The following is a 57,671-nucleotide window of genomic DNA, read 5'->3' on the forward strand; positions in this document are numbered from 1 at the left end:
ATGGCCTTATACAACAACAACTTAAGCTGTTGACTTGCCCACCATTTAAATGAAATTATAGTATACCTTCTACAAGAGGTTATCATTCAAGTAAAAAAACAATGCTTTTTACTTTTTTTATTAAAATGGTAATTATTCGGTCATTTTTTTACCGATTTTAAAAAAAAGCAGCTTCAAAATACACTAACCCTAACTACGTTCTTTCATTTACCCTAATATATAAAATTAATTTTATAAATTTAAGGTAAAGGACCCGCCTTTTGCCTCTTCATTACGACTGCATAGTTTTAAGACCCCTATTCGACGTAGGGTTTCATGCTGTTTGTTCGAAAATCATTTCAAGAAAATGCATAAAATGTTAAGCATTTTTGTTGCCGATCGATAAAACTGAAAGCAATAAATAATCCTTATTCCAACTCTATCGATAGTTAAAAAAACAAATGAACCAAAGCCTTAGGAAGTATCCATGCTGAAAAAAGGAACTATTTTATTAATCGGAAGCACTCTTGCTTTTCTTGGAAAGCTCTCTTCCGTTGAAGCGGATCAGATGAATCAAACCGCTATTGAAGAATCTTCGCTTTACGTGACTTTTACCCCCCCTAAAGGTTGGAGATCCGTTAACCCGAAAGATCTTCCTAAAAGCGTCAAATTTATGGTCGTGGGGCAAGGCAGTCAAACTTTTCCACCCTCCATCAATTTGGGAACGGAAAGCTTTTCCGGCACTCTTAAAGATTACCTGAACATGATAAAAGAAATTAATAGCTCTCACGGAGCTGCATGGAAGGATCTTGGAAAAATAGACACTGCTGCAGGGCAAGCGAGCCTATCACAAGTAGACGCTGAAACTGAATGGGGTCATATCCGCATGATGCATGTCATCCTTATAAAAGCCGGGACTGCCTATATATTAACTGCTGCAGCCTTAAAAGAGGAATTTGCCAAGTACTATAAAGAATTTTTTGCATCGATGAAATCTCTTAATTTTGCTGATAACCATAACGATGTTATTGCAAATGAAGAGAAAAAAACAGAACTCAGCCAACTTCAAAATAAATTGGAAGGGTCCTTTGTTTCCCTTGCCAAACAAAAACAAATCAACCTATCCGACAGGAAAGAAAGAGAGAATCTTTTTGACAATCCCGAATTTCAAAATGAAGTGTGGATGCCTTTTAAAGAAAAATTTATGAATAGTTTCGTAACTTTCGGAGAAGAATGGCAATCAAAGTATCTTGAGAAAGCAAAATCCAATTTGTTAAATAGATCTTTCTAAGACTGATGATAAGCCACTTAAATAAAATAATCTCTTTCGCTTTTATCGAAAGAAGATCCATAGGAAAAAAAAATTGCTAAAAAATATTTTCTATGAAATAAGTATCAATCAAAAGCAAATTTTAAATTTTATAAAGTTTTAAAGGAGTTCCGCAATGAAAATGCTAAAAAAACTCGTTGCATGTACAGCCATCGCGACAATGTTATTATCGACTTCGACTGCAAAAGCCGGCTGCTACGAAACTACTGGCGGCTGCGGGTATGAAGAATGCCGAAGAGCACCTTGCATCGCGCCTTGTGTTGCCCTTGGAACTATAGCATTGATTGCTATTATTGCCATCGCAGTTCAGAACTCGCACAACGGCCATAGCCACAGCAATTAATCTTGTTTGATTTTCTCTTCAAATTTAAGGAAAAGGCATCTCCATGCCTCTTCCTTTTTTTTATTTCTTGCGTAGAACCTTGCCGCGTTTGGGATATCGACTGCATAAACGGTGTATGCCCCTCCATGTCTTCTCGAAAAATATCTTCTTGGGAACAAGGTCTTTGTCAGAATCTCAGACTTGAGTTTATTAAAACGGCGGGAGGAATGTACGGCTATTTAGATGTTTTGTCTCCGGCTATTCTCAAACGATGCGATTTTGAAGATTCTCTCACCTTTACAGTTTCCACTGTTAATAGTGAATACACCCTGTACGCATTGCCCTTGAAAGGAAATCAGCGTTTTCTTCTCCCTGAAAGTGAAGTTAGAACTCTGCTAAATCTCTTTCAAAATGAAATAGAAATTTACTTAAAGGTTGGAGGCTATACAGCCACTTTTTCTTCCTATGAATTTATGAAAGCCTATCACAAGTTCTAAAAATCACTCCCCTTCTTCAAGAGCGTCTTTTTCCTCTTTTTTATTGTGATCCATTTGCTTTAATTCATGTATCTTTTGATCTACCGATTCAAAGTATTGATCAACAAATAACAATTTTAAGCGAAGCCTTTTGCCCTCATTTGAAGTGTTTTCCAATTTGTGGAAGAATTGTCCGAATAAGTATCTATAAATTAATAGTTCATGGCTTGTCTCATAAATCGCTTTTTTTATTTGCAATTCTGACAAGCGAGGCTCTTCTTTGTCAATTCGCTGGACATGGGCTAAGAAATCTTGCAAGTAGCCTTTGAGATCGTTTATATCAAATTCAATTTCACGCTGATGCTTTCTTGTCTCTCTTAGCGTCACCCAGTTTTCTAACTCTTGAATCAGGTGTTTGAATTTATTTAAGCGATTAAGGTGCTTTCGATCATCTAGCGCGCCCATAATTCCCATATGAATGGAAAAAATCTCTTGAAAAAGAGGAATCTCCTGAACGATATGATACTTCCAGTCAGCTCGAAGAAGCTTTGATAGAAGCTCTGCTGTATACCTTGGAACATTAGGATTAGGCGTTCCTAGCTCATCTAATTCCTTAATATTGGCAATAATTCTTTCAGCCCGGCTTTTTACCATCCCATATGAAGAGAGAGGCTGTCCCATTTCATGTAAAAGACGTTGAATGTCAGGAGGGATGCTTAAAGCTTCTCTCTTAATTTCCCGCCCCCCTTCAAAAACTTTCAAAATGGACTTATTCATCTCCTCGTAAAGGGTCTCGAGGTGATCGGCTTCAAACTCTAAATCCAATAGCTGCTTTGCCTGTTCAGGTTCAGGAGCTACAATCCCTTCGGGAAAACCCCATCTACTTCTAACATAAGGGTTTGGGTCGGTTCTCAATAGAAATTCCCTATACCTTGCTATAGTTGAGCCAAGAGTTAGAATCTCAGCATGATACCCTTTCATGGTATCTTCAATTTTTTTTCTACCGGTTTCTTCTTCTAAATAGCGTATAGATTGTTTTTTTAATACACGGCTTTGATGAAAAAGAGCGGTTTTTAGAGCTTTTGCGTATTCTTTAAACAATTCAATCGAAGCTTCGACGCTTTCTGATTGAGATAAAGCCCGCATCAATTCTCCTATAGAAAGAGTCTTAGGCCGAGTTGTCAACTGCCCCATTTTAACGTAATAGTAGATCTTTCTAAATCTTTCCTGAAACGAATCATCAAATGAGGACAACACATGGTAGCCCGAAAGCTTTCGCATGATTTGTTCTATTTTTTCATCTAATTCAAGGTACTCTTCAAACTTTTTTGAGAAACGTTTATGATTAATCTTTAGGAATTTATCGCTTTTTTCTAATGTCGAGAGAAGAGTATCGTCCAAGACGGAGTGGAAAGAGGCTTGAAGTTTTTTAAAAAAAGCTCCTCGCCCTTCATTTAAAAGAACGGCATTCCGCATTTCGACTAGCTGGCTTTCCATTCTTTTGTAAGCCCAAAGCAGATCTTCCAAATGATGGGATAGAAGGTCTTTAAAATTATCAAGCACTTGCCCTATGTCGCTTTTCCACTGTTCTATGCCTAGCTGTTCAATCTGCTGGAAAAGCTCTTTTACGCAGCCTTCTAAAACTTCGCCGTATTCCCAAAAGGATTGGTTCAAACTTTCGACTGTCGCGTTATAATTTTTCTTTAATGTCTCAAGATCATCACTTTGCAAAACCTGACGAAGTCTTTTTCCAAATACTTCAACGGCATCGGAAAGCTTTAAATAGGTAATTGGACTTGGCAGTAATTGAGGGGGAAGGGCATTTTCGGATGCGAAAGGGGCATCCTCAATAATACTTTTTGCTAAATCACCTTCTTTTTCTGCAAGATACTGGCTAAGCTGGTCGACAAGCGAGTGGTCTAAAGCAACAATCCTTTGAAAATCAATGGGTTGCCACGTCATATGAAAATTTCCTTGGTGGCCTTGTGTCTTAATTGTAATTATTCTAACAAATGAAGGTTTAACAACAAATGAAAACCTTTTTTTATATAAAAAAAAAGAGAAGGCCTTTCCTGAAATCCGTTTTCCTATTTTTTTAAATCAAAGACTATTAGAATCTTGTGAATTTCGAAATTAAAGGAACAATAAAATTGAAAAATGCTGCGAATTAATAAATTATCCAATTAAAAAAATAACTGTTAGAATGAAGATTGAATCAGGCTAAGGAGGCAATATGAGAACTCTATCTTTTGCCGTCATATCTTTCATAGTTACATCTACTTTCGTCTATGGGTCATACACACCAAGCGGCACAAAAACCCCGGAGATCAGAAGTACCATCATCGGTGAACCAAGGGACCACATCAACCCGATTCCGACCACTAAAAATGAATCCAGCGATAAAATCGGGACTGATGCGCGCCAGCGATTGATTGATAACAATAGGCGTACTTTTGAAAACTCAAGAAGAAAAATAGATGAACAGCGCTACCAAGATAATTTAAAAAAAATATCTACTCCCCGCTACCAAAGGTCCAATAAATCAAATACAAATGACAAGGACATGATTAATCGCTAATTATTAATAATTTATAGTTTCTGGAGGTTCTTCTATGTTTCACACTAAGGCTTTTTTATATCTGACTTTATTTTTAGCCGCCTTTCTCTATAACACTTCTACCTTAAGGGCTGATTTTTCAAGCTCTAGCGGAACTCAAAGCAGCTCCGAATCCACCCAAAGCAGCGGAGCTTCCCCATCCACTCAGCAAAGCCAATATGATACCCCGTCCACTTCTCAAAGCTCATCCAATGCTCAATATGATGATGACGACGATGACAATGATGATGGGGACGACAATGGGGACGATGGAGATGACGGTGATGATGGCGATAACGACGGCTATGATGATGGCGGCTATTCACCCTCCTACGACTATGACCCTAACTACTATTTTAATGATAGAGGGCTAAGAAGCTTTGAAAATCAGGCTTTACAAGATCAACTCGATAGGGATTTAAGAAACCGGGCTCTTAGAAACCATCCTGAAGGTGATGGCAATCTAAATCATCCGAATATAAACAATAATTGGAGAGACAACCGTCCCAACACCAACTTTGATCAAAGGCATGATAATTTAAGAAGGGATAACTTCAATCGCGATAATTTTAACCGCGACAACTTTAACCGGGACCGGTTTAACCATGAGAACCGAGGAGACATGCGCCATTTTGAAGGCGGCCGCGGCGGACATGGAGGAAGACGTTAATCCTTAAACCCTGATTTGCGCCCTAATCCGTTAGGCAAGCGCTATAGTTAAGCAATAGATTTTTAAATGAAGCTTCTAGCGAGATTAGGGGGCAATAGGGGTTAAAACTAACCCTAGGCTATTCGTTTTCCGCCTAGGGTCATTTCTCTTATTCTTGCCACGAGATCCTTCCCCATGCTACTATTATACTTTTTAGCCATTCGGTTAGAAGTTAACTGATTTAAAAATAACAAAATGATATCTATCAAGTTGGATCATTTCGAATCTTCTTTTTTTTAAGGATACTATGCAAAAAGGCCATGTTTTAGAATTTGCCTGCCAGGAATGCCAAGAACCTGTAGAGTTTTCAATTTTTCAATTTAATCAGGGAGCCACACTCCTTTCATGCCGCCATTGCGGAAAGAAGTACTCTTTTGCGGATGAAGTTTTGATGCGTCAAATTAAAAAATTTGGAAACTTGTGCAAACAAATCCATGATTCAGAAGAAATTTTAGGCTCCTCCTCCATCGGTATTAACGTTGGGGATAGGAAAGTTGAAATTCCCTTTAAACTCTTACTCACCAGATTAAGCTCTAAATTAGATTTACAAATGGGTGAAAAGATGGTTTCTATCGTTTTTAGAATGGAACCTGCCAGGGATATTGAGTAATCCTATAATATTTAAATTTTCTTTCTTCAAAGGAAAAATCAAATGAATAAATTAGAACAATTAAGGGAAATGACAACCATTGTTGTCGATACTGGAAATATTGACTCCATTAAACGCTTTACCCCAACAGATGCGACCACTAATCCTTCTTTAATTCTGAAAGCTTCGGAACAAGCTGAGTATAAACACCTGCTTGATGAAGCTGTAAACAAAGCCAAATCTGTATCCAAAGAAAGAAAAGCGCTATTAAATAATATCCTGGATCAACTTTTTGTTAATTTTGGCATTGAAATTTTAAAATCGATACCGGGAAGAGTCTCAACTGAAGTTGATGCCAGACTGTCTTTTGATGTGGAAGCAAGCATATCAAAAGCCCACCATCTTATTTCCCTCTATGAGAAAGCAAAAATACCAAGAGAGCGCGTCCTTATTAAACTCGCTTCCACCTGGGAAGGAATTGTAGCTGCCAAAACTCTTGAAAAAGAAGGCATTCATTGCAATATGACTCTTTTATTTTCATTGCCTCAAGCCATTGCTGCAAGCTATAGCAATGTCACCCTTATTTCCCCTTTTGTTGGAAGAATTTTAGACTGGCATAAAAAAAACACCGGGAAGAGTTCCTATGCAGGTTATGAAGATCCAGGCGTTATCTCTGTTAAAAACATCTACAATTACTATAAGAAATTTGACATCAAGAGCCAAGTCATGGGCGCAAGCTTTAGGAATGCCGATGAAATACTAGAACTTGCCGGATGCGATCTTTTGACCATTTCGCCTGAGCTTTTAAACGAGCTATCACAAATGGAAGGCGAAGTTCCAAAAAAATTGGATGCTGAAAAGGCGAAACTAGAAAATATTGAGAAGATTGAAGTTAATGAAGAAACTTTCAGGTGGCTTTTAAATGAAGATCAAATGGCTACTGAAAAACTGAGCGATGGCATTAGAAAATTTGCTGAGGATACAGTTAAGCTAGAAAAGTACCTGATCAGTTCCTATAATCTCTAAAATCAAAAAACTTGCGGCGGAAAGAATCCACTCGAACCGCCGCAAATCTATTATATAAATTACTGCTTTAAGTTACGTGTCATCGACAAAATAGCTGTATTGCTAGCCGCAATAACCGCTGTATTCATTTCAGAAATCTGGGATGCGTTGTTCATTTTAAATTGCAACTCAAACATCTGACCAATGCTAACTTCTTCGGATTTTTTTGTTTTAATGTCAGCTAGCATTTCTTTAACTTCTTTAAAGCTGTCATTCACCATATCCAACATACCGTCGATACTAAAACTTTCGTGCTGACGTGCCATAAATACCCCTCTTATTTTTTATAGGAATTTAAATTAATCTGAAGCTCCAATTTTGCCTAAAGATTGTTAACATTAAATATAGGAAATATTAAGAATTCTTAAAAAACGCAATTTATTTTTTAAAAAAACATCATATCTCTATCGAAATATCCTTTAGGAATAGGCTTAAAGCCGATATTAATTTAGCCATACTGATACAAACTCTTTAGAGTTTAATCGTACAAAATATTTTATGTAAAGATTTGATAAAGATCCTTTCTTCTCAAATCTTTTACTCTAAGAATGGAAGATTATGGCGAGAATCCTCTTAAAAAGATAGATTTATCCTCTAAAGAACTGGACTCCATATTAATTTTTTTAAAAATTTACGTATGAGGGATTTGTAATCTTCTCGGAAAAGAGAAAAAATGGGGGTTATTTATCGGGCAAAAAAGGGAAAACTTTGGGGCTTCGTAGAGCTTTGAATAACTGAAATAAAGGTTGCTTTTGAAGGGATAACTTAAAAAAAATACATGAGGGAGAATCTCCCTCATGTACATTCAATTCATTTATGCAGAAGGCGCTATTAAGATATCGTCGAAGTCAAAAAGAAGCGGTTCATCGTGCTCTCGATCGATAAATTTCTTAACTTTCTTATGGTACTCAAATCCTGTTCCGCCCGGGATAATATGTCCCATGATGACGTTTTCTTTAAAGCCCATAAGGAAGTCTGTCTTACCTGCACAAGCAGCTTCTGTCAACACTCTTGTCGTATCCTGGAAGGATGCAGCTGAGATAAAGGATTCTGTGCTAAGAGAAGCTTTTGTAATACCAAGAAGAACCGGTGCCGCTTGCGCAGCTTTTCCGCCTTCTCCTGCAACTTTTAAATTCTCTCTTTCAAAATCCTTCTTATCTACTTCTTCACCATAGAGAAGCGTTGTGTCGCCCGGGTCAGTGACGCGAACTTTCTTCAGCATCTGTCTAACGATAATCTCGATATGCTTATCGTTGATCTCAACCCCTTGGAGACGGTACACTTCTTGTACTTGGTTCACAAGATACTTTTGGAGTTCACGCACACCGCAGATCTCTAGAATCTCATGCGGGATGACAACTCCATCCGTCAGCTGTTGGCCTTTAACTACGTGATCGCCTTTCTGAACAATCAAGTGCTTGGTGTGAGGGATTAAATGCTCCTCTTCCATGCCTGTGATCTCATCGCGTACCACAACGATTCGTTTATTTTTCTGAACTCCTCTAAAATCGACAACACCGTCGATTTTAGCAATTTCAGCGGAATCTTTAGGTTTTCTTGCTTCGAAAAGCTCAGCCACCCTTGGAAGACCGCCAGTGATGTCCTTTGTTTTCATCATACCGCGAGGAAGTCTTGCAAGCAACTTACCGGCAGTTGAGTAGGAGCCCTCTTCAACAGAGATGATCGCGCCCGATGGGATCGGGTAGGTTCCTACAAGCTCTTTATACTCTTGGTCGCTATAAATAGCGATCTGAGGGTGAAGCTCTCCACGGTGCTGCTTTACAACTAATTCAACCTGGCCTGTATTTTTGTTGACATCCTTTTCAGTTGATATCCCCTCTACAAGGTCTTCATACTTCACATATCCCGGCTTATCGCAGATAATCGGAATATTGTGCTGTTCAACCTGTGCAATTTTCTGGCCTTTCTTGACCGGAGATCCATCATGAAGCAAGATGTGCGTACCAAGTTCAACTGAGAAGGTTTGGAGCGGCTCCAAAGATTTTGTGCTAAGGAGTCTCTTATATTCCTCGATAGGCCTTCCCTCATCCCGGACGATGTTAAGCGCCCCTTTTTTGTTGAGGGCGATGAAGTGTCCTTCTTCGTTTTGGACAGTTCTTAAGTCCATGTAGATAAGGATGCCGTCTGCTTCAGATAAAAGCTCGGGAGATAACATGCTTGCAGACGCGATACCGCCCAAGTGGAACGTACGCATCGTTAACTGCGTTCCTGGTTCCCCGATGGACTGCGCGGCAATAATACCGACCGCTTCACCTTGGCTGACTTCTTTTCCGTTCGCCAAATTAGTCCCGTAGCATTTCGCACAAACACCGCGTCTTGTCTCGCAAGTAAGAACCGATCTGATTTTTATCGTTTCAATACCTGAGTCGTCAATCGCTTCAGCTTGTTTTAAGTTGAGGACATCGCCGGCTTTAGCAATCAGTTTTGTGCTGTCGCCCGGTTGGTAAAGATCATCGCAAACCGTTCTTCCATAGATACGATCTTTAAGAGGAAGGAGCTCTTCCTGGCCTTGTTTAATAGCTGATACTTCAATGCCATTTAAAGTGCCGCAATCTCTTTCTGTAATAATCACATCATGGCCAACGTCAACAAGTCTTCTTGTCAAGTAACCTGAGTCCGCAGTTTTAAGCGCGGTATCCGCAAGACCTTTTCTAGCTCCGTGTGAGGAGATAGAGAACTCGATAACGGATAGGCCTTCCCGGAAGTTTGCTGTAATCGGCGAGTCGATGATCGCACCTGACGGTTTTGACATCAATCCTCGTAACGCACCTAACTGCTTTACCTGGGATTTATTACTACGAGCTCCGGAATCCATCATTAACCAAAGAGGATTCTGTCTGCCTTCGATAATCTCGCTAAGTTGCTTGAAGAGATCCTCTGAAAGAAGCTCTGCCGCTTCACCCCAAATACTGATCGTCTTCGAGTGGCGCTCGCCATCTGTGATGATACCATCTTCATACTGCTTTTTAACTTGAGCCACTTTCTTATGGGCCTCTTCAATGATTCTTTTTTTCATCGCCGGGATTTTAACGTCTTTGATTCCCATGGAGGTCGCAGCTTTAGTAGCTTCAGAGAAGCCAAGCGCTTTCAAATTGTCGAGAAAACGAACAGTTTTTTCAAGACCCACTTTCTTATAGCAGTCAAGAATTAGCTCTCCCATTTTCTTTTTCGGCAAGCTGTAGTTCTGGAAGCCCAGTTCTTTTGGAACGATTTGGTTGAAGATAACACGGCCGGGTGTCGTTTCGATGATACCGGCATCTGTTCTAAGCTTAATTTTTTCGTGGATACGGATCCCGCGGCCATAGAAACTGGATGGGTGATCCATGTTTTTGACAACCCCTTCGTCTTTTCCTCTTAAAAATGCTTCATACCAGTTGAAGCTGCCGCTTGCTTGAAGGGCTGTTAAAACTTCATTGGCATCACGGAAAATTTTTGTCTTTAAGCCATAGTCTTCCGGAATATAAAGCGGGTCGCACATCAGGTAATAAAGACCGAGAGTCATATCCTGGGATGGAATCGCTACAGGCTTTCCTGAAGAAGGATAGAAAATGTTATCCGGAGCCATCATTAATAGCTTAGCTTCTAGCTGAGCTTCAAGGGAAAGCGGAACGTAAACCGCCATCTGGTCCCCGTCAAAGTCGGCGTTGAAAGCAGCGCAAACAAGCGGGTGTACACGTATGGCTTTACCTTCAATAAGAACAGGTTGGAAAGCTTGGATACCCAATCTATGCAACGTAGGCGCTCGGTTAAGAAGAACAGGGTGGCCTTTAATGATCTCATCAAGAACATCCCAAACTTCCGGTGCGTGGCGCTGAATCATTTTCTTAGCTGAACGTATGGTATACACATAGCCAAGCTCTTTTAATCGCTTCACTATAAATGGCTCAAAAAGTTCAAGAGCCATTAATTTTGGAAGACCGCACTGATTGAATTTAAGCTCAGGGCCAACCACAATAACCGAACGGCCTGAATAGTCTACACGTTTACCAAGCAAGTTCTGTCTAAAACGGCCTTGCTTACCTTTCAACATCTCAGAGAGCGACTTAAGAGGTCTATTGCCGGCGCCCATCACTGGATGGCCATGCCTTCCATTGTCAAAAAGAGCATCGACAGCTTCCTGAAGCATTCTCTTTTCGTTTCGGACAATAACTTCTGGCGTTTTGAGTTTAAGAATCGCTTTTAAACGATTGTTTCTATTGATAACGCGTCTATATAAGTCGTTCAGATCAGAGGTTGCAAATCTTCCGCCATCCAAAGGCACTAAAGGACGAAGCTCGGGTGGAATAACGGGAACTGCAGACATCACCATCCAGTCAGGACGGTTTGGCGATGTGACAAAGCTTTCTACAATTTTTAGTCTTTTAGCAATCTTCATTCTTGCTTGCTGAGACTTAGTTTTGCGAAGCTTATCTTTAAGCTCTAAAAGCGTCGCTTGTAAATCTTCACTGCCAAGAAGATCCCGGATTGCTTCGCCGCCCATCTTGGCAACGAATGCATCTTTGCCCCATTTCTCTTGAGCTTCACGGTATTCGATGTCTGTTAGCAATTGCTTTTTCTTAAGATCTGTCATACCGGGATCGATTACGATGTACTCTTCGTAATAAATAACCCTTTCAAGGTCAGCGGCACTCATTCCTAAAACGTTACCGATTCTTGATGGCATCGTCTTAAAAAACCAAATGTGAACCACCGGCACTGCAAGATCAATGTGCGCCATTCTCTCACGACGGACTTTGGATAAAGTCACTTCTACACCGCAGCGGTCGCAGACAATGCCTTTATGCTTGATCTTCTTATATTTTCCGCATGCGCATTCCCAGTCTCGGGTCGGACCAAATATTTTTTCACAAAAAAGCCCACCCTTTTCAGGCTTGAATGTACGATAATTGATTGTTTCTGGTTTTTTGATTTCGCCACGCGACCATTTATTTCGAATGACGTCATCAGATGCGATTTGGATGGTCAATTTGTCAAACTGATTTTGAGTTTGTTCCATCTCTTTTTCTGTCATATAACTCCCCAATACCTAACTTGAATCCTGCCGTAAAAAACGGCGGGGGGGGTCGGGCGGTTTACCCCGCCCGGATAAATATCTATTTATCTGTCTAAATCCGAAACCATCTCGGCACGGATATCAAGACCTAAGCCTTGCATTTCCTTAATCAATACGTTGAAGGATTCCGGCGTGCCTGGATTGAGCAGGTTTTCACCTTTTACAATCGACTCGTAGATTCTCGTTCTACCGGCGACATCGTCGGATTTTACAGTCATCAACTCTTGAAGAAGGTGCGCAGCACCATAAGCTTCAGCGGCCCAAACTTCCATCTCCCCGAAACGCTGACCACCCATCTGGGCTTTACCGCCAAGAGGCTGCTGCGTTACCAAGGAATAAGGCCCTACTGCCCTTGCGTGGATTTTGTCAGCAACCAAGTGTCCAAGCTTCATCATGTAGATGTATCCTACAACAATCTTGTTGTCGAATCGCTCGCCTGTGCAACCATCATAGAGGTAGAACTTGCCATCATCCGGCAGCCCTTGCTCTTTCATCATCTTCCAGATTTCTTCCTCAGGGAAGCCATCAAATACAGGACTTTGAACATAGATTCCAGCACGTTTGGCTGCAAATCCAAGGTGCGTTTCAAACACCTGCCCAAGGTTCATACGAGAAGGTACGCCAAGAGGATTCAAGATGATTTCAACAGTCTCGCCGGTAGCTAAGAATGGCATATCGGCTTCAGGAACAATTTTAGAGACTACCCCTTTGTTTCCGTGGCGGCCCGCCATCTTGTCGCCGACTTGAAGCTTACGTTTTGATGCAATGTAAACTTTAACTTGTCGAATCACGCCGGGATCAAGTTCAGTATCCCCTTTACGCATTTGTTCAAGTTCTGTCTTGTATTGGGTTTCAACGGTTTGCATCTTAACGTCATACTCATGCAAAAGCGCCTTCAACGTACGGAACACTTCATTGTCCGGCATTAAGAGGTCTTCAACATTTGTCTCTTCAAGGGCTTCAATCATCTCTTGAGTGATAACTTCACCTTCATCGATGATGATCTCAGCTGTCTTTCTGTGAACTATGGTGCCAGGGCTTGCATCGTTTAAAAGAAGAGCTGCAATTTTCTCTCTTCTTTCAACGCGAAGCTCGTGCTTTTGCTGCTTGTAATCTCGTTGTATATCTTTTAATTTGCTTGCTTCTTCCACAAGCTCATCGTCTGTCTTGGATAGTCTGTCTCTTCGACTGAATACTTTAACATCCATGACAACCCCTTCAGTTCCCGGAGGAACGACAAGGGAGGCATCTTTAACATCGGCCGCTTTTTCACCAAAAATCGCTCTTAAAAGACGCTCTTCAGGAGCAAGCTCTGTTTCAGATTTAGGTGTAATTTTACCAACAAGAATATCTCCTTGCTTAACTTCAGCGCCGATACGGATAATACCATCGTCGCCTAAGTTAATAAGAGCTTCTTCAGATACATTTGGAATATCTCGGGTAATCTCTTCTTTTCCAAGTTTTGTGTCTCTTGCTGTAATCTCAAATTCTTCAATGTGGATCGAAGTAAAGTCATCTTCACGAAGAAGTTTTTCAGAGATAATGATCGCATCTTCATAGTTGTAGCCAAACCAAGGCATGAAGGCGACAAGAACGTTTTTACCAAGAGCTACCTCACCGCGCTCAGTACCCGGACCATCGGCAATAATATCGCCGGCTTTAATCTTATCGCCTACTTCACAAAGAGGCGTCTGATTAATGCAAGTCCCTGCGTTTGAACGCATGAATTTCTTTAAAAGGTAGGTCTTTTTCTCAAGAGGGTTGGCTTTTGGTCTGATCACGATGCGGTTACCATCAACAAAGTCGATAACACCATCTTCTTCAGCTAAAATAACAGCCCCTGAGTCTCTTGCAGCTCTAGCTTCAAGTCCCGTACCCACAATCGGCGCTTCCGGTTTTAGAAGCGGAACGCCTTGCCTTTGCATGTTCGAACCCATAAGCGCTCGGTTCGCATCGTCATGTTCAAGGAATGGAATTAGACCTGTTACAATAGAAACAAGCTGCTTTGGAGATACGTCCATGTGCGTGACGCGATTGGTTTCAGTCTCAAGAGACTCTCCCTTATATCTCGCCCAGCAAAGTTCCGTTGTAAATTGATTATACTCATCAAGCGGCGTTGTTGCTTGCGCAATCACACAGCGCTCTTCTTGGTCTGCCGTCATGTACTCGATTTCATCAGTAACCGAGCCGTCTCTTACGATACGGTAAGGCGTCTCGATAAATCCAAATTCGTTGATCTTAGCAAAAGCTGAAAGCGAGGTGATAAGACCGATGTTTGGACCTTCAGGTGTTTCGATAGGACAAATCCGGCCGTAATGACTGGTATGAACGTCACGAACTTCAAAACCCGCCCTATCCCTATTCAATCCGCCGGGCCCAAGTGAGGAAAGACGTCTTTTGTGCGTCAATTCGGCAACCGGGTTTGTCTGATCCATAAACTGAGACAACTGGGATCTTCCGAAAAAGTCTTTCAATACGCCGGATAAGCCTTTTGCAGAGACAATTTTTCCAGGAGTTAAAGTGTCTGATGTAAAATCAAACAAGTTCATACGCTCGCGAATGATTTTCTCCATTCGGGCAAGGCCGATTCGGCACTGGTTTTGGATAAGTTCACCAACAGAGCGAACACGACGGTTGCCTAAGTGATCGATGTCATCAATTGAAGTGTCATCATTGCCTTGCTTAAGCTTAATTAAGTACTTTAAAGCCCCGATCACATCTTCCTTAATGAGTGTGACGACCTCTAAAGTATTTTCGTTAATTTCAAGACCGATTTTTGAGTTAAGCTTATAGCGGCCAACTTTTCCAAGATTATATCTTTTCGGGTCAAAGAAAAGACGCATCATTGCCGATCTGGCATTGGAAAGAGTCGCCGGCTCGCCGGGTCTTAGTTTACGATAAAAATCTTTTAAAGCAGACTCATAGGAATCTGTCGGGTCTTTTACAAGCATCTTGATGATAGGGCTATTCTCGTCCGCGTCTTCTGCAATTCGAACCATTTTAACGCCCGCATCATGCATTCGCTTGAGCATGGCGGTAGTTAGTTTTTCAGCCGCTTTTCCGTAGACAACCCCTGTCTCTTCATCAACTACATCTTCTCCAAGAATTTTACCGACAAGTTTGGCAAATTCTTTTTCATTGCCAAGTCGAGCTTTTCTAGTTGAGAAGAATTCTTCGATAATATCTGAATTGCTGGAATAGCCAAGAGCTCGTATAAACGTTGTAGCAAGAATTTTTCGGCGTCTTTTCTTTCTATCAATATAGATGTGGATAAGGTCATTCATATCAAACGCACCCTCTAGCCAACTGCCTCGGTAAGGAATGATACGGAATGAATAAATAACGTTTCCTCGCGGGCTTCTCTCCTGCTCAAAACAAATGCCGGGGGATCTGTGAAGCTGAGAGACAACTACGCGTTCAGCACCGTTAATGACAAAAGTTCCTTTGTCTGTCATAACGGGAATGGTTCCCATATAAACTTCTTCTTCTTTAATCCCGGTCTCGTCTGTAAGTCTAAAACGGACTTTTAAAGTCACGTTATAAGTGATACCGCGTCGAATACACTCTTCGGGATTATACTTTGGAACGCCAAGACTATAGGAAATAAATTCCAAAATCGTCTTCTCGTCATAAGATTTAATAGGGAAGATTTCGTTAAAAATTTCCTGCAAACCTATATTTTCTCTCTCTTCAGGAAATTTATTGGCCTGAAGAAATTGATTATAAGATTTTACTTGGATTTCAATAAGATTTGGCAGGTCGATGATGTCTTCTTTGTCACGAAAACTTAAACGTTTCGGTGCCTTTTGCAACATAAATGAAAGACTCCCTGGGTATGGCTTGAAAAATGACTTGACTCTCTAACAACTAGAGTTATTGGGTAGGTTCCCGTCAAATCGTAAGAGCGTATGGTTTTGCCATCCGCTCTTGCGGTTAAACGAAAAAGCTACAAATACAAAAGCACGAGCAAGAAAACTTAAGTTTTCTCGCTCGTAGCTTTACTTTAAAAACGTTATGACTAAACGCCTTTAAGTGTAACTTTACCACCAACAGCATCGATTTTCTTTTTGATATCTTCTGCTTCGGCTTTAGGTGCAGTTTTGAGTTTTTTAGGAGCTGCTTCAACTAAGTCTTTCGCTTCTTTAAGACCGAGGCCTGTAATTTCACGTACGACTTTGATGACGCCGATTTTCTTGTCAGCTGGAACAGCTTCTAATGTTACGTCGAAATCAGTTGCTTCTTCAGCTTGAGCTTCACCACCAGCTTGAGCGGGAGCTGCGATAACAGCGGCAGCAGCGGCTGCTTTTACACCCCACTTGTCTTCAAGGGCTTTCTTGAGCTCAGCCATTTCAAGAACCGTAAGCGAGCTGAGCTTTTCGACTAGTTCTTCAGTTTTGGTACTCACAGTAAATTCCTCTCTGATATAAGGAGCCGATTAGCACTGCATCATATTTTGCAGAGGCTAGCGACTTTTCGTTAATAAATTGTTATAAAGTTATTGGCTTTCTTCTTCTTTCTTCGCTTTGTTTTCCAAGCAATGTAGGATGCTTGTAAGTATGGCATCGACTGTGCCAAGCGTATGGCTAAGCGGCGCTTCAAATACGCTGAGTAGCTGTGCTCGCATTTCGTCTTTGCCCGGAAGAGTAGAAAGCATTTCTACATCTTTAGCTCTATACAGCTCGCCATCTAGACGTCCGCCGAGAACTTTCAGCGAGTTGTCATTTTCTTTGCTGTATTTAAAGACTGCTTTTGCGGTTTCAATTGGATCTACGCCGGCAAACACGATACCGATATGGCCTTCCAAATCCTGTTTCTTAAGATCGATACCTGCCTGTTCGGCAGCTTTTAAGAAAACAGTTTTTCGAATCATTTGAACATCTCCGCCAAGATTGGCTATAACACCGCGGAAATTGTTCATGGAATTCGAGGTTACTTTTGTATATTGTGCAATAACAAAAGATCCATATTGCTCGATTTGCTCTTTGATCTCATCTAACAGGAGCTGCTTTTCTTTTTTCATTTCTAGAAACTCCTTTTATGTTAAATCAATCTGGCGCAAGTCAACTTTGACACCAGGACCCATGGTTGATGATAGGGAAAGCCTCTTCATAAATTGGCCCTTTGCACCTGAAGGCTTTGCTTTTAGCACAGCGTTCAAGTAAGCCATAATGTTTTCAATAAGGCCATCATCATCAAAAGAGACTCTACCAACGCCGTTATTTAAAACTCCATGACGGTCAACTTTAAATTCAATTTTACCGCCTTTAAGTTCTTGCACAGCCTTGGCAACATCTGTTGTCACGGTACCTGCTTTGGGCGTTGGCATCAAACCTCTCGGTCCAAGCACTTTACCCAATTTACCTACCTGACGCATCATGTCAGGTGTTGCGATGACAGCATCAAAATCTGTCCAACCGCCGTTAACTTTTTCGAAAAGTTCTTCATTGCCCGCGTAATCGGCTCCAGCTTTAAGCGCTTCTTCGACTTTATCTCCTTGTGCAAAAACAAGGATTTTAAGCGATTTTCCCGTGCCATTCGGTAAAGTCACGGTTCCACGCACTAGCTGGTCAGATTTACGAGGGTCAACGCCAATTTGCAATGAAACGTCAACTGACTGATTAAATTTAGTCGGAGGACATTTCTTCAAAATAGCGATAGCTTCTTTGAGGGTATAGGCTTTGCTGCCATCTACCATCTCTGCTATCTCCCGAATTCGTTTGCTTGGTCGACCCATTAGTCTCCTTTATTGCTTAACGTGCTGCGTCCACGCCCATAGAACGGGCGGTGCCAAGCACCATCTCTACTGCAGCGTCTAAATCATTACGCGCATTCATATCATCAACTTTCTCTTGTGCGATTTTGAGGGCATCTTCTCTAGTAAGCTTGCCTACCTTATCGCGGTTCGGCACAGCCGATCCTTTGGTCAACTTGAGATACTTTTTAATCATTTCCGCCACCGGAGGCTTTTTACAAATAAATGTAAAAGATTTGTCCGAGTAAACAGAAATCACAACAGGAAGGATGTCCCCTGCCATTGCTTGAGTTTTGGCGTTAAACTCTTTGCAAAACGCCATAATATTTACACCGGCTGAACCAAGCGCAGGGCCTATTGGCGGCGCTGGGTTTGCTTTTCCGGCAGGAATCTGTAATTTAATTGTTTTATCAAGTTTTTTCTTTGCCATGGATTTCCCTAATTCTTTTGTATTGTGGAATGCTTGCTTTTAAGCATCTTCGGATTTGAATTAGAGGCAGATTCAATATCCTTTAGCATCCTTGCTTAACATCCGCGGAAACATCTACACTATCCGCTATTAATCAGATTTTTCAGCGTTGTCCTGAACTTCCTCAACTTGATTAAATTCAAGATCATCAACCTGTGTTTCCCTACCAAAAATAGAAACATTTACACTTAAACGGCCTTTATCATGAAATACTTCGGTGATAGTGCCTGTAAAGTTAACAAAAACTCCATCCACAATTTTAACAGTGTCGCCCACTTTAAATTTGTGCTTTTGTGTAACAGATTTTTGCTTCTGCTCTAAATCTCTTAAAATTTCATCGACTTCCCTATCAGAAAGGGCTGTCGGTTTATCTCCGCCTAAAAAATCAATAACTCCGGCAGTTGTCTTTACATATTGCCAAGAATCATCCGTCATCAACATCTTAATGAGGATATAACCGGGCCATATTCTTTTTTCGACAATTCGCTGTTGCCCTTGTTTGACTTCAGACACATTCTCAGTGGGAACAAGAACTCGTTCAATAAAATCGTTCATTCCCTTATGTTCAATTTGCTCAAGCAGCGCTTTTTGAACTTTATTTTCATGTGTCGACAAAACTTGGACGACATACCACTTATGCATGCGTTCTCTCCATTAGGTTACGCCATAAAGCACTTTGACCGGCTATCCAAAAATCCAACGTAATATCATATCAAGAGTGCCTAAGCATCCTCTGATGAAAAGATCGATTAAGTATACTCCAAGTCCGCAAACAAACGTGGCTCCAACAACCAACTGTGTGTAGGTTTTAAGCTCTTCTTTGCTAGTCCAGGTAATTTTGCTGAACTCTGACTTAATCTCAGAAAGATAGGATTCAGCTTTCTTACCGACATTTTTTACACTATCGCTAGATACTTCTGGTCGTTGTTGTAATTTTTTATCGTCCATTGCTTTCACATTCACCGCCATCGTTCACCTCTTGGATCATGCTTAATTATAGTGTTTCAATTTAGTTGCTTCCCTAAGTGAATCCATTCTCTTGCGGTCCTTTGATTAACGTCAGTTGGACTTATGCTTCATCTAAAGCTAGATCTTAACGAGTGCGGAGGGGCTCGAACCCCCGACCGGCGGCTTTGGAGGCCGCTGCTCTACCAACTGAGCTACACACCCATTGGGTAGCGGACTTTAAGCCCCTACCCAAAAACACTTACGTGTTACTTTAAGATCTTAGATACTGTACCGGCACCGATAGTACGTCCGCCTTCACGAATCGCAAATCTCATACCTTCTTCCATCGCAATAGGGGCGATCAACTTAACAGTTACTTCAACATTATCGCCAGGCATAACCATTTCTACACCCTGAGGGAGATCAACAGTTCCTGTAACGTCAGTTGTACGGCAATAGAATTGAGGACGGTAGCCAGTAAAGAACGGCTTATGACGTCCACCCTCTTCTTTTGTTAAAACGTACACTTGACCAATGAATTCAGAGTGCGGTGTGCATGTTCCCGGTTGAGCCAAGACCATACCTCTTTGAATACGTTCTTTGTCAATACCGCGGAGAAGAATACCAACGTTTTCACCGGCTCTTGCTTCATCCAAAGTCTTGTTGAACATTTCGAGGCCAGTTGCAACTGTATCGATTGTAGGCTCAAAACCAACAAGGCTTAATTTGTCGTTAATACGTACAACACCACGCTCAACACGACCTGTCGCCACTGTTCCACGGCCAGAGATTGAGAACACGTCTTCAATCGGCATTAGGAATGGCTTATCGATTTCACGTTTTGGAGTTGGAATAAAGGAATCGACTGTGCTCATCAACTCCAAGATTTTTTCTTTGTATTTGCTGTCGCCTTCGAGAGCTCTTAATGCTGATCCGCGGATGATAGGTGCATCTTTGTAGCCTTTTGACTCTAAAAGTTCGTGCAATTCCATCTCAACTAGATCAAGCAACTCTTCGTCGCCTTCGCTGAGCATGTCAACTTTGTTAAGGAACACAACGATTGCCGGCACCTGCATTTGGCGGCAAAGGAGAATGTGTTCGCGTGTCTGCGGCATAGCGCCGTCTGTTGCGGAAACAACCAAAATAGCACCGTCCATCTGGGCAGCACCTGTAATCATGTTTTTTACGTAGTCGGCGTGGCCTGGGCAGTCAACGTGAGCATAGTGTCTGTTGTCTGTTTCGTATTCTACGTGTGACGCGTTGATTGTAATACCACGAGCTTTTTCTTCTGGGGCATTATCAATCTCGTCGTACCCTTTCTTTTTTGCGTATCCTTTTTCAGCAAGTGTTGTTGTGATTGCTGCTGTCAACGTGGTTTTACCATGGTCGACGTGACCGACGGTACCGATATTGACGTGCGGCTTATTTCGCTGAAATGTTTCTTTAGCCATTGTATCCTCCGTGGACTTCCGTCTTAATCTCTTTGTAATTTTTTCATAACGGGCTAAATGTGTTTCACATTTAATATAAATCTTGCGTCTTGTTAGCAGATATCAAGACCCGTTTTCGCTTATATTTAATTGGCACACTGCCCAGAATAGGAATTGAACCTACGACCTTTTGCTTACCATGCAAATGCTCTACCACTGAGCTATCTGGGCATTGAGTTTTAAGCTGTATTTAAATTTGAGGGCTTCTTCTTAGCTTTTCAAACTAGCTTACAGCTCGAAAGGACGTAAGTTTAGTTTTTACAGCAAAAAAATGCAAGATGATTCCTGCAAAAAAGAGAGCTTTTTCATTTAGCACTTTTTAAAACTCTAACCTTATCACAAAACAAGGGAGGCATCCCCCTTATTTTTGTCTGTAGACAATCCGTGCTTTTGTAAGATCGTAAGGAGAAAGTTCAACTGTCACCTGATCACCCACAAGTACTCGGATATTCTTCATTCGCATTTTTCCGCAAAGGTGAGCCAGAACCACCATTCCATTATTGAGCTTCACGCGAAATCTCATATTTGGAAGGAGCTCTTCTATGGAACCTTCAATTTTTAAGGTATCTTCTTTTGGCATGAGTTTTAAATTTGCCCTCGCAAAAACCAGCTAATAATTGTAAAATAGTTGTTGATTTAACAATAATTGTCAAGCAAAAACAAGAGAGCAGATTCTAAAATTTAAATTATATGCAGCAAAAGGGTAAAATTTTATTAAACTTTAATGAATAAAGCCCCTATAATGAACCAAAATTAAACCAATTTTAAACCATTATTTAGCGAGCTCTATTTCGGATGTCTGATTTCAGCTCTTGTTTAAAGAAACAGGATGAGATTAAAAAATTATTTTCAGGTTTAAGTGAGGAAGCTCGCTACGAAAAAATCATTGAGCTTGGAAGAAAACTCATCAAGCTAAGCCCTGACGAAAAAACCCCGTCAAATTTTGTTCCAGGATGTCAAAGCGCGATGTATCTTGCAGCCGAATATAAAGACGGCAAAGTTTACTTTAATGCCGATTCCGATGCTTTAATATCTGCAGGACTTGCCCGTATCCTTATTGAAGTTTATAGCGGCGAAACCCCGGAAGTCATTCTAAAATGCCCCCCGTCCTATTTGGAGGAACTGGGAATTAGCGCTTCATTAACGCCAAGCCGCGCCAATGGATTATACAGCATCCATTTAAAGATGAAAAAAGAAGCACTTCGCTTTCTAATCAATAATTCCAAATAATTATTTTAATCAACTTTTCCAGTATACACCATTTCCCATTAAAAAGCAAAAGTAGTGTTTATTTAGTTAAAGCTGCTATAAGACGATTTAAGAATTTTAAGAATAGTCTTCTGTAGAAATTCGCTTTGATGGGAAAAATGAGCTGTTTTTGTTCAAATTGTGATAAATTTTGAATGCGTATAAGAGTGTATGATTAAAAATTTAGCAATAATGATGTAAAAGAGTCGTTTAGACAATCAAGTGGAATTTCGGAAGAATTCTATAAAGGCGGGTTATGGGTTTATATTTAACGACGGCTGTCAATAGCAATAATTTCTTCGAAAATCTAGCAAATGTCTGTTTATTGCCTGCAAGAAATCTTTTCCACGGCCGTACATTTACTTTTTATAAGGGGATCTTTATTGAGGAGAAGCCATCGGATATCTCTCCTTTAAAAAAGATATTGGGAATCGCGCTCTCAATCCTTCTATTTATTCCGGCAACCATCGTGGGGATTTGCTTTAAAGCAAGTCTTCTTCTTTTTTCTAGGCAAGCAAGAAATCGATTTGCAGCTTGCCTTAAAGTCTTAGATCGAAAAGAACCTTTCTTTCGAAAAGACCCGCTTTATCTAAATAACAAATTGGATGAGTTGGAAAAGGGTTACCTCGCCCCGAAAGAATCCGATAAAGGGGATGGCTCTCCAAACCCGAGAGGTTGCGATAAACCGGATTATCTATCGGATTCTGACAGCGCCAATTTATCCGATGATGATGCAGACGAGGATCCTTATGAAGCTTTAAATAACACCATCTCTCTTGTAGTCGGCGAGTATATTGATAAACATCCCGATAAGTTTAGTCACCTTAACGCTACGAATCCGGAAAACATTTCTAAAAACCGCTTTTCTGTTTATCCTTTCGATTATATCTCTCCTAACCCTTATGTCAACGCAAGCAAAGTCATTTTTGGAGAGCTTACATTTATTCTGATGCAAGGGCCGAAAGAAGAAACGATTTCAGACACGCTTCAGTATCTTTTCAAAGAGGACTCTAACACGATCATCACGCTTGCAATGGATGAAGAAAAGGGACAAAAAAAATGCTTTCCCTATTGGCTTGGTTATAATAATGGCGATCCAAAAAATGAGATCAGTCTCATTTTAAGAAGTGAAGAAGCTTTAAAAGATGAGAAAGGAGAAATAATAAAGCAGGGCGACCAAAGCATCATTAAAAGAGTGCTTACGTTAACTATAGGAAAAGTTTCTAAAGAAATTGTCCAATATCATTATCAAAATTGGCCGGACCATGGGACACCCGATAAAATTTGCTTTGATAAATTTCTTAAAATTACCGGAAAAGATTTAGCTCAAAACCCGACAACGCTTGCCGTTCATTGCAGCGCAGGAGTCGGTAGATCCGGTTTTTATACCGCCCTTCAAAGCTATCGTCTTATGAAGAAAGCTTCCCTTAGATTTAAAAGAAAGCTTCCTTCTTTTGCTGAGCATATTTTAGATTTGAGACTGCAACGAGGCCCGCAAGCTCTTCAGAACGAAGAGCAGTTCAAAGCGGCCTATGCCTATTTGAATTCTAGGGACTAGCCAACCTTAGCTTTTTCCTCTTCCTTTCTTAGATCGAACTCTAAGACCCAGCTTCGTTTATCGCTTTCTTGACAAGAGAGCTCAAGCGATCCAAGAGGAGTAAAGCTTGCCTTTAGTGTGACAAAAACCATTTTCTCCTCCTCTTCCTCATCGCCAAGTTTAGTTTCAATAGGATGAAGCTCTATTAAATCTTTTTTCCAGTTTTTGATAAACGATCCCATTTTTGGAGGATTTCCAGAGGTTGACTTTAGGCCATTGCTGGAAAAGAATCGAAAGAATACTTTCTTACCTAAAGTTAAAGCAAACTCTTGGCTTGCAAGAATTTCTTGAGACCCTTCTTCCATTCCATAAGGAGCTATGCAAAGGGCTTTAAGCGGAGGCTCTCTTCCGGGGATTGCAGGAATGGCTTCTTCTATTCCTATAAAGTAGCTCTGGGACAAAGAGCTTCTAATTCGAACCCCTTTTCCTTTGATAGCAAGACCATAATAGACAGCCCCGGAACTTACAGCAAAGTCATAATCTTCATCGCCAAGAAGCTTTATCTTCGGTTTGCCAAATGATGCTGCCCAGTCATTTAAAACAGAATGAAGCCGATCACGAAAGGCTTCAGCTTTCATGGTCCCGCCATTAAAAAGAAGCGCGGTCGGGAATAAGGAGTTTTCTTCCTCATTATTGCTTTGCATAGCAAGAAAAGAGGCAAGCTGGGAAGTCACTCTTGCATCTCTTGCAAAGGGAAGCCCTTTTTCTTGAAAGGCCATTTGTCTTTCATTCAAGGCTTGATTCTCAAAGCCAATAGAAGGAAAGAAACCATTAACAAGAAGGTCTAGGACGACTGATTTTTGTAGTTCAAATTTAATCGCGCCTCCGATCAATCGGCTGCCGCGCCCCATTAGGGTTATAGGAACCATCTCCTTCTCACTGTCACTTAGCAGAATTTCTTTTGCGTGGCTTGCAGCGGCCTTTAGAGCTTGAAACTGCCAGTCATCAATCACTTTATTTTGGTTTTCAAGCTCTTCTTTAATATAATAGGCAAGAGCATAATCCAAGTTATCCCCTCCTAAAAGAAGATGCGAGCCAACAGCTACCCTTTCAAGGCTAAGAGAGCCATCATTTTCTTTCACTTGAATTAAAGAAAAATCTGTAGTTCCTCCACCAATATCAACCACGAGTATTTTGTCGCCAACTTGAAGTTTTTCTCTCCATGTATCTTTTTGACGATAAAGCCATGAATAGAAAGCCGCTTGAGGCTCCTCAAGTAAGATTTGACTTGTAAATCCTGCCAGTCTTGCGGCTTCTTCCACGAGCTGTTTGGCACTCGGATCAAAAGACGCCGGAACTGTAATAAAAATCTCTTGCTCAAGAAAAGGATGATCCATAGAAGAATCCCAAGACTCTTTCAAATGACTTAAAATTTCTTTTATAGCCTCCACAGGACTTAGAGCACTATTTTCCTTTTCAAAGGCTATAGGGAGCCATTTTTTTCTTCGATCAATCCCGTAATGGCAAAGCCAGGATTTGGCAGAAGAGATCACTCTATCGGGACAATCTTCTCCACGAGCTTTAGCATATTTTCCAACGGCAAAGGTTCTTTCTTTGTCCCAGGAAATTCCTTGACCTTGCGACTTAAGTTCTTCTTCAAGGGGAAAATAGATAAATGAAGGGAGATAAGGCAAGGATTCTTCTTCTCCGTCCCTTGTTATTTGAGGAATGAGGAATTGTTGGATTGCGGCCGAATCATCGTCTTTTTTTATGTAAGCAAGGGTGCAGTTGGTTGTGCCAAGATCAATGCCAATGATGTATTTAGAGGCCTTTTTTTTCGAGGTCATAGAGAATTTACCTTAACTAACGAATTTCAATTTCAGCGGGTTGAATGACAAAGGAACCGGTTCCCACTCTTTTTGGAAGGCTATGCTTTGTCGCAATCCAACCTTTATGCCTTATAACTCCTTGGAAAGGAGGTTCTTTTTTCAAATTTCCGATAAGCTTGATTTCTGCGGCATCATAACCCGGCATTATGTCAACAAGAGTTCCTTCATTTTCTTCTCGAAGGGGTTTTACTAAGACATGTTCATCTAAGGCTTTTTTACATTCCTTATGAATCTCTCGAACCGCAAGACCGACCTGGTCGTCGCTAAAGGCACTTAAATCTTCCTCTAAAAAGTCAATCAGTCTTCCTGATTGCTGTAAAAGTGAAAGTAGTTGTATGTGATGAGCAGTTTCTTTCGGGGCCTTTTCTTTAGGAGGAGAGGCCTTTTCATCCAAAAAAAGTTGAGCCTTCTCCGGGTATCTCAGTGCTTTTAAAAATGCTTTAATGGCTATAAAAATTCGCATAGTTTAAGAACCTTTTATTCCACAACAGGTGGAGTTTGTATTTCAATTTTTTCAACCGCTTGATGACTGCCGCTTCCAAGAAGATTAGTTTGTATCCCAACTTCAATTCCAAGCGCGATCATAAAAAATAAGAAAACCCCTATCAAAAGAGGTTTTCCGCCCGGAACTCTAAACGAGGAATGGTTGTAGCCTTTCTTATATCGGCCGACCCAAATAAGAAGAACCGGGATCATGCCGTTTAAAATGGTGTCACCATAGCCGCCTGAGGTTTCCATAGCAACCATAAACGCTCTTTCAAATTGGGTGGCAAAAATAGAGGTTGGGACAATGATTAAAAGACAAAGAATCAGGTTTCCCCATCCTTTTTTAGGTATTTTTAAACCATCGGAAAGGAAATCAAAAAGACCTAAACCCATAGCGAGGTAGGAAGTGATGATGGCAAAAAAAGCAAAATAGTTAGCGACAGGCACCACCCACTTTCCTGAAACATGCTCATACAAAAATTCTGTAGCCGGAAGGGAAAGCTTATTGGCTTCAATTAATCCATTTGGACCTTCTGCCGGAACAATGCCCAAAATCAACATCTGCCAAATAGCGTAAATGATGAGCGCAATTGTGGTTCCACCGATGATAGAAAGTTTTAAAGCTTTGGTTTGCCGCTTTAAAATAGGAGTTAAGCTTGGCACCATAGTTTGAAAGCTAAAGGCAGTTAAAAGAAGTGGAATGGCCAGATAAGACTTAGACCAATTGGATTTCAATAAAAGTTCTGGCTTTACTTCATCAGCTCCAAAAGAAATTAGCAAAAAGTAGGCGCCTATTAAGGAAGTGAAGAGAATAGAGTTAACACGCCCTACCACCCTGCCGCCAAAAACAATGACTGTTGTAAAGATTACCGTGATTAGGACAGTCCCAAAATCCTTAGTGAGGTTTAACCCAAAAAGTGAGTTTAACCAGTTGGCAGTCTGCAAGCCCCCGCCTGCTGCGTAAGCTACTTCAGAAGCATATGAGATATAGAGGAAAAGAACCCAAGCAATCACTTTAAAGACAGGTCCTAAAAGACGCGAGGTGATCGTGATGACATGAGCTTCTTCTTCCATCCAAAGGCTTGCTTCAACAAGCAAGAGCGCAGACAAAGTCATTCCAATCCAGCAAAGAGACATCATAAAAAGAGAAGGAAAAAGCCCGCTTGCTCCAGAGGCTACAGGTAAAGCAAGCATCCCTCCTCCGACACAACAGCCGGCAACAAGAAACATTGCCGGAAGAAGGCTTGCTTTTTGGATTATCACATTAGTATTACTCATTTTTCTCCCGAAGGTGGAATTTTAACGCTAAAATTTTAAAATTTTTCTAGGTAGACATCAAGTAAAATAGCGTTAATATTTTTTTTTATTTTTAGGATTAATTTTCTTCTGCTGCCCTTAAGTTTCGTTAAATGCCTGCACGAGGCCTTTTTTACGGCAAATAATATTTATAATTTTAAAAAAACTTTTGACATATCTATTCAATATGGGAAAATCAAAAAAGACAAGGAATTCTATCTTTTACAAATAAACAGTAAAGCGTTGGTTTTTAGTGAGTACCGAAATAAAAAGAAAATACCCTATCGGCGCCGAAATCTCAAGCAAAGGCGTTCATTTCCGCATTTTTGCAGCCGATCATGCAAAAGCGGTCCTGATTCTTGAAAATAAAAATTCAGAACCTACTTATCATAAGATGGTTAAGGAAAAAGGAGGGTACTTTTCACTTTTTGTTCCGGCTTTAAAAGAGGGTTCTCTTTATAGATTCCGACTAGGCAATAAAGAAAATTGGCTTCCTGACCCGGCTTCAAGGTTCCAACCTCATGGTCCAAACGGTCCTTCCCTCACAGTTAATCCTCATTTTAAATGGACCGATAAGGACTGGAAAGGGCTATCCATGCCCGGGCAAATTATTTACGAAATGCATATAGGAACCTTTACAGAAGAAGGCACCTATGCGGGAGCTAAAAAACAACTAAAAAGACTCGCGGATCTTGGGATTACAGTTATAGAAATTATGCCCCTAAATGATTTTCCGGGACACTTTGGCTGGGGATATGATGGTGTTAATTTATTTGCCCCGACCCACCTTTATGGAAGCCCTTCCGATCTAAAGGATTTCATTAATGAGGCCCATAAACTTGGGATCGGGGTTATTCTTGATATCGTCTATAACCACTTTGGACCTGAGTTCAACACTATAGGCGAGTTTACAAAAAGATATTTAAACGAATCCCATACGACCGAATGGGGCTCTGCCATCAATTTTGACGATGATTCCATTAGCGAATTTTTTTTAACCAATGCTAGGTATTGGATCGAGGAATACCACTTTGACGGTCTAAGGGTGGATGCCACCCCCTGGTTTTTTTGTGATAAAGGGGAGCATTTTTTAAGCAAACTCACCAAAGTGGCGAGAAAATCCGCGAAAAAGAAATCCATTATCATTGTTGGCGAAGATGAAACTCAAAACAATACCCTTTTAAAACCCCATTCACAAAAAGGGTATGGCTTTGACGCCCTTTGGAATGATGATTTTCATCATGCTGCAGTTGTCAAATTAAAAGGTAAACGAGAAGCATATTACACAGACTACAAAGGAACCCCCAATGAATTCATTTCGTGCTGTAAGTATGGATTTCTCTACCAAGGTCAATATTATTCCTGGCAAAAGAAGGGAAGAGGCTCCCCTTCTCTTTTCTTCCCGCCGGAGTCAATGATTGTTTTTTTAGAAAACCACGATCAAGTGGCAAACTCGGGACATGGGTTAAGGTTGCATCATAATACCAATTATGGGGTCTACAAAGCTTTGACCGCCCTCTTAATTCTTGGACCTAATACTCCAATGCTTTTTCAAGGTCAAGAATTCGGCTCAGAAAAGCCCTTTTACTATTTTGCTGATCATTCCGAAGATTTAAATGAAAAGGTTTTTGAAGGAAGAAAAAAGTTCCTTTCGCAATTCCCGCAACTTGAAAATGAAGGGTTAAACATCATTTTGAAACCTTCGGATCCTAAAAATTTCCTTGCTTGCAAGCTGAATTTCAATGAAGCGAATCAAGAACTCTACAGCCTGCATAAAGACTTAATCCACCTTAGAAAAAATGATCCCGTTCTTCGAAAAACTTCAAAAAAGTATGAGGCTTCCATTCTCGGTGAAAATTCATTTCTGCTACGCTATTTTGATGAAGCAGAAGGAGATCGCATGCTCATAGTAAACCTTGGGGTAGAGGAAATTTTAAATCCTGCCCCAAACCCGCTTTTAGCTCCGCCTGAAGGCTGTAAATGGAAGATTATTTGGTCAAGCGAGTCCCCGGTTTACGGTGGAGATGGAACAGCGCCTCTTAATATCCCTCAGTGGAAGTTAATAGGGTTTTCTTCGCAACTTTTAAAAGCAGTAAAGCCCTCAAAGAAAAAATTAGCTAAACATTGAGATACCAATGATTTTATCAAGGCACATCGAATTTAAAGAAGGCACTAAACCGGAAAAATTTACATCCCTTGAATGGCTTGTGACTAATGGCCTTGGGGGATTTGCTTCAGGAACTCTTTCCGGAACACCCATGCGAAAGCATCATGGTCTTTTGATCGCAGCACTACCTTCCCCTTATGGCAGAACTATGACCATTCCTTTTGCTGAGGAGAACTTAATATTACCGGAAAGCCAAGAACTCCCTCTTTCATATGTGTTTTCAAACGAAACAATGAACCCAAGAAATATCCCCCTGGTTGAATTTCGGCAAGAGTTAGGGCTGCCCGTTTGGCGCTATGAAATAAACGATATCATCTTGGAAAAAAGAATCTTAATGGTGCATCTTCAAAACACCGTCCATATCACTTATCAACTTCTTTCAGGGCCATCCTCCCTTTTATTGAAGTGGAGGCCTTATTTGCAATTTCGCGGCTACGAACAATCTGTAAACCTTGAAAGCAGCTCTCAATCCTATGTTGTTCATGCTCGCGATAATTATTACGAAATTGAACATTTAGCCTTCCCAAGGCTTCGTTTTTATCAGGATAAAAATGCGGGTTTTATTTTAACAAGCGATCATCTTCCAATCGTGTATTACGATATTGAAAAAAATCGAGGCTATGATTTTCTAGGTTCTATGGAAAGTCCGGGTTATTACCTTATGGAGTTGGAATTAAATACTCCGGCTACCCTAGTTTTTTCCACGGAAGAATGGAAAAAAATTCAAGCCGTTCCACCACAAATTGCCCCTTCCATAGAAAATTATAGAAGAAGAAATTTACTTAGAAAAGCCGGATCTCTTGTTAGCAAAAAGGTGATGGCAGAGCTTGTATTATCGGCAGATAACTTTATTATCACACCCTACACTAGAATGACAGATATTATTCTCATGCAAGCTTCAGGAGAAGAAGCTAGCACAATTATTGCAGGCTACCCCTGGTTTACCGATTGGGGCCGCGATACCATGATCTCATTAGAAGGTTTAGTTCTTCTTACAGGACGAGGAAAAGAAGCAAGAACCATTTTGAATACCTTCTCCCACTACATTAAAGATGGTTTAATACCGAATATGTTCCCGGATGGAGAAAATCAAGGTTTATACAACACAGCGGATGCTTCCCTCTGGTTTTTTCATGCTATAGATCGCTATATCGATCTCACCCAAGATGACAGTATTTTAGAAGATCTTTACCCAAAACTTCTTGGAATTATACAGCATCATATCCAAGGGACTTTATTTGGAATAAAAGTGGATGAAGATGGTCTTCTCGTTCAGGGTCAAGAAGGGGTTCAGTTAACATGGATGGATGCAAAAGTCGGAGATTGGGTCGTCACTCCAAGAAGGGGGAAAGCAGTCGAGTTAAATGCCCTTTGGTACAATGCTTTAAAGCTCATGGACAAATGGGCATTAAATAAGGAACCTCTTTTTCAAAAATATGCGGAAAAATGCTACGAATCTTTCAATAAACGCTTTTGGTATGAAAGCGGAGGCTATCTCTTTGATCTAGTTGACAATGAAAATAGCTCTTCGGATTCTGCCTTAAGGCCTAACCAGCTTTTTGCAATTTCCCTTCGCTTTCCGGTTCTTGAGCCAAAAAAATGGGAATCGGTTTTAAAATGCGTGAGAGAGGAGTTGCTAACTCCATTTGGGCTTAGGACCTTATCTCCTAAACACCCTGATTATAAATCCTGCTATGATGGCGATTTAAGAGCAAGGGATGCCGCTTACCACCAAGGCACTGTATGGCCCTGGTTAATCGGTCCCTATATCGACGTATGGATGAAAGTCTATCCAAATGATGCAAAACTGGCGCGTTCATTTTTAAAAGAGCTTCTCGACAGCTTAAATGAAAATTGTGTGGGATCCATAAGCGAGATCTTTGATGCGAAAGAGCCTTATCTTGCAAGAGGCTGCTTTGCGCAAGCCTGGAGTGTCGCCGAAACGATTCGCGCCTTCGTTAAAACGGAAAAATTAAAGGACTAGGTTTAGCTTAGCGATTTTTCATGAACTTGCGTGTAGCGAAGATAAGGCAAAACTTCTCTATACCCTTGGGGAAAAAGTTCCTTTATCTCATTTGGATCAGTAATGCTTGGTAAAATGATGCACTCAGCTCCATGATGCCAATTTACCGGTGTGGCCACCTTTTGATCATCGGTTAGCTGAAGAGCATCGATCACACGTAAAAGTTCATCAAAATTTCTCCCAGTAGACGCAGGGTATGCTATCATAAGGCGTATTTTTTTATTGGGATCGATAATAAATACGGTTCTTACAGTGGTCGTTTCACTCTCATTTGGATGGACCATGCCATAAAGCGAAGCAATCTTTTTATCTTTATCGCCAATTAAAGGGTACTCGACTGTGGTATTTTGGCTAAGATTGATATCCGGAATCCAATGCTTATGATCTTCAACCGTGCCAATGCTTAGAGCAATGATCTTCGTTTTTCTTTTATCAAACTCTTTCTTCATTTTGGCAGCGTAGCCAAGCTCGGTGGTACAAACAGGAGTAAAGTTTTTAGGATGGGAGAAAAAAACACACCAATTATTCCCAATCCACTCATGAAATCGAATTTTTCCCTGGGTAGTCTCGGCTGTAAAATCAGGTGCTTGATCACCAATTCTGACGTGGGAGCACATTTTTCACCTCCTGTATTATATAGTATTTAAAAGATTCCATTAAGATTGTCAATTATTTTTAAATTACTAATCATAAATAATTAACAATCCAAATACATAGGGGTATGCTATAATATATTGTAGGTAGAATTTTTTTGCACCTGGAGATACTTATGCCAAATATTGGTGAAGGTTCAAAATTTACAGTCACTCCTCAGCAGTTGCAATCGGCAAGAGACCAGCTGAAAAAAACTCCCTCTCAAAAAATGTCTGAATTAAATAAAGCTGAGAAAGTCGCTAAAGAAAGCCTTAGCCCTACCCAAAAAGATATCCCCTCCCCTGTTCATAAAGTTCGAGACTCCTCGTTTTTGAGAGAATCTACAGAGGTCAACGAGACTAATGACAAGAGCCAAGCCTTTCTTGCCAATGCGACCAAAAAAGCAAAGAAATACATACAGCAAAAAATATTCAAAAACTCTTTTTCTATGAGTAAACTTGGAAAAGGTTTCAAAAGCTTGATGCATGGTTTAAACCCCCAAAACATCGTAAAGCATTTTACATCGAATCGGACAGAAGATGCGAATGATAAGAAAACAGAGGCTGTTTCAACTAAACAATTTTCGGAGCTATCAAAAGAAGATAAGATTCAGATAGCAAAAACTTTGATACCAAAAGCTGTCCAAGAAATCCTAAAACAAGAAGGGCAAAAACAAGAAGGGGTATTTAGATTATCAGGACGGGATGGTCCGCAAAAAACTTTTCTCAATAAGGTAGCGAGCGACCCATCCATTTTAGAAAATGAATTAGAATTAGAAATTACAGATTTCGAAGGAATCAAAAGCAAAGTCAAACCCTCAGTTGATGATTTTGCGGGCTTAATAAAGAAAACAATTTCTCAATTAAACCCTCAAACAATCAGTTTATCAGAAGAATCAAAAGCATTATTAACCCCGGAACAGCTTAAATCTTATGAAGAATCAAAAGAGGAAAGTCAACTCGGAGAAGAAGAGAAAGCTACTTTAAAAGAGAGCCTTCAGCCTCTATATGAATTGTTTGTTGAAATTAATAGAAATAAGGAAGAAACCAAATTAACCTGGAATACTTTATCGATTTCAGCCCCTGAAATTATCATTTTAATGAAACAATTAGGTTTTGAAATCCCTAAAGATTCATAGTATATATTTTATCTTGCACACCGCCCGTCAGGATAGCCTCGCCTTTATCATTAATAAAGACATCATGTTCCAGTCTGACGCCAAAAAGATCAGGCAGATAAATGCCCGGCTCTATAGAAAAAATGGTATTGTTTAATAGCTTTCTTTCTTCATGAGTTTCCAAGTTGTCGATATTAGCGCCTTCTCCATGACCTTCTTCATGAATGCTGTGGCCGGTTCTATGGATAAAAAAGGGTCCATAACCTGCTTTCTCGATAACTTCCCTCGAAACATCATCGACTTCAAAACCTTGTATCGATTTTCCTTGGGCCAATCGATTTTTTATAAATTCAAAAGCTTTTTTTTGAGCTTCTCTTACAATGTTAAATATTTTTTCCTCTTGTTCATGCGTATTTTTTCTTGCCACTCCAACTCTTGTAATATCTCCATAAATTGAGCCCTCACCCTTTTCCTTGGCCCAAAGATCTATTAGAATAAAATCACCTCTTCTAATGATTTCCGTGCTATTTATTGAAGGTGCATAGTGAGGGTTAGAAGAATTCTTGTTAACCGCAACAATCGGTGGAGAATCAGTTATAAAGCCATTATCCTCAAATTTTTCTACAATAAATTGCTGCACATCATACTCAGAAATTGTTTTATTTTCTTTAAGCGCTTCTTCAACCCATTTAAAAGCAAAAAGGGCTGTTTTATCAAGAAAAGATGCTGCCTTAAGATGCGATTTTGCCGACTCTTCATTAACAGTGGCTGTAAAATGCTGCAAAATATCTCCCGAAGAAAAAAGATTCAGCTTTAAACTTTTTAAAAAATCGATCATTCCTCCATCGACTGTTGAAACGTAAGGAATAGACCCCATTTCAGAATATTCTAGAATGATTTTATCCCTTTCCTTGAAAAGATTGCTTAATAAGCCTTGAAAGGATTGCCAAGAAGCGTATGTTTCTTTTTTTCCGGGTAAATAATCTAGAACAAAACTTTCAACGGCATGAACAATTTTAAGCGGTTCTCCCTCTGCAGGAATCCAATAGCAAAAACGTCTTGTCAAATGAGTTTCTTTCGGGATTTTTAAGAATTTGCAAGCGAGGGTATTCCTTCCCCTGAAATCATAAAGAAGCCACCCTTTTAAAGACTCTTCCTTTAAAAGTTTTTGAACCTCTTTTATGACTGGACTAAAACTCATCTGACACCTTATTGATAGAGGGTTTTAATAACGGAAACAGCCGCCGCAATTCGAAGGGTCGGGTAATTTTCCTGCAAAAGGTTAACAAGGAAAGGAAGCGCTCTCTCATCTTTTGCAGATCCAAGCGCTTCTATGATGAATAATTTTTTTTCCCTATCGCTCGATGAAAAATTCTTTATTAAAACATCAACTGCTTTTGGACTATTTCCCCAAAGACTTAAAATTAAAGCTGCCTGCAAGCTTATTTTTTCATCGCTATCTTCTAAAAGCTCTTCTATAAGAAGACAGGAAACAGGATCTGATTCACTTAGGAGAAGAGCAGAAGCATTGGCCGATATGCCCCATGTCTTTTCTTTTAAAAATTTACGAATCGCTTCTTTAGCTTCAGGAAAACGTTTGGAGGCAAGTAATGCTAAAACTTGCAGCCTGGCGGCTTGATTTATAGCTTCCGGATGAGCGCCTATCTCTTCTTCAAAACGAAGGGTGCTTGGAGCTAAGTATTCTGTAAATAAAAACTCCTTCCACATCCATCGGTCTTTGGAATAGTTAAGACCCTGAAACAAAAGTTCTAAAGCTTGAGCTTCATTTATATTGTGCGACAACAGGTACATCCCAAGGTTCATTTTCACATAAAGGTCTTGAGATTTTAAAAAAGCTTCTTTTGCAAAGCTCAATCCATGCTTTCCTGTTTTGGCAAGAAGAGAAGCGGCCTTTAATCTCTTTTCCTGGAATTCGGAAAAAATCCAGGGAGAGAAAGAGTAACCCCTATTTTGAGGGTCTAAAATGGTGACCCCCCAAGCTGCCATCATGGCTGTTTCATCATCCTCATCTTGAAGGAGGGGCAAAATCCTAGGCAGGGTTTTAGCTCCAATACCTTCTTGATCTCTCATAAAAACTAATGTATGGATCGCAGATTTTCTGACATCTCTTGAAGGATCGTTTAATAATTGAAAAGCAATTCCAACGTCCTTAAAAGATTCATTGTGGTCGATGACAGCAAGAGCAAGTTCCCGAAATCCGCTTCTTTCGCTTCCCGATAATTTTAAAAGGTCCTGGCTTGTCATATCTTTTTTAAGAAGAACAAGCGAGGCGATGGCAGAGACTCTTAATTTATCGCCGAGGTTTCTTTCAGCAACGATACGGGTTAATTCCGGGATAGCTTCTTTAATTTGCATCGTTCCAAGGCATTTAATAGCTTCAGCTCTTACATCATAGAGGGGCTCTTTCTTTGCGAGATTAAAAACAAGCGCTTGAAGCCTCTTGTCATACATGCCTTTGACAAGCTGCAGGGCCACTTGTCGAAGCCTGCTATTTTGATCTTTAAGGCCTCTTTCCAAAAGATCAACCCCTCTAGCATCTTGACCTAGGTAAGAGGCAATGAGAGCAATTAATCGAACTTGCGGATAAGAAGATTTAGCTCCATTTTCAATAACGCCCCATGCCAAATCTTCTAAAATACCCCGGGTTTTACTTTTTTCAGGGTATTTTTTCGCATAGCGTTTCCAGCTAAGAAGCGCTTCTTTTTCATTCCCGGCTTTCAAATAAGCTCTTATCAGGTCTTCTTCAAAAACTTGATTATCAGGATAATTTCTTACAGCTTCTAAAGCTTCTTTTACAGCTGAGCCATAATCGCCAATCAGTTGATGGGAGGAAATCCGATTTCTAATCGGTAATTCATCTACAGCAAAGCTCTTAGCAAAAGCCAAGAGTGTAAGAAAGAAGAAGAATTTTTTATCATTCACAAAAGATACAAATTATTTAATAAGGCTGCTGATTTCTTTAAATTCAGGGATCTTGGAGTTTCCCATTAATTCGAAAAGGGCCGTTTCAACGCTCGTTATCCGAACCCCTATATCTCTCATTTCAGCTATCGCTGTCGAATAGTCGTAAATTGATCTTGAGGAAATGGCATTGTTAAGTACGGCTACTTCATAGCGGTTTTTGATAAGATCCTTAGCCGTCTGTAAAATGCAAACGTGAGCTTCAATGCCGACTAAAATCCACTGTGTTACTGAAGAATTTTTTAAAATCGCTTCTATTTCTTTATCTTTTAGACAAGAAAAGGAGGTTTTTGATAAATGTTGATTCCCCTCTAAAAGTCCATTTAAGTGAGAAAGCGTTTTTCCCATTTTCTCAGGGTATTGCTCCGAAACAAAAATAGGAAGTTTTAAGATATTTGCCCCCCTTACCATTTTTTCTATTTCCTTAAGGACTTCTTCCGGGTTTTCAACTAAAGGAAAAAGCCTTTCTTGCACATCAACTACAAGAAGACCGGCATTATTTCTATCTAGAAACCAATTTTTATCGTTTTCCATGTTTATCCCATAGCTCCAAGCGGCCTTCCGCCAATAAGATGAAAGTGTAAATGTAAGATGGTTTGACCTGCACTCTCCCCATTATTTGTTAGGAGCCTATACCCTTCTTCCACATCAAATTCTTCTGCTAATTTTTGTGCGATCTCAATCAATTCAGGAAAAAGTTTCAAATCTTCTTCTTGCATGGCTTGCAAGTTTTTAAATTCTTTTTTCGGCATGATTAAAAGGTGGACAGGCGCGATAGGGTAGATGTCTTTAATTGCTAAGAAGCGATCATTTTCAAAAACAACTTCTGCCGGAAGCTCTTTTTTAATAATTCGGCCGAAAATCGTAGTCATAATTTTATTGCCTTTTGGAAGTTTAACGGAAGTTTTATCCTAACATCCTTTTAGCGTATATTCAAGAGCTTTCAATGCATCTTCCCGAGTTTCCCATACAGATATAAAACGTCCCTTATGACAAAATATGGCGCCTGCGATTCCGGACTTTCTTTTTAATTCTTCATCAAGAAGCCCGGCCCACTCTTTAGGAAGCGCCATACGGACATCCATTTTATCTTCTATAGTAGGCGGAATGCCGCGAAGCTTCCAATGTTTTCCAGAAGGCATGATGACAAATTTTGCAGGGTGGGAGGTTCCCCCTAAAGCAAAAAAAGCGTCCATCCAAGGAATGGCCTTATCAAACATGAGGACAACCTTTTTTTCCTGCATAGCTTGTGCCACAATCTCACGGCAGGACCTGTTGTAGTTATAACGATCCCACATTCTCTGCAAATGACCTTTAGCAAACTCTAAAGCTTTAAAGAAAGCTTCTTCATTTTCTTTTTCGCTGGCATCGTGATGAATGGGTGTGAAATTCGCCATGATATGAGAATAAGTAGAAATTCCGGGCAATTGAGGATCAACCCCATTGTCATGGTCATCCACCCCAATCACAAGGTTATTGTTGAATTGGTTGTACTCTTCCTGGCTTAAGATGTTTTTATTTTTTAAATATAAAAGAATCATCCCGGCTGAGGACAGCGGACCTTGATATTCGACTTGGTGGTGATCGAAAAGTTTGTGGTCAGGATCATAGACTCCCCCAACATCACAAACATATTCGCACGTTGAAAGGATTTCCGGTGAACGTGTTCTCTTAATTTTGTCTTGATCAATCAGATTAAAGATTATAAGCAGCGCACAAGCTGTCACTTCATCGGCATGAAATGTTCCGTCATGAATCCCACAGCTTCGCGGTATTTTTTGAGCCCCCATATACCTTCCTATCGCTCTTCACTGATTTTTTTCTCAAGCGGCTAAATTTGAGATAGGCAAAAATCCCTAAAAACATTCGATTATGTCAAAGAACTTCTTTTCTTCAAAGAAAAACGCCATGTGGAACTTTTTGGTGCCTAAGTTTTAAGGTTTCGCAATCCACTTTTAAAAGTTATAAACAATTTTTACTTCAATTACTTAAAGGGATTTTTTTTAAATTTCGGCTCTTTCTCTATCTCTTGGTGTCACACAAAAGCCTTATGTTCAATGTGTTATACGAATGCAATTATTTGAAAAAACAAACTAAACAAAACGGAAAACCAAAAAACCAATGTAAAGTTTTTATTTTATAAACAAGTTTTCGACAAGTTTTCCACAAAAACAAACCTTTACTCTCAACCTTTTAAAAATTGAACCTGCTTTATAGAAAAATCAAGTTTTGCTATTTATTGGTTCCACTTTGAAAAGCTAAAGGAGCCTAATGCCTTCAATCACCTACTATCTTGATCCCTCCCAACATGATCTTGTTACCCCTGATGGCAAAATCGTTGAATTGAAACGAATAGACGAAAAAACATTACTTGCAGAGGTTTTCATTGAAAATATCTCTCCCGTTTTTGTGGGCTTTCAAATCGATAAAAACCTTATCTTCTTCAATATCAAAAGTACGCTTGCCCAAGTCGGAGTGGATGGGTTAACGCAAGGTTTTGAATTGGATCCCATAAGTCGATCGGCGCAAGTTCAAGTATTAATCAAGGGGATTGGCTCTCTTGGGGAAAAAATGCTTCCTTATATAAAAGTGGGTTCAGCTATCGGCAAATTATTTGCGGCAGATGATAGACGAAGAGTTAGAGATCCGGATTATTTAGCACGTATGTTTGGCAGAGCGGATCGCTTTGGCAAGCCACTTCTTTCTTTGGGTGGACTGCATGGTAGCGATGATTTGATTTTAGATAAAGTGGATGGCAGAACGATTGCTTATCTTTCCATTCAAAATGGAAGAGTTCTTTATTCTCCTGAAATCGATGGTTTTTTACCGACTCTTGGCAAAGCTCTTCTTGCCAATATCAAATCAAGAGATATGGTTCGCATCAATCAAGAATGGCACCCTCATCTGCCACGAAATATTGGAGATGATGAGCTTCTACTTGTGAGAACCTTGCCCTTGCATATTAGAACGGTATTTGGAAGAGTTGTCGATAGTCTTTTATCGGAAGGGTATAAACACACCTCGGCTTCAATTTTGCAGCCGGATACCAAAGCTTCAGGCGATATTTATGAACTATACGGTAAAAGCAAGCGTGAATTAAGTGATATCCCTCTTGAATTCTACACTCTTGAACCCTATCGGGAGCACGTTTTCTTTTCAGATAGGGATCAGCTTCAAATCTGCATAGAAAATCAAAGCGCTCTTTTTGATGCTTTTAAGACTGCTCCCGGAACACTAAATGAGCGTGCCGCAACTTTCGTTGTGAAAGGCGATCAGCTTTTGAATTTAAATGCTGAAAGCTGGATTGTCAGGGAAACGAGACCCTTTGATTTTCCTGGGGCCACCCATAGCGAGCGCCAAGCGTTGCTTATTGAAAGATATATAGAACAGCAGCCGGCTTACCCCTTCTTAAAAAGCATTAGCGACGGTTCAATCACAAGTCAAGGTATTTTACTCACACGATATTTTCCCTCCCCTTTGCTTAAAAGAATGCTTCTTGGAGATACCATTCAGCGCTGTCTGAAAGGAATTTATTTTCAATACCCAAGCCTTGCGGGCCAAGGCTTTTTCTCCGCCGAAGACAGGGCAATTTTGCATGATCTTGAAAAATTTGCCATCCCGACTTTTTGGGTGGATCAGATTACAAATAAAATATTGCGCTATGTTGAAAAAGCGGATAGGGATAGTGGCATGTTTGTGCCTTTGGATCAGGTGGATACCTTTTTGAAAGCCACAATGATTGGAATTTACGGATCAAACCTGCTTGAAGGGGATTTTGAAAATGAGCTTAGACAATTATTAGAAGGTCTTCTTGTCTTAAAAGATAGCGCGACACACCCCGTTTTTATTAAAGGAAAGCCCTTGGCTCTTGTTACAGGAGGGGGCCCCGGCGCTATGGAAGTCGGCAATAGAGTAGCAAGACAGCTTAATATTTTGTCATGCGCAAATATTGTTGATTTTAGACATAAATCACAAAGTGTAGTTAATGAACAGCAGCAAAACCCTTATGTTCAAGCTAAGATGACTTATAGGCTCGATAAACTAGTTGAAAGACAAGCGGAATTCAACTTAGATTTTCCTATATTTTTAATAGGAGGCATCGGAACTGATTTTGAATATAGCCTCGAAGAAGTTAGACGAAAAGTAGGCTCTGTTTACCTTACTCCTATTATTCTTTTCGGCAGCCCGGACTACTGGAAAAATAAAATTACCCCTCGATTCCAGGAGAATTTAAAAGCCGGCACCATAAAGGGATCTGAATGGCTAAGCAATTGCTTTTTCTGCATTCAAAATGCAGCTCAAGGACTGGAAGTCTACTCGGAATTTTTAAAAGACAGATTACTTATAGGAAGAGAAGGTCCTTGCTATCCTAGAGGGTTTGTCTTAGTAGGCGAAGATAGTTTGGCGATTAAAAATTAATTAAACGTTTACAAAGAATAAATTAATTTAATTATCTTCATAAAATAAACCAGTTTTTATTAAACTAATTGTTATAATTAGTGTTAGTTAATAAAACTGAGGTTATTTTATGCAATCTGCTGGTGATGCCTTTTCCCGGTATGAAGATTGTTTTAGAAACTTTGATGAAATATCCAAAATAGAAAAAGGAAACTATCTCTATCTTGATGCAACAGGAAACCTAAAAGTTTCAAAGACGGATCAAACCTCTACAAGCGGCTCCTGGGGAGCCTCTCTTTCAAAAACTGTCACTAATTTAACAAGCGGAGCTACAGGTGTCAAATCAGATTGGCAAAGTGTAGCCAAGCGTATTGATTCCTTAAATGAGGAAGTGACAGAAATTCTTAAAGACATGGAAGCAAATCCAAGCCGTTATAGAGACGATATAAAACTTCATGAGCTTTCAATTAAACTTATCACAGCAAAAAGAGGTTTAGACAACCTTTCCAAGCTTTACCAAGAGCAGCAAAAATCAAGTTGGATTGCTTCTAAAGCACTTTATAAGGCAGAAGCTGCTATGAAGTTTGATCAGCAATCACATTTATTAGAAGAAAACAGACAAAGAATCGAGAATTTTATAAATCAAAAAGGTAAAGAAAGGGAACCTCAAAATGACGATGAAGATTTAGCGGCCTCTGCCTTTGGTTTTCTTGATGAAGAAGAATTAGCGCCTTACACGGGAAAACTCGATGAGAGCTTTTTTCTAGTCCAGGAAAGTAATTCAAAACCTATCGTCACGCATCTTTCTGAATCTCCTCAAGTCTCTTTCATTGAAAAAGCATTAAGTCAAAAACTACACACTTTAAGTCTTAATGAATTAAAATCAATGGGGCGTACACTTGAACGAGAGTTAAAACAAGCCAAAGGAAATGAGGAAAGGATTTTAAAAGCCTCAAGGACCTTAAAAGCTGAGCTAAAATTACGTGTTGAAGCCTTTAAAGATTTTAAACATGATTTTGACAAGGCTTTGAAAGCTAACGACAGAAAAACTATCCATACCCTAATTGCAGATCTTCCCCCCGGCCTTATTTCCGAACCAAAAGTTGCCCGGCTAATTCAATCTCTGCCAGAGTCTTATAGGGAAACAGCACTAAAAGATTTAAGCAGCCTGCAAATAGTCACAGCGCAAAGAAAAATCAATGTTGTCCAAGAAACTGAAGATGAGGTGACTCCCCCTTCCGACCAACAGATTAGGGGCGCTGCAATCCTCCTTCATCATCAATTAAACTCAAATTTAGAAGAAAGCTACCGGACAGGCGATTTTGAAAAGAATCATGAACTCGTTAAGCATCTTGCCGACAACCTTCTTGCTGCAGATATCTGGTTAAAAAGCGAGGATCGCCATCCCCATATGCAAACAACTCTTGCAACAGCTTATAGACAACTTTCGGAATATTATCGAGAAGTCGGAGATAAAGAGTCCTTTGAAGAATCCCTTATGAAAATAGGAAATATCCAAATTGTTCCTTCGCATCCACTAGGTGATCTTAAAAGAGTAGCTTCAAGAACTCAAAAAGATGCGGAATGGGTTCAAGTAGATGGAACAGAGGTTAGGAGAAGACAAGTTCGAGTGCAACTAAAAGCTGTCACGACACCGCAAGAGGGAAAACAGCAATTTTTAGATCTTAGTTTTACTTTGCCAAGAAAAGAAAGAGCTGATTTTCAAGCGCGTCTTAAGGTTTTGGATGGCTCACCTTCCTTTAGGGAGCAAGGGATCACAATAGATAGATTTGCGAAAGCCGAGTACCCTGAGTATAGTTTTCCAAAAGGTGCTTTCAAAGGAGCTTGGGATGAAAAACGCATTGTCGTAAATACGGGCGATGCTCTTGTGATAAGGGATAAGTCTAATAAGATCTCAGTCACAATCGGAAATGACATCGAAAAATGGAATCAATACCAAAAAGTTAGCGTACAGGTGGATCCCAAGGTAACCTCTCAAGAGCTACATGAATTTTTATCTACTATCGGTCTTCCAATGGTTTTACTAGAATCACGGCCGGAGGATATTCATCATGAGAATACCGCAAGAGTTGCTTTTGCAAGACATCCCGTGGAAATGGCTTTTTATGAAAGTCCGGAAGAATGCTATCAAAATAGTGTTGAAAACCCTGCAAATTCCAATCTCTCAGCAACTGATGCTAAAGCCATAGTCGATCGTGCTAAGGCTATGCGCTTAAAAGATGTAGGCAACAATCGTTTGGAGTATGTGGACGACCAAAATGTTGTCGAATTTTGGGCATCCGGTGGAAGAGGGTTTGGCGCAACGCTTGGTCATAGCGGAGTGACCTTTAACTTATATGAAATATATCTTCATGGCGGAACTTATAAGAAGCAAAAGATTGAAAATTCAGCTTTGACAATGGCTTATATTCTTAAAGGGGGGCAGCTCTCAAGCATGGAACGATTTGAAAAAGGCATTGTCGGCGGTGGTTGCTGTCCTGATGAAAATGTGGAAACAGGTTCAGCGAATCAAGTATTTACAAGGCCCCTTACCGATAATCAGTTTGATTCGGAACATGATTGGGGAAACTATGCCATTGAAGGCAATATCTTCCTTCTTTTTGATGCGACATTAGCTGAAAGACTCCCCTATGGTTATACCAAAGACAGGGCCGGTTTAAGAAATCCTCATCATATCAGCAAAAAAGCCGTCAGAATGGCGCAGAAAGAATTGCCTGAAAAAGGATTAACTGGCGAATTGATGAGGGAGCGCCAACCGCTTCCTCAAATTCTCGAAAATCAAAGAAGAAGCGATCTTACGCTGCCGACCGCTGAAGTCATGTTTGAAGACACTATTGGCGCAAGCTATATCTACGGAGCTGTTGTCCAAACAGAAGAAGAAAAAGCTTCCGTTATTAGAGTTTTAAATGAACAAGGAATTGATAATATTGGCGGTAAACCGCTTGATGAAGCGATTTTTGTGGGTAAACTCTCCCCTAAAATGATTAAAAACCCCTTCGAATTATAACAAAAAGGTTTTTATGCAAAGTATGACTCAGATATTAGATAGAGTCTTTTTTCTTGAAATTGGCGTTCCTGAAGGAAAGAAAACCGAAACACTTGCTGTCGGTCTTGTATTTTTAAAACCTGATAATGAGCCTGACGAAAAAGTATGGGGGTATCTTAGTTTTCACGATCAAATAGCCGGGCGTCAACGAGCCATTACCCTCCAAAAAAAGCCGGACATTGCTGAAATGAAGATAACTGCCGTGAGCGATATTGGCGAGAGATTTAATTTTATTTTTGTAACTAAGGAAGTTTGGGAAGAAAAAGTGAAAAAACTCTTTCAGGTCCCGGATGAGGTGGAAAATAAGTTAATTGATACAGAGCAAGTGCAAAGTCTTTTATTGAATCTATACCCTTAAAGCTTAAGTGGTGCAATCCATTAATGCATAGCTTCCATTTTCGTTTAAAAAATCGATAAGCCTTTCTGCTTGTTTTGGAAAATTAGACTTCTCTATATGGCCATGGCAAGACCCGCAAATTACAAAAAGGTTGCTTTTGATTAGATGATCCTGAATTTTTTTTATAAGCCCTGTTTGCCTTTCTTCCATGGTACTTTTAACAATCTGGTTTTTAAAATTCCTGAATATCTTATTTAACCATTCAATCATTTCTTTTTTAAGCTCTTCTAGTGAACGTAGCGATGTTTCTTTTAGCCTTTCTAATACATCAGTGCAGTCCAAAATTTCTGTATTCCACTTTTTTGAGAGGGCTTGAAGCGAAAGAATAATTTCCTCTTTTAAGCTGATCAAAAGAGTTTGGTCTGTTAGTTTGTTCAGTTCGTCTCGAAGTTTGTGAAATGATAAAGTTTCAATTTTAATTTTTGCTATAAGATCTTTGTCTTCCCAACATTCTGTCTCTATTTCAAGTGAATTCCACTTTTCATGTTCAGAGGGTGATTCGAAAAGCAAAATAGCATTACTTTTATTTTCAATATTTTGAATCGCATTGTGAACGGTGGGATAGTAGTCTTTTTTCTTATGATTGATTAGAAAAACGATGATCTTAGCTTTTTTCCATTCGGGTACGCTAGAGTGTATCAAAGGAAAGGTGTTAGAGAGGATCCCAACAGAAGAAGGGCTTGAAGTATTTACGGTAATTGCACCCATACTGACCTTTAATAAATTAAAGGAGAAAATATTAATTTAATTAGTTCAACAAGTCAACGTTAATTAACTAAAACCAGATCAGTTTATTTACCTTCCCTCGCTTGCTTCCAGTTAAATAAGGCCACTTTTAAGAAAGGAGTCATTTCAGGGGCAGGGACAATATCCTCGGATTTAAATTTTTTTTTCGTAAAAACCTGTAGATATTCGGGATAATCATCCTTAACTATATTGATCCAGTAATTTCTGGCATAATTAGGATGTTTCTTTATAAAAGCCTCCAGTTCTTCATAAGTGTAGCTGGCTTCATTTATGGCCTCGCCTTCCTTATAAAAATTTTTCCACCCTTGAAAGGCCATTCTCACCTCTATTGGAAAGACGGAAGTCGGAAGATCAGCAAGATTACTTGTGGATTCACCGGATAGATTATCTAAAAATTTTTTATACCCCGGAGGTGCGTCAGGCCAACCAGCAGCATTCCATTCCGGTAACGCAAATAAAAATTCTAAAAACTCACTTTTAGGAACTTTTCTTTGTGTAAATTCATTTTTTAAAAGCCTATCCCAGGTGTGGTATAAAAATAAGACTTCAGGAGGGGCTAGGACAAAATTACCGGCATACCCTTCTTTTATCCCAACTTTGGATTCGTAGTCAAAGCCGGTTAGATAGTTAGTTCTATTGGAGACGTTTTGACGAAGGTATTGGGGGAACTGCCATAAAAAAAGAGAGAGATCCCGATTGGTTACTTGTAAAAACGGGCTTTTTGAAAAATAGGTGTTTAAAGTTTTGCCGTACCAGTTAAAGCCGCCCCAAAAAAGCATCATTAGTGCTGAGATTAAACCTGTCCAAATCCAAAAATAGCTTGGATTTTTCTTAAAACCGTTGGTGTTAACAAAATCTTTTTCCGGAAGCTCTCCTGGTAAATTATCTTCTAGAGGAGGAGGCTCTTCAGCGTATTTGCTTGGACCAATCGTATCTTGAGGTTCCTCTGCGTTGGGATTCATTTTTTTAGTATCCGTAGGAGAGGTTTATACTAAACCAATTGTCCGCATATTCGCTGAATTGGCCATCGGCTGAGTACCCATCGTGGTACATGATGTAGGCTCGAAGCCTTTTAAATTCACAAGTAGTCTTACCCCATTCCCAGCCGAGAACATAGGTTTGATCAATGTGCTCTTTGTAAATATTAAAGTACTTAAAATCCATGGCAAAGAAAGGAAGCCCGTAAAGGTGCTGACAGGGATTATAAAAGCCAAGTCTTGGAAAACGAAGCTCTGTACCTGCTTGAACGTAAAAGTTTCCGCTATCAAATGATTCATCATGCTGGATGACCCATCCGATACCGCTATAGAGCCTAATCTCATCTGTGATATAATTGGAAACAAAGAAATCTAAGTATTCAGCACTAGGGTTTCTTCTGTCAAATCCCGGGTTATTGAGAAGAAACTCATCCCCAAGGTGAGAGGAGATGTGATAGGCCCTTAACCTAAAAACCCATCTGTCGACAGCGTATTCAATGGGGAAACCGACATAATAGTCGGCATTATAAAGAGGCGCTGACTCATGCAAAGGATCAAAGACAGCCCATAGACCGCCCTCTAAGTTAATTTGAAGAAAACCGCCCCAGGGCCATACGTTACACCACCTGATAAAGGCGATGTTATCGGCAAAAGAGACAGGAATCACGTTTTTAGTTAAGGCGTCGTCATTAAATCTCCAGCCGACTGAGTAAGTGAGCTGTCTTGGATCTGCAATCATGGGCCTATAAAGAGGCCCTTCCTGGGGAAGCCAAACACCCCAGAGTCCGCAGTGGCCAAACGAATAGCAAGAATCGCCGCATAAGTAAGTATAGGGACCTAAATAAATGCAATTAGCAGAACACCACCATCTGTCTCTTTCGCAGGTAGGCCATTTTTGACAGCAACCGCAGCAGTTTGGAACGCAATACTGATAAAAACAGGGCAAGTTGCAACACTCTGCGTCCCCTTCTTCATAGTCAGTCTCTTCTTCGCATTCATACTGAAAGTCTGGAAAAGCATATTCCGGATTGTATGCTAAAGCCGGCTGAAAAGGTTCACATCTACAAGCATTTCCATCGTCACAGCCGCAATCGCAATTGTCTTTCCCGCAAGCAAATCCTTTATCACATTTGCAAGGATCTCCGTTTCCGCATCCGCAATCGCAATTGTCTTTTCTGCATACACCTTCAGCTTTCTTGCTTTCTTTTTCACCGCATGTGCAGGAAAACCCGTCGCCGCATCCGCAGTCGCAACTATCTTTACCGCAAACAAACTCTTGCTTTTTGGAACAACCCTCATTCTCCTTGACTCCGCAGCTGCAAGGATATCCATCCCCGCATCCGCAGTCGCAACTATCTTTACCGCAAACAAACTCTTGCTTTTTGGAACAACCCTCATTCTCCTTGACTCCGCAGCTGCAAGGATATCCATCCCCGCATCCGCAGTCGCAACTATCTTTACCGCAAACAAACTCAGTTTTCTTGCTTTCCTTTTCACTGCATGTGCAGGAAAACCCGTCGCCGCATCCGCAGTCGCAACTATCTTTACCGCAAACAAACTCTTGCTTTTTGGAACAACCCTCATTCTCCTTGACTCCGCAGCTGCAAGGATATCCATCCCCGCATCCGCAGTCGCAACTATCTTTACCGCAAACAAACTCGGCTTTTTGTGAGCTTTCCGGCCCGCAGCTGCAGGCGTTTCCGTATAAACAGCCGCAGTCGCAATTGACTTTGGTGCAGCAAGCATCCCCGTTGTCATTCGCGGCCAATCCGCCGTAAAATACAAATGATAAGAATGTTAGGAATACCCATCGTGCGATCATGCGTAAGTCTCCATCGAGATTTTGTGTATGCAAAAGGCAATTTTTAGCGGATTAGGACAAAAGTTAAAAGAAAAAATTGGAATGAGGCTTATTTTTTACCCAAATTTATTTTTAATAAAATGAGACTTGCATTTCTCAATTCATGTTGCTAGAATGTCTACTTACCTTTTTGGGGCAATAGCTCAGTTGGTTAGAGCAACGGACTCATAACCCGTTGGTCCCTGGTTCGAGTCCAGGTTGCCCCACTTCTTTCACCCACAGTCCCAATTCACATTTATCTTTATAGAGATCAGGCTAGACCCCCAATCGTAGTGCAACAAAGAAAAATCTTATCACCCTCCGGTCGCTCAAACCAAAACTATAACTCAAAATTTAAGATGGCATCTATCCGACGATGAATAAATAGGAACGGGACGAAAGTATGGCGAGCTAATCAAAGCACACGCCAACCTCATAACCGGATGCAAGAGCTCAAGATTGATCTAAAGACAACGAAAGGCAGAGATAGCGCGGGAAATAAATGAAAACTGCTGCTCGGTCGTTATATTCTCGATGGCGCCTTTGAACAACCTGAGGCAACCAAAGATAAAAGACGATGCTCTTGAGACTTCAAATTTGAATAGGTAAATCGCTATTTCCCTTTTGTTACACTATGGGTGTAAACATTTTCGCTGGATCGAAAAGAGCAAACCTCTTAGACAAAAAAAATTTTTAATCTACGTACTCATCTCCTTATCTAAAGGAATCTATTTATAATTATCTATTAAAATAGATCAACTAAAATTATTGCATTCTTAATCTATAGTTAATTAACTGTTAGAAATCCATCATTATAATATTAAACCTTTCGGAAAGTAATTAAGGTAATAAGATGGTGGAAGGCATTCATAATTTATTATTGAAAACCAATAGCGCAGCGGCACCTCCTGCCCACTCTGCAAAGGAAACCGAGAAGGAGCTTAGCCAAACTGCTGATAATTCCCCTCAAAATGATAAGATGCCTCTATCAGCTCTTTTTAGCCTATCTGGCAAAAAAGCAACTACAAATTCAAAACCCGCGGTCCAGTTTCCTGATAGCTTAAAGCAAGTGCAAATAATCAATTCGAATCTTGGCGGATCAACAGGCGCGAAGCTTGTTAAGTCAAACGACACTTACTTTGTGTCCAAAAAAGGTAATCATGCCGAGCACATACTCGCTGAATATGGCGCGAATAAGGTTTATAAGGCCCTCGGAGTACCCGTTCCTGAGGTTGCTTTATATGATGAAACGAGCGGTGCAAAAGTTGCAGGACAGGCAAAACCCACCCATCCCCTAATGCTGGCAGAGTATTTTCAGCCTTGCATCCCCCTAGGAGAATATTTGCAAAATTCCTCCATTACGCAGGAAAACAAAGACAAGGTTATAGCAAAACTGCAAGAGCACTTTGTAATAGATTGCCTCTTAGCAAATTGGGATGTGATCGGGTTAGAGAGTGATAATGTGTTAGTCACAACAGATGGGACGCCCATACGCATCGATAATGGTTCAGCCTTTGAGTTTCGCGCCCAGGGCGGCTTAAAGAAAGAGGGCTTCTCTCCAAATGTCACCGAACTTGATTCCATGCGGGACTGGATAATAAACCCTTCTGCTGCGTCAATATATGGCTCACTCTCCAATCAAGAGATCTTAATACAAATCGATTGGGTGCTAGCTCGAGAAGATCTATTGTTTAAAAGTATAGATAAAAAATACCACAGCTCCTTGTCAAAGCGACTGGAATTTTTGACAACCTATAAAAATCAGCTTCAACCTGCTCCTGGATCACCAAAAACCTCAAACGAACCTAAAGCCGAATCGAAAAAACCCCTTAAAAGCTTTGATTTGTTCGCACAACCGATAAACGCGTTAACATCTGAAGAGCGCAAAGTTAAAGCGGCTTCCTATGGAAGCTTAAGCGGAGAAGAGGCCTTTAGCTTGCTGGTTGGCAAGCCGCCCGGGACCTTTCTTTTAAAAAATAGTCAAAGCACAGCCGGAGCATTAGTGGTTTGCTATATTCAGGCAAATGGCAAGTACTCTTCAGTATTACTTAAACCAAGCGGCATTGGAACTTGGATAATGGAGACCTCCAAGGGGCCAAAGCATCTTTTGAATCCGGGAGAGCTCTTGACCGAGCCCGAACTAAAAAAGCTCTTTTTGACCCCGTTAAAAAAGAGCGCTGCATTACCAAAAAGCCAAAGCCCTTTAAAATTTTCGTCAAACCCGCTTCTATTTACTAGCCAAACCGAGCTTCATCTTTCCGGCTTGAACAACCAAAAGCTCAACCCCGCAGCTCTTTCTGAAAAAAATAAAAAGAAGGTTATCATTCCGCCCCCTGCATCGGTCCCTGCTGCATGGGTTGCTCCGGTAAACCCGGTTGAATCCCTAGTCCAAAGCTACATAAAGTCAGATCCGGAAAAACTGCTTGGACTCCAAGCCATGGGCTATAAGATCAGTGGAGATCAATATTTTCAAGGAGCTGAAAAGCTGCGCTTGAATTTTGCTAAAGAGCTTCAAAAAGATCCCTACATAAGGACCTCGATTCATCAGCTCTACGATAAGGCGTCCGAAGCGTACTCCAAAGAAAAAAACTTTGATATGGCTTTTAAGATGCGTGCCCTGCTGGCAAGCTCCTTAAAACTACCGGAGTTCCATCCCTTAATTAAAATGAACGACGCCATCGCTCGGCAAACTGCAAAGCAAGGCAATCCTGATTTCGGAGCTCATTTTAGCGGCTACGATACAGGCATTTTAAAGGGCAGCAACTTCCGCATCGATAGACGGATGACCGAAGCCGGCCTTAAAGATATCCTGCAATTTCGTCTCAGCCAGTTTGCTAGACGAGATCTACAGGAGAATCTAGCTTGTATCGAAAAGCATATCGACCTTTTCAATCAGCATCTACCAAAAGAACTTAAGCCCGGAATTTCCATCCAAGCCATTCCCTACTGCTTTAAAGGGCAAAAAGAGAGTGTCTATTCCAATAAATTTGGATGGCAACCGGCTGATGCCAGCGCTCTAGAAATCACCTTCCAAGGCGTTGGCCGAATTATCGTCGGCAATAATCCGCAGTATGGCTGCCTATATAACGATGTCAGCGTCGAGATTGATGCCTCCATGAAAGATGGCCAGGCTCTCAAGCTGATGCATCAAATGCTCACGGTCTTGGGGCTCGGGCCCCTCTTTGCCGAGCAAAGACCTGAGGATGATGAGCGGCTTAAAATCGCCCAGATATTTCGAACTTATTATCCTAGCCGAGCCAATGAGTTGGAACGGACCAAGGAATTTTATGAGCTTCCCCTAACCGAGCTAAAAGCACACTTAATTGCCTTAGTACCCCAGATGAAAGCCCTGCTTGAGAAATACAGTCATCCAGGAATGATGCAAAAAGTCGAACTGTATCCTGGTAAAACCAGCTGGGCTCTCAGTGACATAGCCAGCCAGTTAAAACAGAAGGGCAATTATGGGCTGATGATGGGTGTTGGCTCTTTTCTAGACTTAAAAATAGCGGCTAAGAGAGCTGCCAACATGATAAAATTTGGCCCCATTTCCTCACAGGATCGTCTGCAAGCCGGGATAATGATTCATGGCGCCTCCACAGGGGCCGACTTAGAAACCGGAGGCGGAGACCGTATCTTCACCCGAATGATCAATAAGCAAACGAGCCCCAAACCGATCAATAATTTTCCGTTTTCAGGTTCCATACAGCTATTGATCGATTTAGAGGCTCTCAACCGAGGCTGTTATGCTTATAATTCGGATAAATATGGCATCCGAAATCCGGTCCATTACAATTATTATGAATATGCCAAGCGCGCATCGATTTTAGACTTCACAGCCACGCAAACTGACAATGAGGTGATGCTAAAAAATCGCATCGATCCTCAATACATCAAAGGGGCTGTCGTACAAAATCAGGGCGCTTACGAACAATTAGTCGAGGCCTTAAAAGAGGCCTCAATAGTAAAATCTATAATGGGTAAAGACTATGTTTATGGAAAACCCATAGAGCAATTTATTAAAATTGCGCATAAATTTGACCCAAGCATGTGGAATTAAGAATCAAGGAGAATTTAAATGGATTGTCTACCCCCAGTCACCTATGAACAGGTTTACTTTGTCGAAGCGGCTCAAGCGAGAAGGCAGTTAAACCCTATCGCGATTAAGCCCTCTATTCATGGTCACGAGATTCTATGGAACGATACAGGCCGTGGCGTACTCTTGAAAGCCTCTCATATTCTATGTGAATATGACAAGCCCTCCCAAGCAGCCGCTTTTCCGGACCGTATCATCATCACTCTGGAATCAGGCGCTACGATTACTTTGACAGCCCTAGACTTAGAACTTTACTATACCAAACTTAAACAAAATGTGGCCGGTCAGCCGGATTTTGAAACCGATCAAGAGTTGCGCTACTACTATCTAAATACCGACTTCGAAGCTTAAAATACACTAGCAGTCTGAAATTTTTCCATGCCCAAATCCGAATCCCTTGTCGGACAATAGCGTCAGACATGGGGGCCGCACGGACTTAAAATTTCTTAATCAGAGGCAGCATTTAGCTATCTTAACTCTCTTTGGTTTCGCCATTTACTTAACTTTTGATCTAAAAAATTTACAAGCAAGGAAAATTTTAAAGAATCAGCCAACAGCTTTTTCGATTAAAGAGAGCTCTAAGCATAGGATAAAAAAAATAGATCTATCGGACCGCCTCTCTCTTTTTAAATGCGACGGTCTTCCAGGATTCATTTCAAGAATAGTTTCGGTTGAACTTAATATCCCTTTGTCAAAACATTACTTTATGTTAATAATAAATTTTTAATTATTTTATAGGAATGACAGGCGTCTTCCTATTGACACAAATATCCCAAATGAATCGGCTCGGCCAATGTGGGTGGGGCGTGCAAAAAAGTAACCAGGCAGTCCTCTCATTATTCTTGTTGGAGGGAATGGTATGCAGCTTAAAGCCTCTTAAAGATTCAAGATATTAAGCCTGTTAAATATTTGAATGTACTTATGATGAAACCTTATCTCTTATTCGCAATTTTTTTCCCGGTCCTGTTCAGTCCTTTATTTTTTTATTTGAAATCAAAATTTCCTCGTTATTTGGGTTTTATCGCTCTTTTTGTTTGTTTAGCATCTTTGATCAGTATTATCTTAGGCGGGAAAGTTTCCGGTTGGAATGAGCCTCAGATGATCACGATCCCTTGGGTTCCGAGCTTAGGAATTAATTTAACTTTTATCACAGATGGCCTTTCCCTGTTTTTTGGAATCTTAGTCACAGGAATGGGAGTATTGGTGACTTGGTATGCCCAATATTACATGGATCCAAAAGACCCCCATTTAGGGCGATTTTATGCATGCCTTATGTTTTTCATGGGAGCCATGTTAGGTACTGTCTTCTCGAGCAACCTTATGGTTCTTTTTTTCTTCTGGGAGCTCACGGGCGTCGCCTCCTTTTTGTTAATCGGCTACTGGCATCCCGAACCGGGGGCTTGGAAGGGAGCCCGCATGGCCCTTTTGGTGACAGGACTTTCCGGTTTAGCTTTATTGGCCGGCATCATCATGTTAGATATTTTGACAGGGACTTTTGAATGGCATCTCATGGCTACGAAGGGAATAACCTTTCAAGCACATGCCGAATGGACCTATCCCATCATCATTTGCTTTTTAATAGGTATTTTTGGCAAATCAGCTCAATTCCCATTTTACTTTTGGCTTCCTAATGCCATGGTGGCCCCTACACCTGTTTCAGCTTATTTGCATGCTGCCACAATGGTAAATCTGGGAGTGTTTTTGACTGCTAGAATGTATCCTTTATTTGCTTCGCATGAACTTTGGTTTTACATGCTGACGACATTCAGCTTTATCACTCTTCTAATAGGGGCCATCCTTTCCCTTTTATCTAATGATCTTAAAGCAATTTTAGCTTATGCAACTGTGAGCCAACTAGGATTTTTCTTAGGATTTTATGGGATCGGAGGAGAAGAGGGCATCGAATATGATTATGTTCATATTCTAAATCATGCCCTTTATAAGGGCAGCTTATTCATGCTGGTCGGAATTGTCGATCATGCCACAGGCATACGGGACGTTCGTAAGCTAGGCGGTCTTTGGAAAAAGCTACCGCTGACCTCTTTTATATTTCTTATAGCTGCAGCTGCTATGGCCGGAATTCCAGGAACTACCGGATTTCTTAGTAAGGAACTTATTTTAATGGATATTATCGCATTGGGACGATCAAACCATAGCGGCTGGTTAATCCTAGGTGTGCTTATTGTGGCTTCCTTATTTAAAGTTTCCATTGCGATCCGAATTTTTTTTCATTTATTTGTGCGCGATGTCCAAAGGGGAGGAAAAATCGATCTTATTCATCCGCCCTCTTTAGCCATACAATTTCCTCCGCTAATTCTAAGTTCGATGGCCTTCATTTTAGGTATATTGCCAACTCAATTTGGGCATTTAACCTCTTATTTCTATGTATCGGGCTTGCATAAATTAGACCCTCGTATAATGCAGCTTTGGCACGGTTGGACAATTGAGTTGCTTGTCAGCCTATCGATCATATTAGGAGGAGCCTTGTTTTTTTATGCCGCAGAAAGGACTGAATGGCGTTTTACAAGCATCATTGGACAATTAAATTTCGGGGACTTGTTTGATAAGTTTATTAATAAGTTTCCCAAAATGTGCAAAATCCTGGTTAAACCTTTTGAACCGATGACTTATCAGCAGCAATCAGCGACTTTATTCTCTTTATTCTCTATTTTCTTGGGTGGATTTTTGATTTATTATTCTCCTCCTGACTCAATCTCTTCTAATTTTGCCTTAATTTCACCGGTTAGAATTTTAACGATATTCTTAATAGGCCTATTTACTTTATTAATACCCTTTTTCAACAATCTTATTTCCAGGTTATTGGCTTTATCAGGATGCGGTTTTTTTATAGCGATCTACTTTGCTTTATACTCAGCTCCGGACCTTGCCTTAACGCAAATTCTAGTCGAGGTCGCAACCTCTCTTATTATTCTCTTGCTATTTCGACATTTAGGAAATAGCGTCAGTTATGTGGAACCATCTATTTCAAAATTCCGTAGATTTACAATTCCGCTTGCTGTCGCATGCGGGCTGACAGCGGCTCTAATAGTTGCTCTTTATCATTCCTCACATAAACCCATGATCGATTTTTTTGTGGCTAATTCAATCCCCTATGCCCACGGCTCCAATATAGTGAACACGATTCTTATTGACTTTCGGAGTTTAGACACATTAGGTGAAACGACGGTTATTTTAACGGCGATGCTAGGGGTCATAGGCCTTCTAGCTAACAAGAAAGAGATATTTTTTAAGAAAATTAATCCATGCGTTCCGACAAATTCTCCTATTTTGCGCTCCATTATGCCTTTGATTTTTATTTTGCTGAATCTTTTCTCCATCTATTTATTATTAAGAGGGCATAACTATCCCGGAGGAGGCTTTGTAGCGGGGCTGACAAATGGAATCTCTATTATTATTCTTGGATTTTCGATACAAGTCTTCAATAGACCTCTTCTATTTATGCGTCTTGGATTTTTCGGCATTGGAATAATACTATTAGCAGGATGCCTTCCCCTCTTTTTAGGCGCCCCTTTTTTAACCCATTATGTCGACTTCTCTACTTTGCCAAAGGTAGCCTATATCTCTTCACTCACACCCTTAATTTTCGATACGGGAGTGTATCTTGTTGTTTTAGCCATGACTGCTAAAGTCTATTTTTTATTTCGGGAAGCTCACTTTATAGGTATTAGATGGAGTTAGATGCTTTAATTCTTGTTTTTATTCTTTTTAGCGTCTCCTCATATTTAATTATGCAAGCACGCCTGACAGATTTCATTTTTGGTTTTGCTCTCTTATCAAATGGCATAAATTTAATGATTTTATTCACTTCTGAAAATCCGCAAGGAAAGACGGTCCCGATAATAATAGAAGGGGTTGAAAAAAACTTAGTTGACCCATTACCTCAAGCCCTTATTTTAACTTCTATCGTGATTGGATTTGGCTTGATCGCTTTTATGATCGTTTTAGCTTTTCGCCTAGTTGGTTATTTCGGTACTCTCGATACAAACACTTATATGAAGATAAATCACGATGATTAGCGTAACCCTTCCTATTATACTCCCTTTGCTTTTTGCAGTAGCATCCGGATTCTGCCGCAAGGATCATTGGCGTACTACCCTAAAGATAACCGGTTCTGCTTTGCACACCATGGTTTCAGCTTTTTTATTGTGGAGCTGTCTTCAAGGAGAAATACAAGTTACTGTAATCGGAAACTGGCTTCCGCCCTATGGAATCGTATTGGTGACAGACCTGTTTTCTTCTCTTTTTTTATTTACTATTTCATTGATCTTTTTAGCGACGAATATATACGGAATAGTTGAGGGGGGCACGGAGACCCATATCCTTCGCATACCTCTTATCTTTATTTTGCAAGCAGGTATTTCATTGAGCCTGCTGACAGCAGATTTTTTTAATTTATTCGTTTCTTTTGAAATGATGCTCTTTGCTTCCTACGCCCTTGTGGCTTTGGAACTTTCTGAAAAGAATTTAAAATGGGCTTTTTCTTACCTCCTTATCAACTTGATAGGCACTTTAGGGTTTTTATGTGCTGCAGCCATGATTTATGGATATACAGGCCATTTAAATATGGCCGCTTTATCAGAGCTATTAAAGGATCAGAATAATGACCCTCTTCTCCTAGGATGGGGGTATTTACTTCTCGGAGTATTTGGGTTAAAAGCCGCTATCTTTCCTCTATACTTTTGGCTTCCAAGGACCTATTCCCTTTTACCCGCTTCCTTGGCCGCACTGTTTGCAGGGTCTTTAACTAAAGTTGGAATATATGTCTTAATACGAGTGTTTGTCGTTCTCTTACCCTCCCCTTTAGGTAATTTAAATACCATTTTGCTTGTTCTTTCAACTTTCACCATGCTTTTAGGAGTTTTAGGGGCCGTTTCTTGTACGACTATTCGAGGGATTCTCTCCTACCATATCATCAGCCAAATCGGGTATATGATTTTAGGGCTGAGCCTTTATACCCCTCTAGCCATAGCGTCTGCGCTTTTGTTTATTATCCATAATATTTGGGTAAAGGTCTCCTTATTCCTTATAGGGGGTGTCGCCGCGCAAGCTTCAGGAACGGACGATTTGAAAAAAATGGGAAACTTATCGTTAGTTATGCCTTGGCTTGCAGCAAGTTTTTTAATCCAAGCTTTTTCTTTAGCGGGATTACCACCTTTAAGCGGTTTTTGGGGGAAATATTTATTGGTTTTAGAAACCATTAAGATGGAAAATTATTTTACTGCGGCTATTGCTCTTTTGACAAGCTGGCTTACTCTTTTCAGCATGGTAAAAATTTGGATAGGAGCCTTTTGGAAAAATTCGCCGAGCGAAAAGAGTTCAATAAAAGAAATAAAACTTAAGGAAAACTATGTATCTGTCGGCATGCTTGTATTCGCAAGCCTAATAATCGGGCTTTGCATAGAGCCTATTTATAATACAGCGGTCTTAGCAGCTGACCAGATTTTTCAAAAGGAGCCATACATCCTGGCTGTTATTAAAGCGTCAGGAAAAGGATTGCCATGAAACCTATTCAATATTTAATCCTTAATATCCTATTGGCTGTGCTTTGGATTATTTTGAATGGCGAAGCCGATATTTTTCACTTTCTTTTCGGTTTTGGTATTGGTTTTCTGATTTTGTGGACCTTTCAACATTTATTGAACTCCTCAAAATATGTTAAAATGGCCAGAGGTTTTGTAAGATTTATTTTTATTTTTTCTCTGATATTTATAAAATCTAATTTAAACATGGCTAAAATCATTCTATTTTACTACAAAAATAAGATTAACCCCTCTTTTATCTCTTATCCCATCCAAGAACTGACTCACTTTGAAGCTCTTTTGCTTAGTCAATTAATTACTCTAACACCGGGCTCAGTCAGTGTTAATTTAGAAAAGTCCACCCTACTCGTTCATATCATAGATCTAAAGGAACCCGAGGGGGTATATAAAAATATCGATGAAATCAAGTTCTTA

General features: G+C 40.3%; 45 protein-coding genes and 3 tRNA genes (1 of these 48 running past the window's edge). 22 read left to right on the plus strand and 26 right to left on the minus strand.

Features of this window, described 5'->3' with window-relative positions:
- Nucleotides 1-466 precede the first annotated feature (466 nt).
- The 3 genes from CSEC_RS12660 to CSEC_RS05805 all read left to right on the plus strand — a co-directional run bounded on the left by CSEC_RS12660 (nt 467) and on the right by CSEC_RS05805 (nt 2,128).
- A complete protein-coding gene (locus CSEC_RS12660; protein ID WP_053331822.1) occupies nt 467-1,270 on the plus strand; it encodes a hypothetical protein in 804 nt (267 codons plus the stop codon).
- A 199-nt stretch (nt 1,271-1,469) separates the two neighbouring features.
- Nucleotides 1,470-1,652, plus strand: coding sequence for a hypothetical protein (locus CSEC_RS05800; protein ID WP_237559213.1), 183 nt, complete (start codon nt 1,470-1,472; stop codon nt 1,650-1,652).
- A gap of 125 nt (nt 1,653-1,777) precedes the next feature.
- Nucleotides 1,778-2,128 carry a hypothetical protein gene (locus CSEC_RS05805; RefSeq protein ID WP_154017638.1) on the plus strand — a complete coding sequence of 117 codons (351 nt, stop codon included), beginning with the start codon at nt 1,778-1,780 and terminating at the stop codon, nt 2,126-2,128.
- A 3-nt stretch (nt 2,129-2,131) separates the two neighbouring features.
- Here the strand turns inward: CSEC_RS05805 and CSEC_RS05810 are convergent, their stop codons facing one another.
- Nucleotides 2,132-4,069: a hypothetical protein gene (locus tag CSEC_RS05810; protein WP_041017479.1), complete on the minus strand. Its 1,938-nt coding sequence runs from the start codon at nt 4,067-4,069 to the stop codon at nt 2,132-2,134.
- Nucleotides 4,070-4,340: 271 nt separating this feature from the next.
- Here CSEC_RS05810 and CSEC_RS05815 point away from each other — a divergent pair, with 271 nt between their 5' ends.
- The 4 genes from CSEC_RS05815 to tal all read left to right on the plus strand — a co-directional run bounded on the left by CSEC_RS05815 (nt 4,341) and on the right by tal (nt 7,027).
- Nucleotides 4,341-4,685: a hypothetical protein gene (locus CSEC_RS05815; RefSeq protein WP_041017480.1), complete on the plus strand. Its 345-nt coding sequence runs from the start codon at nt 4,341-4,343 to the stop codon at nt 4,683-4,685.
- Nucleotides 4,686-4,719: 34 nt separating this feature from the next.
- Nucleotides 4,720-5,373 carry a hypothetical protein gene (locus tag CSEC_RS12665; RefSeq protein ID WP_053331823.1) on the plus strand — a complete coding sequence of 218 codons (654 nt, stop codon included), beginning with the start codon at nt 4,720-4,722 and terminating at the stop codon, nt 5,371-5,373.
- 286 nt (nt 5,374-5,659) lie between these two features.
- A complete protein-coding gene (locus tag CSEC_RS05825) occupies nt 5,660-6,022 on the plus strand; it encodes a hypothetical protein (protein ID WP_041017481.1) in 363 nt (120 codons plus the stop codon).
- Nucleotides 6,023-6,064: 42 nt separating this feature from the next.
- Nucleotides 6,065-7,027, plus strand: coding sequence for a transaldolase (tal, locus tag CSEC_RS05830; RefSeq protein WP_041017482.1), 963 nt, complete (start codon nt 6,065-6,067; stop codon nt 7,025-7,027).
- A gap of 59 nt (nt 7,028-7,086) precedes the next feature.
- Here the strand turns inward: tal and CSEC_RS05835 are convergent, their stop codons facing one another.
- The 13 genes from CSEC_RS05835 to infA form a co-directional block, all read right to left on the minus strand.
- Complete coding sequence (locus CSEC_RS05835) at nt 7,087-7,332, minus strand: DUF5407 family protein (RefSeq protein WP_041017483.1); 246 nt, start codon at nt 7,330-7,332, stop codon at nt 7,087-7,089.
- A 548-nt stretch (nt 7,333-7,880) separates the two neighbouring features.
- Nucleotides 7,881-12,098 carry a DNA-directed RNA polymerase subunit beta' gene (gene rpoC / locus CSEC_RS05840; RefSeq protein WP_053331824.1) on the minus strand — a complete coding sequence of 1,406 codons (4,218 nt, stop codon included), beginning with the start codon at nt 12,096-12,098 and terminating at the stop codon, nt 7,881-7,883.
- An 86-nt stretch (nt 12,099-12,184) separates the two neighbouring features.
- Nucleotides 12,185-15,955 (minus strand): DNA-directed RNA polymerase subunit beta, encoded by a 3,771-nt coding sequence (gene rpoB / locus CSEC_RS05845; RefSeq protein ID WP_202593689.1) that lies wholly within the window; start codon nt 15,953-15,955, stop codon nt 12,185-12,187.
- A gap of 203 nt (nt 15,956-16,158) precedes the next feature.
- Nucleotides 16,159-16,545, minus strand: a complete 387-nt coding sequence (rplL, locus tag CSEC_RS05850) for a 50S ribosomal protein L7/L12 (RefSeq protein ID WP_041017484.1) — start codon at nt 16,543-16,545, stop codon at nt 16,159-16,161.
- A gap of 90 nt (nt 16,546-16,635) precedes the next feature.
- Complete coding sequence (gene rplJ, locus CSEC_RS05855; RefSeq protein WP_041017485.1) at nt 16,636-17,160, minus strand: 50S ribosomal protein L10; 525 nt, start codon at nt 17,158-17,160, stop codon at nt 16,636-16,638.
- Between the two features lie 15 nt (nt 17,161-17,175).
- Complete coding sequence (gene rplA, locus CSEC_RS05860; RefSeq protein WP_041017486.1) at nt 17,176-17,874, minus strand: 50S ribosomal protein L1; 699 nt, start codon at nt 17,872-17,874, stop codon at nt 17,176-17,178.
- A 16-nt stretch (nt 17,875-17,890) separates the two neighbouring features.
- Nucleotides 17,891-18,322, minus strand: coding sequence for a 50S ribosomal protein L11 (gene rplK, locus CSEC_RS05865; RefSeq protein ID WP_041017487.1), 432 nt, complete (start codon nt 18,320-18,322; stop codon nt 17,891-17,893).
- A 129-nt stretch (nt 18,323-18,451) separates the two neighbouring features.
- Nucleotides 18,452-19,003: a transcription termination/antitermination protein NusG gene (gene nusG, locus CSEC_RS05870; RefSeq protein ID WP_041017488.1), complete on the minus strand. Its 552-nt coding sequence runs from the start codon at nt 19,001-19,003 to the stop codon at nt 18,452-18,454.
- 42 nt (nt 19,004-19,045) lie between these two features.
- A complete protein-coding gene (gene secE, locus CSEC_RS05875; RefSeq protein WP_053331825.1) occupies nt 19,046-19,330 on the minus strand; it encodes a preprotein translocase subunit SecE in 285 nt (94 codons plus the stop codon).
- 128 nt (nt 19,331-19,458) lie between these two features.
- A tRNA-Trp gene (locus CSEC_RS05880) sits at nt 19,459-19,531 on the minus strand.
- A gap of 44 nt (nt 19,532-19,575) precedes the next feature.
- On the minus strand, nt 19,576-20,760 hold the full coding sequence (gene tuf / locus CSEC_RS05885; protein ID WP_041017489.1) for an elongation factor Tu: 1,185 nt from the start codon (nt 20,758-20,760) through the stop codon (nt 19,576-19,578).
- A 138-nt stretch (nt 20,761-20,898) separates the two neighbouring features.
- A tRNA-Thr gene (locus CSEC_RS05890) sits at nt 20,899-20,970 on the minus strand.
- 190 nt (nt 20,971-21,160) lie between these two features.
- Complete coding sequence (infA, locus tag CSEC_RS05895; RefSeq protein WP_041017490.1) at nt 21,161-21,379, minus strand: translation initiation factor IF-1; 219 nt, start codon at nt 21,377-21,379, stop codon at nt 21,161-21,163.
- 215 nt (nt 21,380-21,594) lie between these two features.
- Here infA and CSEC_RS05900 point away from each other — a divergent pair, with 215 nt between their 5' ends.
- Together CSEC_RS05900 and CSEC_RS05905 are read left to right on the plus strand one after the other, a co-directional pair.
- Nucleotides 21,595-22,029, plus strand: coding sequence for a SufE family protein (locus tag CSEC_RS05900; RefSeq protein WP_041017491.1), 435 nt, complete (start codon nt 21,595-21,597; stop codon nt 22,027-22,029).
- Nucleotides 22,030-22,303: 274 nt separating this feature from the next.
- Nucleotides 22,304-23,605, plus strand: a complete 1,302-nt coding sequence (locus CSEC_RS05905; protein WP_041017492.1) for a protein tyrosine phosphatase family protein — start codon at nt 22,304-22,306, stop codon at nt 23,603-23,605.
- Here the strand turns inward: CSEC_RS05905 and CSEC_RS05910 are convergent.
- From CSEC_RS05910 to CSEC_RS05920, 3 genes are read right to left on the minus strand one after another with little or no spacing between them, the layout of a single operon-like run.
- Nucleotides 23,602-25,431: an Hsp70 family protein gene (locus CSEC_RS05910; RefSeq protein WP_041017493.1), complete on the minus strand. Its 1,830-nt coding sequence runs from the start codon at nt 25,429-25,431 to the stop codon at nt 23,602-23,604. The two genes, CSEC_RS05905 and CSEC_RS05910, sit on opposite strands and share 4 nt — an antisense overlap.
- A gap of 16 nt (nt 25,432-25,447) precedes the next feature.
- Nucleotides 25,448-25,936: a DUF2760 domain-containing protein gene (locus CSEC_RS05915; protein ID WP_041017494.1), complete on the minus strand. Its 489-nt coding sequence runs from the start codon at nt 25,934-25,936 to the stop codon at nt 25,448-25,450.
- Between the two features lie 14 nt (nt 25,937-25,950).
- On the minus strand, nt 25,951-27,237 hold the full coding sequence (locus CSEC_RS05920; protein WP_053331826.1) for an amino acid permease: 1,287 nt from the start codon (nt 27,235-27,237) through the stop codon (nt 25,951-25,953).
- 271 nt (nt 27,238-27,508) lie between these two features.
- Here CSEC_RS05920 and treZ point away from each other — a divergent pair, with 271 nt between their 5' ends.
- Nucleotides 27,509-29,383 carry a malto-oligosyltrehalose trehalohydrolase gene (gene treZ / locus CSEC_RS05925; RefSeq protein ID WP_041017495.1) on the plus strand — a complete coding sequence of 625 codons (1,875 nt, stop codon included), beginning with the start codon at nt 27,509-27,511 and terminating at the stop codon, nt 29,381-29,383.
- Nucleotides 29,384-29,390: 7 nt separating this feature from the next.
- Nucleotides 29,391-31,406 (plus strand): amylo-alpha-1,6-glucosidase, encoded by a 2,016-nt coding sequence (locus CSEC_RS05930; protein WP_041017496.1) that lies wholly within the window; start codon nt 29,391-29,393, stop codon nt 31,404-31,406.
- Between the two features lie 2 nt (nt 31,407-31,408).
- Here the strand turns inward: CSEC_RS05930 and CSEC_RS05935 are convergent, their stop codons facing one another.
- On the minus strand, nt 31,409-32,062 hold the full coding sequence (locus CSEC_RS05935; RefSeq protein ID WP_041017497.1) for a peroxiredoxin: 654 nt from the start codon (nt 32,060-32,062) through the stop codon (nt 31,409-31,411).
- Nucleotides 32,063-32,214: 152 nt separating this feature from the next.
- On the opposite strand from CSEC_RS05935, the gene CSEC_RS05940 reads away from it, so the two are divergent.
- Nucleotides 32,215-33,216 (plus strand): Rho GTPase-activating protein, encoded by a 1,002-nt coding sequence (locus CSEC_RS05940; protein ID WP_041017498.1) that lies wholly within the window; start codon nt 32,215-32,217, stop codon nt 33,214-33,216.
- Here CSEC_RS05940 and CSEC_RS05945 read toward each other — a convergent pair.
- Genes CSEC_RS05945 through CSEC_RS05965 form a run of 5 tightly spaced genes read right to left on the minus strand, consistent with a single transcriptional unit; the run spans nt 33,203 to nt 37,967 of the window.
- A complete protein-coding gene (locus CSEC_RS05945) occupies nt 33,203-34,396 on the minus strand; it encodes a M24 family metallopeptidase (RefSeq protein WP_041017499.1) in 1,194 nt (397 codons plus the stop codon). The genes CSEC_RS05940 and CSEC_RS05945 overlap by 14 nt on opposite strands.
- Before the next feature lie 8 nt (nt 34,397-34,404).
- Complete coding sequence (locus CSEC_RS05950; RefSeq protein ID WP_041017500.1) at nt 34,405-36,138, minus strand: HEAT repeat domain-containing protein; 1,734 nt, start codon at nt 36,136-36,138, stop codon at nt 34,405-34,407.
- Nucleotides 36,139-36,150: 12 nt separating this feature from the next.
- A complete protein-coding gene (locus tag CSEC_RS05955; protein WP_041017501.1) occupies nt 36,151-36,711 on the minus strand; it encodes an isochorismatase family protein in 561 nt (186 codons plus the stop codon).
- A gap of 2 nt (nt 36,712-36,713) precedes the next feature.
- Nucleotides 36,714-37,049 carry a histidine triad nucleotide-binding protein gene (locus tag CSEC_RS05960; RefSeq protein WP_041017502.1) on the minus strand — a complete coding sequence of 112 codons (336 nt, stop codon included), beginning with the start codon at nt 37,047-37,049 and terminating at the stop codon, nt 36,714-36,716.
- Nucleotides 37,050-37,088: 39 nt separating this feature from the next.
- Nucleotides 37,089-37,967: an MYG1 family protein gene (locus CSEC_RS05965; RefSeq protein ID WP_041017503.1), complete on the minus strand. Its 879-nt coding sequence runs from the start codon at nt 37,965-37,967 to the stop codon at nt 37,089-37,091.
- A 481-nt stretch (nt 37,968-38,448) separates the two neighbouring features.
- Here CSEC_RS05965 and CSEC_RS05970 point away from each other — a divergent pair, with 481 nt between their 5' ends.
- The 3 genes from CSEC_RS05970 to CSEC_RS05980 all read left to right on the plus strand — a co-directional run bounded on the left by CSEC_RS05970 (nt 38,449) and on the right by CSEC_RS05980 (nt 44,000).
- A complete protein-coding gene (locus tag CSEC_RS05970) occupies nt 38,449-40,596 on the plus strand; it encodes an LOG family protein (protein WP_154017639.1) in 2,148 nt (715 codons plus the stop codon).
- A gap of 109 nt (nt 40,597-40,705) precedes the next feature.
- Entirely contained in the window at nt 40,706-43,603 is a 2,898-nt protein-coding gene (locus tag CSEC_RS05975; RefSeq protein ID WP_041017504.1) for a hypothetical protein, read from the plus strand.
- Nucleotides 43,604-43,616: 13 nt separating this feature from the next.
- Entirely contained in the window at nt 43,617-44,000 is a 384-nt protein-coding gene (locus CSEC_RS05980; protein WP_041017505.1) for a hypothetical protein, read from the plus strand.
- A 3-nt stretch (nt 44,001-44,003) separates the two neighbouring features.
- On the opposite strand, the gene CSEC_RS05985 is transcribed toward CSEC_RS05980, so the two are convergent.
- The 3 genes from CSEC_RS05985 to CSEC_RS13115 form a co-directional block, all read right to left on the minus strand.
- Nucleotides 44,004-44,747, minus strand: a complete 744-nt coding sequence (locus CSEC_RS05985) for a hypothetical protein (RefSeq protein ID WP_041017506.1) — start codon at nt 44,745-44,747, stop codon at nt 44,004-44,006.
- A gap of 83 nt (nt 44,748-44,830) precedes the next feature.
- Nucleotides 44,831-45,748, minus strand: coding sequence for a hypothetical protein (locus CSEC_RS05990; protein WP_053331827.1), 918 nt, complete (start codon nt 45,746-45,748; stop codon nt 44,831-44,833).
- Nucleotides 45,749-45,752: 4 nt separating this feature from the next.
- Nucleotides 45,753-47,618 (minus strand): DUF1207 domain-containing protein, encoded by a 1,866-nt coding sequence (locus CSEC_RS13115; RefSeq protein WP_237559214.1) that lies wholly within the window; start codon nt 47,616-47,618, stop codon nt 45,753-45,755.
- A 138-nt stretch (nt 47,619-47,756) separates the two neighbouring features.
- On the opposite strand from CSEC_RS13115, the gene CSEC_RS06005 reads away from it, so the two are divergent.
- The 7 genes from CSEC_RS06005 to CSEC_RS06040 form a co-directional block, all read left to right on the plus strand.
- A tRNA-Ile gene (locus CSEC_RS06005) sits at nt 47,757-47,830 on the plus strand.
- Nucleotides 47,831-48,456: 626 nt separating this feature from the next.
- Entirely contained in the window at nt 48,457-51,660 is a 3,204-nt protein-coding gene (locus tag CSEC_RS12670) for an SH2 domain-containing protein (protein ID WP_053331829.1), read from the plus strand.
- An 18-nt stretch (nt 51,661-51,678) separates the two neighbouring features.
- A complete protein-coding gene (locus tag CSEC_RS06015) occupies nt 51,679-52,047 on the plus strand; it encodes a hypothetical protein (RefSeq protein WP_041017508.1) in 369 nt (122 codons plus the stop codon).
- A gap of 636 nt (nt 52,048-52,683) precedes the next feature.
- Nucleotides 52,684-55,395, plus strand: a complete 2,712-nt coding sequence (gene mbhE / locus CSEC_RS06025) for a hydrogen gas-evolving membrane-bound hydrogenase subunit E (RefSeq protein ID WP_237559215.1) — start codon at nt 52,684-52,686, stop codon at nt 55,393-55,395.
- Entirely contained in the window at nt 55,386-55,733 is a 348-nt protein-coding gene (locus CSEC_RS06030; RefSeq protein WP_041017511.1) for a sodium:proton antiporter, read from the plus strand. The genes mbhE and CSEC_RS06030 overlap by 10 nt, the downstream gene beginning before the upstream one ends.
- Nucleotides 55,726-57,219, plus strand: a complete 1,494-nt coding sequence (locus CSEC_RS06035; protein ID WP_053331830.1) for a complex I subunit 5 family protein — start codon at nt 55,726-55,728, stop codon at nt 57,217-57,219. The genes CSEC_RS06030 and CSEC_RS06035 overlap by 8 nt, the downstream gene beginning before the upstream one ends.
- Nucleotides 57,216-57,671: the 5' portion of a Na+/H+ antiporter subunit E gene (locus CSEC_RS06040; RefSeq protein WP_041017513.1), read on the plus strand. 21 nt of this gene lie beyond the right edge of the window; 456 of the gene's 477 nt are visible here — the first part of the coding sequence; it begins with the start codon at nt 57,216-57,218; its stop codon lies off the right edge, out of view. Before CSEC_RS06035 ends, CSEC_RS06040 begins: the two co-directional genes overlap by 4 nt.

This window comes from Criblamydia sequanensis CRIB-18 (genome assembly GCF_000750955.1).
GTDB lineage: Bacteria > Chlamydiota > Chlamydiia > Chlamydiales > Criblamydiaceae > Criblamydia > Criblamydia sequanensis.

Coding starts and splice junctions, on each gene's coding strand:
- CSEC_RS05805 (WP_154017638.1), top strand. CDS start 1,778: ATGTCTTCTCGAAAAATATCTTCTTGGGAACAAGGTCTTTGTCAGAAT.
- tuf (WP_041017489.1), bottom strand. CDS start 20,760: ATGGCTAAAGAAACATTTCAGCGAAATAAGCCGCACGTCAATATCGGT.
- CSEC_RS05965 (WP_041017503.1), bottom strand. CDS start 37,967: ATGGGGGCTCAAAAAATACCGCGAAGCTGTGGGATTCATGACGGAACA.
- nusG (WP_041017488.1), bottom strand. CDS start 19,003: ATGCATAAGTGGTATGTCGTCCAAGTTTTGTCGACACATGAAAATAAA.
- infA (WP_041017490.1), bottom strand. CDS start 21,379: ATGCCAAAAGAAGATACCTTAAAAATTGAAGGTTCCATAGAAGAGCTC.
- secE (WP_053331825.1), bottom strand. CDS start 19,330: ATGGCGGTGAATGTGAAAGCAATGGACGATAAAAAATTACAACAACGA.
- tal (WP_041017482.1), top strand. CDS start 6,065: ATGAATAAATTAGAACAATTAAGGGAAATGACAACCATTGTTGTCGAT.
- CSEC_RS05920 (WP_053331826.1), bottom strand. CDS start 27,237: ATGAGTAATACTAATGTGATAATCCAAAAAGCAAGCCTTCTTCCGGCA.
- CSEC_RS12670 (WP_053331829.1), top strand. CDS start 48,457: ATGGTGGAAGGCATTCATAATTTATTATTGAAAACCAATAGCGCAGCG.
- rplK (WP_041017487.1), bottom strand. CDS start 18,322: ATGGCAAAGAAAAAACTTGATAAAACAATTAAATTACAGATTCCTGCC.
- CSEC_RS05900 (WP_041017491.1), top strand. CDS start 21,595: ATGTCTGATTTCAGCTCTTGTTTAAAGAAACAGGATGAGATTAAAAAA.
- CSEC_RS05915 (WP_041017494.1), bottom strand. CDS start 25,936: ATGCGAATTTTTATAGCCATTAAAGCATTTTTAAAAGCACTGAGATAC.
- CSEC_RS05955 (WP_041017501.1), bottom strand. CDS start 36,711: ATGGAAAACGATAAAAATTGGTTTCTAGATAGAAATAATGCCGGTCTT.
- rpoC (WP_053331824.1), bottom strand. CDS start 12,098: ATGACAGAAAAAGAGATGGAACAAACTCAAAATCAGTTTGACAAATTG.
- CSEC_RS05985 (WP_041017506.1), bottom strand. CDS start 44,747: ATGGGTGCAATTACCGTAAATACTTCAAGCCCTTCTTCTGTTGGGATC.
- CSEC_RS05975 (WP_041017504.1), top strand. CDS start 40,706: ATGCAATCTGCTGGTGATGCCTTTTCCCGGTATGAAGATTGTTTTAGA.
- CSEC_RS05970 (WP_154017639.1), top strand. CDS start 38,449: ATGCCTTCAATCACCTACTATCTTGATCCCTCCCAACATGATCTTGTT.
- CSEC_RS05940 (WP_041017498.1), top strand. CDS start 32,215: ATGCCAAATATTGGTGAAGGTTCAAAATTTACAGTCACTCCTCAGCAG.
- CSEC_RS05825 (WP_041017481.1), top strand. CDS start 5,660: ATGCAAAAAGGCCATGTTTTAGAATTTGCCTGCCAGGAATGCCAAGAA.
- rpoB (WP_202593689.1), bottom strand. CDS start 15,955: ATGTTGCAAAAGGCACCGAAACGTTTAAGTTTTCGTGACAAAGAAGAC.
- CSEC_RS05800 (WP_237559213.1), top strand. CDS start 1,470: ATGTTATTATCGACTTCGACTGCAAAAGCCGGCTGCTACGAAACTACT.
- rplJ (WP_041017485.1), bottom strand. CDS start 17,160: ATGAAAAAAGAAAAGCAGCTCCTGTTAGATGAGATCAAAGAGCAAATC.
- CSEC_RS05980 (WP_041017505.1), top strand. CDS start 43,617: ATGCAAAGTATGACTCAGATATTAGATAGAGTCTTTTTTCTTGAAATT.
- CSEC_RS05930 (WP_041017496.1), top strand. CDS start 29,391: ATGATTTTATCAAGGCACATCGAATTTAAAGAAGGCACTAAACCGGAA.
- CSEC_RS05910 (WP_041017493.1), bottom strand. CDS start 25,431: ATGACCTCGAAAAAAAAGGCCTCTAAATACATCATTGGCATTGATCTT.
- CSEC_RS05815 (WP_041017480.1), top strand. CDS start 4,341: ATGAGAACTCTATCTTTTGCCGTCATATCTTTCATAGTTACATCTACT.
- CSEC_RS05905 (WP_041017492.1), top strand. CDS start 22,304: ATGGGTTTATATTTAACGACGGCTGTCAATAGCAATAATTTCTTCGAA.
- rplA (WP_041017486.1), bottom strand. CDS start 17,874: ATGGGTCGACCAAGCAAACGAATTCGGGAGATAGCAGAGATGGTAGAT.
- CSEC_RS05810 (WP_041017479.1), bottom strand. CDS start 4,069: ATGACGTGGCAACCCATTGATTTTCAAAGGATTGTTGCTTTAGACCAC.
- CSEC_RS12660 (WP_053331822.1), top strand. CDS start 467: ATGCTGAAAAAAGGAACTATTTTATTAATCGGAAGCACTCTTGCTTTT.
- CSEC_RS06035 (WP_053331830.1), top strand. CDS start 55,726: ATGATTAGCGTAACCCTTCCTATTATACTCCCTTTGCTTTTTGCAGTA.
- CSEC_RS05835 (WP_041017483.1), bottom strand. CDS start 7,332: ATGGCACGTCAGCACGAAAGTTTTAGTATCGACGGTATGTTGGATATG.
- CSEC_RS06015 (WP_041017508.1), top strand. CDS start 51,679: ATGGATTGTCTACCCCCAGTCACCTATGAACAGGTTTACTTTGTCGAA.
- CSEC_RS12665 (WP_053331823.1), top strand. CDS start 4,720: ATGTTTCACACTAAGGCTTTTTTATATCTGACTTTATTTTTAGCCGCC.
- CSEC_RS05935 (WP_041017497.1), bottom strand. CDS start 32,062: ATGTGCTCCCACGTCAGAATTGGTGATCAAGCACCTGATTTTACAGCC.
- CSEC_RS05945 (WP_041017499.1), bottom strand. CDS start 34,396: ATGAGTTTTAGTCCAGTCATAAAAGAGGTTCAAAAACTTTTAAAGGAA.
- CSEC_RS06030 (WP_041017511.1), top strand. CDS start 55,386: ATGGAGTTAGATGCTTTAATTCTTGTTTTTATTCTTTTTAGCGTCTCC.
- CSEC_RS05990 (WP_053331827.1), bottom strand. CDS start 45,748: ATGAATCCCAACGCAGAGGAACCTCAAGATACGATTGGTCCAAGCAAA.
- CSEC_RS05960 (WP_041017502.1), bottom strand. CDS start 37,049: ATGACTACGATTTTCGGCCGAATTATTAAAAAAGAGCTTCCGGCAGAA.